Raw genomic sequence first — 57671 nt, forward strand, 5'->3', positions numbered from 1 at the left:
ACTTCTACTAGGAGGTTGATTATTCACGAAAGTATTTATGATAAGGTAAAAGATGCATTAGTTGCGGCTTATAAACAATTACGAATCGGAAATCCGCTTGACGAAAAAAATCATGTTGGACCACTAATTGATACTCATGCTGTAGAAATGTATGCAGCAGCGTTAAATAAAGTAGTAGCCGAAGGTGGAAAAATCCTTGTTGAAGGTGGAGTATTATCTGGTGAAGGTTATGAAAGCGGCTGTTATGTAAAACCTGCAATTGCAGAAGCTGAAAATTCGTTTGAAATCGTACAGCATGAAACTTTTGCTCCAGTTTTATATTTAATTAAATATTCTGGCGAAGTAGAAAATGCGATAGAAATTCAAAATGGTGTTGCACAAGGATTATCTTCTGCAATTATGACGAATAATTTACGAGAAGCAGAAAGATTTTTATCTGCAACAGGTTCTGATTGTGGAATTGCAAACGTAAACATCGGAACTTCTGGTGCTGAAATTGGAGGCGCTTTTGGAGGTGAAAAAGAAACAGGCGGCGGACGCGAATCAGGATCTGATGCTTGGAAAATATATATGAGACGCCAAACCAATACAATTAATTATACAACAAATCTTCCGCTTGCGCAGGGAATTAAATTTGATTTGTAATTAATATTAATTTTTAATTTAGACCGCTTTTTCTATCTAATTTAGGAAAAGCGGTTTTTAATATTTTATTTTGTACGGTTTTATTTAAATTTAAACAAAATTTTTAAAATGAAAAGTAGAATTGTTTTCTTACTTATTTCTGCGATTATTATAAGCTGTAGTAAAAAGAAGGATATTAAAGAGGTATCAGAAAAAAAAGATACTTTACATCAAGCTATTCCTGAGGATACAGAGACGACAGAATATGAAGAGGCATTTATAGCTCCAGAATTTCCTAAAACAGGAAAAAATGTCGATGATTTTGTGGTAAGCCCTTATATAATAAAAATGAAAGCGGAAGGTTTTCTCAATGATGACATGCTTAAGGACATCGTAATTGTATTGCAAAATGAAAATGATAATAAAGATTCTAGAGCAGTTTTAGTTCTTTTGAAACAAAAAACAGGAGAATATAAGCTTCAGGATATTTCGTGGGAAGCTCTAGATCCCGAATATAATGAGAATGATTATCAAATGTATACATCAGAAGAGATTTATATAGAGAATAAGATGTTACATATTATGCTTCAGAGTGGTGGAGGACCACCTGGTACGAGAGAAACATTATATAAATATATAAATGATGATTTAGTTCTTATAGAGATCCATTCATTTAATGCTGGAGCAGGTTCTCATCTTTCTAGTGATTATAATCTAATAACTGGGGTTGTAGAACATGAGTTAACAAATACTCTCCATGATAGTGTGCCAAATAAGCATGAAATCAAAAAATTCCAATTGAAGCGACAGATGTTATTTGCAAAAGATAACCCAAATACTGTTCAAGAAGATTTACCAGGATCAGACAATTTTTAGATTCAAAAGGCTTCCAATTTTGGAAGCCTTTTTAAGTTAATTTAGTTTTTATTTTTTAATTAGTGTTTGGTTAAATGATCCATCGACAGTATAAATTTTGGCGAGGTAAGTGCCAGGAATTAAACTGCTAGTATCAATGCTTTGAGAATTTCCAGAATTAATAACTAGATTTCCAGATATATTATAGATAAGTACTTTTTGTACTTTTTGTTCAGGATCTGATAAGTATAAAGTGCTTGAAAGTGGATTTGGATATAAAATTATGCGTGATGACTCTGTAGTTTCTTTTGCAGTAGTTTCAGTTGCAACAGCCATTCTTAAAGTGCCTCCACCATAAACAGTGCTGATGTAGAATAAGTTAGCAACAGAACCTTTAGTTATAGTGTGAGAACCTGCAGCAATTGAAGCCGTTACAATACCTGCAGACGCTGTGTATGAAACGTTGTCTACTTTAATAGTTCCAGTGAAGCTTGAGTCAAATACTAAAGTTAAAGTAGATGCACTAGTTGTTGTATATGTTATTGATGTGCTTGATTCGATTTTTAGACGCTCAGTAAGTGTCAGTCCGTTGTAAGTTACAGAACCTGGAGTTGAATTCATATTTCCTGTAATTGAGTAGAATGTACTTGTTTTACCTGATGTAGTAAAATTATGTAATTCAGATCCGCCACCTGAACCTGTTGTAACTGTTATTGTTCCTGATGCAGATACTGGCGTTCCAGCTGTGCCTGAAGTTGTTACAGTATAAGAAACATTTGCTGTTGGAGTTCCGGTGATAGTTATGGTCTTTGCAGTTGTATTTTTTACAAAAGACAATCCAGAAGCAGGTAATCCCGTTACAGACGCATCTGTAGCATTTCCGCCCCAAGTAAATACAATCGAAGCAATAGCAGTTCCAGAAGAAACGGTTTGACTGTTATTGCCAGATGAAGTTAATGTTTGCGTTCCAGCTGGAGTTACTGTTACAGTTCCAGAACCAGTAGCTGGGGAACCACTAGTTCCAGAAGTTGCAATTGAGTACGAAACTGTTGCAGTTGGCGTACCTGAAATAGTGATAGTTTTTGCCGTTGCATTTTTTACAAAAGATAAGCCAGAAGCAGGTAATCCTGTTACAGTTGCATCAGTTGCATCTCCGCCCCATGTAAATACTATTGAAGAAATTGCTGTTCCGCTAACAACTGTTTGATTGTTGTTTGAAGCAGAAGTTAAAGTTAAAGTTTGTGTTCCAGCAGGTGGATTCCCTTCTCCTTGTACAGCGACTAATGTTCCAGTATAATTTGTAAGAGCTGTTTTTAATGCTGTAATAACTAGAGAAGAAGTATCATCTGTAGCATTATTAAACGTCCATTTCAAATCTCCTCCAGAAACACGTCCTGCATATTGAGTCGTTTTTGTTTTTGCCGCTGCAGGAGTATCGATTGTTAAATTTTTTACATACAAATTTGCATCTGTATCGAAGTTGTTATAGACATTAGCACCAGATTTAGATTTTACAGAACTACTTACCACTTCTCCTCTTGTTGCTGCAACATAAGCATCAAAATCGGTTGTAGAGCTTATTTTTCCAGAGATATTATACAACGGATTTGGATCATTGTAAGCTACGAAACGCATGTTGTTTGTTCCGTTAGAAGCATCAAAAGTATTATTGTAAGCTTTAATGCTTCCTCCAGCTTCGCCAGAAAAAGTTCCCATTGTCCCAGCATTATTCACTTGATTAGCTTCGTCCCAAATATCGGAACCTTGTAGAGAAGTTAGCATTGGATGTTTACTATTTCTATAATAATTTCCTTCTACAAAAAGTGAAGATCCCATAGTTGAACCAGCTCCATATTTAGAAACACCATCGTAATAATTGTTGTAAATATGAGCTGAGTAATAACGTACACGAGGATGACGAGAATCTGAGTGATCAAACCAATTGTGGTGATAAGTAACATACAATCCAGAAGTTGTCCCTTCGCTTAAACCTAAAAGACTTGCTTTTCCATTATCCCAAAAGTGGTTGTAAGACATCGTAATGTAAGTCGAAGTTTTATTGTCTAACGCCCCGTCACCTTTTATCTGGTCGGCATCGCTTCCTGCATTTCCGTAGAACAAGTCGCAGTTGTGAACCCAAACGTGGTCATTATCCTGTTGCATTCCTACGTTGTCGCCTGCAGTACTATCGCAGTTCATAAATCCAAGATTGCTCACTTCGATGTTTGAAGCAGATTTTAATCTAACTCCCCATCCATTTGCAACGGCATCGTCTCCAATACCTTCAATGGTAACATAACTAGAAGCATTGTTTGCATTCTCAATAACAACGTCACCACCTTCCATAACGGTCATGTCAGTGATATTCCCAATTAAACGGATTATAAACGGACGTGTATCTTTTCCTTTTTTAATCGCATAAAGAATATTTTGTAGGCCAATGCAAGGATTTGCACTAGCTCCAGTAATATTCATTGAAATAGTGTTTTTAGTGTTTTGGGTAATGTAAAGAATCACAGCATTGTCTTTTGGAGTTCCATCTGCTTTGTATCCTCCAGGAACACGGCCGCCATCAAAAGCAAATCCGTTTCTGTCTTGTGCGCTTACGGTTAGATTGCCAGTTGTAGCTCCAGTGCCTTCAACGCCATTTACTACGGGTTTAACTTTTACCGTATACGTTCCGGCTTTAAGACCTGGAATATCAGCACGAAAATAAGATCCATAACTTCTAATAAGCTGGTCATCTATTTTCTGGTCTGTAAATCCGTTTCCTGTGTAATACACATTGTAGGTTTGGGCACCACTGACTGGCTGCCATTTTACAAAAGCAGATTCCAACCAGCCAGAAGCTTCATTAATTTGGATCGTTTGGGCCCATAATTGAACTGTCATAAGAAAGACAGCCACGAAAAGTAGGTTTTTCTTCATAAGGTTTGTTTAAGATAGTTAATAAATAAGTAAGTGGTTTTTTACTTACGATTCCAAGTGGTTTAATTGTAATCGATTACACAAAATTATATATTAATTTTTAATACGATAATTTTTTTACTAAAAAAAAGAGGATACTTGAAATATTTAGCTTTTAAAATAGTAAAAATGTAATTAATTGCATTAATTGTAATTTATTGCATATTTCATATTGAGTACGGAAAGCCGTATTTTTCTCGCTTTTTTAAATTTTAAACGTTAAACAAAAAGAATAAAAAGGAGCTTTAATTTTTTTTTATTACAATAAATTACATTTTAATTTTTGTAGGAAATTAATTGTTTTTGTGTTTTAAATAAGAGATTATTCTTAAAAGATTTAGTTAGAATATTGAATTGATTTTCAAAATTTAATCTAAAGCAATAAAAAAAGCCCTTTTGATTTTACTCAAAAGGGCTTTCAATTTATAATAAGGACAAATTAGTCTTTGCTAGAAAGTTTTAATAAAAGTCTTAAGAATTCGATATACAACCAAACCAATGTAATCATTAATCCCATTGCTCCATACCATTCCATAAATTTTGGCATTTTTTCTCTTTCACCTTTTTCAATTAAATCAAAATCTAAGAAAAGGTTAAGAGCTGCTATAATGATAACAAATACACTGATACCAATACTCATCATAGAATTTCCATAATGAACAGGTGTCCAGCTTGTAAACATTGATACAACCCAAGAAATTAAATAATAAGTAGCAATTGCCAATGTTGCAGCAACAACAACAGATTTAAATTGTTCTGTAACTTTAACGATTCTAAATTTGTATAAACCAAGACAAACCAAGAAAGTAACAAGAGTTGCGCCAACTGCATTAATTACGATTCCAGGAAATTTTAATTCAAATATTGCAGAAATACCTCCTATAAATAATCCTTCAAATAGAGCATAACCCGGTGCTAAGTAAGGGGATAGCTGTGGTTTGAATGAAGAAACTAATATTAAAATGAAACCAACAATTGCTCCTCCAATTGTAGGTAGCATAGGATTCATTCCATTAAAAGCCATCCACCATGTCACCATAGCAGCACCGCATAAAATAAGAAATAAGATAGCCGTTTTGTTGATTGTTCCAGACACCGTCATTTCTTGATTGTAGTCAATAATCTGAGCTTGGTGCACCTCTGTTCTTGGTTCAGCATTTGATGAAAAACGCTTACTGTTTAAAAATGGATTTTTTGAATTAAAGTTCATATTTTAATACATTTAATTGAACTCAAATATATGGAGATTTTTTGAAGTGCAATTGTTGGAAAGAATTTTTTAACATGAATTTCTGTTCTTAATTAAGAGCATAAAAAAAATCCATCAAATATCTTTTTTGATGGATTTTGTATTTTAAGAGAAAGATTCTATTATTTCAATAAATCTAAAACCAATGAAGGAAATAAACCTAATGCAATATTTAAAACAATTGATACTACGGCTGTAGCATAAATAAGAAATGGTCTTCCTGTTCTTTCTTGGTTTGGTTCTTTAGAATACATCGCGATAATCAGTTTGAAATAATATCCAACACTAATAATAGAGTTGATTACTGCTACAATTACTAAACCAATATATCCTGCTTGAATCGTTTGATTGAATAAGAATAACTTAGCGAAGAATCCAGAGAAAATTGGAATTCCGGCCATTGATAATAATGAAGCTGTAAGAACAGCTGCCAATAGTGGGTTTGTTTTTCCTAAACCGTGGAAGTTTGTAATGTCCTCGTTATCCTGGTCTCTGCAAACATATAAAATAACACTGAAAGCTGCGATTCCAGCCAATGCATAAGCAGTAGTGTAATATAATAAAACTCCAGCCGAAGCAGAAACAGTTAGTAATGTCATTAACATGAAACCTGCATGAGAGATTCCAGAGAAAGCAAGCATACGTTTTACGTTTACTTGTCTTAATGCCATAATATTACCAACAGACATTGAAGCAATTGAAATTATAACTACGATTACTTCAAAAGTATGCAATAGGTCTTGATTATCTAATGAAGAGATGAAGTTCATACCAGCAATCAATTTGAATAAAGTTGCAATCGCTACTACTTTTGCCAATGTGCTCATTAAAGCAGTTGTTAAAGCTGGAGAACCTTCGTATACGTCTGGAGCCCAGAAATGAAAAGGTACAGCTGCAACTTTAAATAACATTCCGATAACCATTAAAATCATTCCGATTGGAAACCAAATTGGTAGTTCAGCAGAAAGTGCACTTTCGTGAATATCGCTGATATCAAAGCTTCCCATTGCACCGTAGATTAAACAGATTCCGAAAAGAATAATTCCTGATGCAAAAGATCCCATTAAGAAATATTTCATACCTGCTTCGTTACTTTTGATATTCAAACGATCACTTGCAGCAAGTACATATAAAGCAATAGATAAGATTTCAATTCCTAAAAAGAACATTGCTAAGTTTCCAAAAGAAACCATTGCTACCGCTCCAGCTAGCAAGAATACTTTAATTGCGACGTAATCTGAGATTTTTGTTGGGTGATTTTGGTAAAAATTGTGACTTAATGCTACAAGGAAAATCGTCAAAACGATAAACAATGATGAAAAAGCAGTAGAGAATTTGCTTACTGCTATCATATTGTTGTAATAACTTTGTTCTGTTCCAAATTCGCAATAATTAAGTGCCAACACGCCTAATAAACCTAAAATGGTAATAGGAACAATCGCCTTTCTTAAATTAAGAATTTCAAACAATAGGCAGAAAATACCCAATCCTGTTATAGCTATTAATGTATTCATTTTTATCTTTTTGATTTAGGATTTCAATTTTTAAGCTTAATCCTAATTTATTTTTTGTTTAAAATATTAGTTCTTATTGATAACTTGTAAAATGTTTTCCAAGCTTGGTGTAATCAAATCTGTAATTGGTTTTGGATAGAAACCAAAGAATAGTAAAACAGCAATGATTACCGCAAATGAAATTCCTTCATTAAGCGTTACATCAGCAAAAACTTTAGAATTAGTTTCACCTAACATAACATGTTGGAACATTCTTAACATATAGTAAGCTCCCAAAATAATTGTAGTTCCACCAAGAATAGCAAACCAGATATTGATTTGAGATAAACTGTATAAAACTGTAAATTCTCCAACAAAGTTAAATGTACTTGGTAAAGCAACAGAAGCTAATACTAAGATTAAAAACATTGAAGTAAATTTTGGAGATTGCGTACGGATACCACCCATTTCTGAAATTTCTCTAGTTTCATATCTTCTGAAAATTACTTCAGCAGCGAAGAACAATCCCACTACAACAAAACCGTGAGCGATCATTTGCATTACAGCACCTCTAAAACCATCAAGAGTTAAAGTGTAAGATCCTGCAGCGATTAATCCAACGTGAGCAAGAGAAGAATAAGCTAACAATTTCTTTAAATCTTTTTGTCTCAAAGCAACGATAGATCCGTAGATAACTCCTGCAATTCCTAAACCAATAAAGATATACATGTATTCTTTTGCAGCGATTGGCGCTAGTGGCAATTGCCAACGAAGTACGCTGTACAATCCCATTTTTAGCATGATACCAGATAAAAGCATTGTTCCAACAGTTGGTGCTTTTTGGTACACATTTGCTTGCCAAGTATGGAAAGGAATAATTGGAATTTTGATAGCATAAGCTAAGAAGAAAGCCAAGAAGATCCAGAATTGCTCGCAAGCAGATAAGTTTACTTTGTATAAGTCTTCGATTAAGAAAGAACCTGCTTTTGTGTATAAATAGATAAAAGCAGTTAACATGAATAACGAACCAGCAAGTGTATAAATAAAGAATTTAACCACTGCTTTTCTGCGCTCTTCAGCATCGCCATTACCCCAGATTAAAGCAATAAAGTAGATTGGAATAAGTGCTAACTCCCAGAAGATATAATATAAAAGACCATCAGCAGCTAAGAAAGTTCCTGCCATAGCAAAAGCCATAAATAAGATTAGAGCATAAAAGCCTTTTGCATTTTTATATTCATTTCCAAAAGAAGAAAATATGATTATCGGAGTTAAAGCTGCAGTTAATAAAACCATTGCAAGTCCAAGTCCGTCACCGTTTAAAGCGAAAGAAATTTTTGGCTGATTGATCCAGCTGTTGATTACGCTAATATTTTCGCCAGCGTTATAATTATTCAATAATACAATTGAACATCCTAAAGCAGCTAAACTGAAAAGTAAAGCAACTTTTGAAGCTAGTTTGTCACCAGAAAAATAAGTGGCAAATGCACCAATTAAAAGTATAATTAATATAGTAGAAACGTTCATAGTAATAATATTATTGAGCTAAAAATATATAGGAAACAATTGCACAAAGTCCTAAAACAAATACAAATAGATATAATCCTATACTTCCGGTTTGTAATTTTTTTCCTTGGAAAGCAATCTCGTTTGCTATTTTACCTAATCCGAAAACAAGAGCAGACAATCCTGTCTCGATATAATCTCTAAAGAATTTAGATAAACTATTAACTGGTGCTACAAATACAGCGTCGTAAACTTCGTCTACATAGTATTTGTTGTATAATACTTTGCTTAAACCAGTAATGTTTTCATCAGATTCAGGAACATTATCTTGTTTAAAGTATTTTATGTAAGCAATTAAAATTCCAAGTAATCCGCCTAAAACTGCAACACCCATTAAAGTATATTCAGTTGTGCCTAAATGGTGCTCTTCACCTGCCACTTTTGTGAAAAGAGGAGCAAGGTAACCATTTAACCAGCTGTTTCCAGGTAAACTAATTAATCCACCAAAAGTTGCCAAAATAGCCAAAATGATAAGCGGAATAGTAATTAATGAACCACTTTCATGTAAATGATGTTTTTGTTCTTCTGTTCCTCTAAATTCTTTGAAGAAAGTCAAGAACATTAAACGGAACATATAGAAAGCTGTCATGATTGAAGCAACAGATCCAACAACGTATAATGGAATACTGTGGTGGAATGCTGTCAATAAAATTTCATCTTTAGAAAAGAATCCTGAGAAAAATGGAACTCCTGAGATTGCTAAAGAAGAAATTAACATTGTCCAGAATGTGATTGGCATTGCTTTACGCAAACCTCCCATGTTACGCATATCTTGCTCTCCGTGTAATCCGTGAATTACAGATCCAGATCCTAAGAATAAACAAGCTTTAAAGAAAGCGTGAGTGATTACGTGGAAAACCGCTACTTCATAAGCTCCAAATCCTAATGCTAAAAACATTAAACCTAATTGAGAAACTGTAGAGTAAGCCAATACTTTTTTGATATCGTTTTGAACCAATCCGATTGTAGCTGCAACTAATGAAGTGATAGCTCCAATAATTGCAATTACAGTTTGAACATCTGTTGCAAGGTCAAAAACAAAGTTTAATCTTGTTACCATGAAGATACCAGCAGTTACCATCGTAGCTGCGTGGATTAACGCAGAAACTGGAGTTGGACCGGCCATCGCATCAGGTAACCAAGTATATAACGGAATTTGAGCAGATTTACCACAAGCTCCAATAAACAAGCATAAAGCAGCTAAAGAAAGTAATGGTAAATTTAAGTTTGAAGCTCCAGCAATTGCCGTTTTCAAAGTTGCATAATCTAATGTTGAGAACATCGATCCAATGATGAACATTCCGATTAATAAACCTAAATCTCCAATTCTGTTCATGATGAAAGCTTTTTTTGCAGCATCATTGTAATCTTGGTTTTTATGCCAGAATCCAATTAATAGGTAAGAACAAAGTCCAACACCTTCCCATCCTATGAAAAGAACTAATAAGTTGCCTCCAATTACAAGTGTAATCATGAAGAATACGAATAGATTTAAATAAGCAAAGAATTTATGCATATTCTCATCATCGTGCATGTAACTGATAGAGTATAAGTGAATCAAAGATCCGATTCCAGTTACGAAAAGTAACCAAAGAACAGATAATTGATCTAATAAAAATCCAAGATTGATTTTTAAGTTGCTAATTTGAATCCAATCAAATAAAGTAACTTCAATTCCTTTTCCAGTTGAAGTTATTTGATTAAAAAGTAAAAGAGAAACTACAAAAGAAATTGCTACGGCAATAGTTCCGATTGCACCAGAAACTGTTTTTCCTAAGCTTTTTCCAAAAAAGACATTTACTAGAAAACCTAGTAAAGGAGTTAAAACTAAAATTAAAGCTAAATTGGTATCCATTTCTGATTATCCTTTTAAATTTTTTAAATTATCGATACTGATTGATCCGATATTTCTAAAGATAGAAACTAAAATGGCCAATCCTACCGCAACTTCGGCTGCAGCAACCGCCATCGAGAAGAACACAAAAACTTGTCCTTGTGCATCTTGATGATAAGTTGAAAAAGCAACAAATAAAAGGTTTACCGCATTCAACATAATTTCGATAGACATGAAAACGATAATAGCATTTCGTCTGTACAATACACCAAAAATACCAATACAGAAAAGTACAACACTCAAAAAGATGTAGTTTTCAATACCTATTTGATTTAATATATTACCCATTATTTATTTAATTTTTCTTTTTTAGACAATAGAACCGTTCCAATCATAGCAACCAAAAGTAAGATCGAAGCAAATTCGAACGGAACCATATATTCGTCCAATAAGATTTTACCTAAAACTTTAATTGATTGGAAATCTTCTCCAGTAGAATCATACTCACCTACAATTGGTTTCGAGTTGATAAAGATTGTAATCAAAACAATCAATATTAAACAGAAAGAAACAATAGCACCTAAACGTGTAATTCTAGGACGGTGAACTTCTCGCTGTTCGTTCAGGTTCATCAACATGATGGTAAACAGGAACAGAATCATAATAGCTCCGGAGTAGACTATTATATGAACAACAGCTAAGAACTGAGAATTTAATAGCAAATAATGACCAGCAATAGAAAAGAAACAAATTACCAAGTAGATGGCACTATGAATCGGGTTTCTGCTGAAAATAGTCAAGAAAGCAGTAATAACGGTAATGAACGCTAAAAAGCAAAAGATAACTTGAATAGTTGTTGCGTGTGCAAAATCAGGAATATGTATCATTTAGTTAGCGTTTTTAAGTTGAGCGTTTTTCATAGCCATTTCTAAAGGCATCACTAATTTATCTTTCCCGAAAATGAAATCTTCTCTATTGTAATTAGCAGGAACCAATACTTTAGATTCTGTTAAGTAAATAGCGTCTTTTGGACAAGCCTCTTCACATAAACCACAGAAAATACAACGAAGCATGTTGATTTCGTAGATTTCAGCGTATTTCTCTTCTCTATATAAATGTTTTTCATCAGGCTTACGTTCTGCAGCTTTCATAGTGATTGCTTCTGCAGGGCATGATAAAGCACATAATCCGCAAGCAGTACAGTTTTCACGGCCTTGTTCGTCGCGTTTCAGCATGTGCTGACCACGGTAAACTGGACTCATTTCACGAACCTGTTCTGGGTAATGAATGGTAACTTTTTTTCTGAAAAGGTGTTTTACAGTAATAACCAGACCTTTTACAATCGCCACAAGATACAATCGCTCAACAAAAGACATGTCCTTATTTGACACCACCTTTTTTCTACCCGATAATGATATAGTTTCTATTGACATTTTTACTATTATAGTTTATGATTTACAATTTGAAAAGAATCAAATTTAAAATCTATTTTGTTTTTTATTTGAAGCTTATTACGGTTCTTAGAAGCCTAAAGCTGCTGCAATATCGTGTCTTAAAATAACAACACCTGTAATCATGATATTAATAATCGAAAGCGGAATTAAAATTCTCCATCCTAAGTTCATTAATTGGTCATATCTAAATCTTGGAATTGTCCAACGTACCCACATGTAGAAGAAAATGAAGAAACATATTTTTATAAATAATGCTCCAATTCCTAATAGGTTAGCTGTATTTACACCAACATTTTCTACCATCCATTGCATTCCTGGATAGTTGTATCCACCAAAGAATAAAACAGAAATAATAGTAGAGGAGATAAACATACTTGCATATTCAGCAAATAAATAGAATCCCATTTTCATTGACGAGTATTCTGTATGGTAACCTCCAATTAATTCGTTTTCACATTCTGCTAAATCGAAAGGAGTTCTGTTTGTTTCTGCAAATGAACAGATTAAGAAAATCAAGAATGATAATGGCTGATAAAATACATTCCAGTTCATTCCTTGTTGCTGTAATGAGATTTCTTTTAAACTCATTGTTCCAGTCATCATCAATAATGCAATTATTGATAATCCCATTGCAACTTCGTAAGAAACCATTTGAGAAGCTGCACGGATAGCTCCCATCAAAGAGAATTTATTGTTAGAAGCCCAACCACCAATCATGATGCCGTAAACTCCAACAGAAAGAACTCCAAAAATGTATAAAATAGCAATATTAACATCTGTAGCCTGAAGAATAATGTCTCGTCCAAAAAGGTGTAAACGATCTCCCCACGGAATTACAGCACTAGTCATTAAAGCTGTACTCATTGCAATTGCCGGTCCTACAACGAATAAAAATTTATTTGGCGTGTTTGGGAAAAATTCTTCTTTAGAGAATAATTTCATACCATCTGCAAGCGGCTGTAATAAACCTCCCCATCCAGCACGGTTTGGTCCAACACGGTCTTGCAGGAAAGCAGCAACTTTACGTTCTGCCCAAGTAGAATACATCGCCATGATCATTGTTACCGCAAAAACGACAACAATTACAACACTCTTTTCTATAATAAATGCACTTTCCATTTCTTAAACTTTTTTATCATTATCAGTTAATGGAATCGCTGCCATACTAATTTTTTTACGGTCAATATCTCTACCTAAAAGGATATTTTTCTCAGTATCGATTTCAACTTTCTCTAATTTCTGAGTGTAGTTGTTTTGGTTGATTACAGAATCTTTTTCAAATTCTCTTGGCCCTTCAATAACCCAGTCATCAACATTTTTATGATCAAAACGACAGCTGTTGCAGATAAACTCTTCCACTTCATGGTACTCGTCTTTACGACCAGTTACACGCTGAATTTCTCCACCAAACATCCAAACTGTAGTTTTACCGCAACATCCAGGAGTTGTACATTCTCTGTGTGCGTTATAAGGTTTATTAAACCAAACTCTTGATTTAAAACGGAAAGTTTTATCTGTTAAAGCTCCAACTGGGCAAACGTCAATCATGTTTCCAGAGAATTCATTGTCGATCGCTTTAGAAATTCCAGTTGAAATATTAGCGTGGTCACCACGATCTAATACTCCGTGAACTCTGTTGTCTGTTAATTGATCTGCAACTTGCACACATCTTTGGCATAAAATACAACGGTTCATGTGAAGTTGAATATTTGGACCAATATCTTCTGGTTCAAATGTTCTTTTTTCTTCGATGTAACGTGATTTCGGATTTCCGTGCTCAAAACTTAAATTTTGTAAATCACATTCACCAGCTTGATCACAAATAGGGCAATCTAATGGGTGATTGATTAATAAAAATTCTGTTACAGATTTACGGGCTTCAGTTACTCTTGCAGACGATTTACTGTTTACTTCCATACCATCCATACATCCTGTTACACAAGATGCCATTAATTTTGGCATTGGTCGTGGGTCAGCTTCACTTCCTTTAGAAACTTCAACTAAACAACAACGACATTTACCGCCGCTGCCTTTTAATTTTGAGTAATAGCACATGGCAGGCGGAACTAAATCTCCACCAATCATACGTGCAGCCTGCAGGATCGTTGTTCCTGGTTCTACGTCTATACTTTGACCGTCTATGGTTACTTTCATCTCTTAATTTTGTTTTTTTAGTTTCAGGTTTCATGTTTCAGGTTTTAACCTAAAACTAAAAAAACTTGAAACTTGAAACTATTTTAAACTTTTTTGTTGAAAGTCGGAATATTCAAAAGAGTTGCTGTCCTTTTTAATATTTTTAACTTTATAACTTTCTGCTATATATTCTTATACGATTGCTTTACCGCCAACTAAATGCTTAACTTGTGAGAAAGGCTCGGCAACAAAGTGATCTCTATTTTTAATTTTTTCTGGAAAACGAACGTGATATTCGAATTCATCTCTAAAGTGACGAATTGCAGCTGCTACTGGCCAAGAAGCTGCGTCTCCTAGAGGACAGATTGTGTTTCCTTCAATTTTACTTTGAATGCTCCACAATAATTCGATATCTTCTTCACGGCCTTGACCGTTTTCAATTCTCCATAAGATTTTTTCCAACCATCCTGTTCCTTCACGGCATGGTGTACATTGTCCGCAAGATTCATGGTGGTAAAAACGAGCAAAGTTCCAAGTGTTTCTTACGACACAAGCAGTATCGTTGTAAACAATAAATCCTCCAGAACCTAACATAGATCCGGTAGCAAAACCACCATCACTTAAAGATTCGTAAGTCATTAATCTGTCTTCGCCATTTGCTGTTTTGAAAATCAAGTCAGCAGGTAAGATTGGCACAGAAGAACCTCCTGGTACAAATGCTTTTAATGGACGATCAGAAGACATTCCTCCTAAATATTCATCAGAATTCATGAATTCGTCAACACTTAAGCCTAATTCAATTTCGTAAACACCAGGATTTTTGATATGTCCTGAAGCAGAAATTAATTTAGTTCCAGTAGAACGTCCAATTCCAATTTTAGCATAATCATCACCAGAATTGTTTACAATCCAAGGAACAGTAGCAATTGTTTCAACATTGTTTACCACAGTTGGATTTGCCCAAAGACCAGAAACCGCTGGGAAAGGTGGTTTAATACGAGGGTTTCCTCTTTTACCTTCCAATGATTCGATTAATGCTGTTTCTTCTCCACAGATATAAGCTCCAGCTCCACAGTGAACGTGAAGTTCTAGATCATAACCTGATCCTAATATGTTTTTTCCTAACCATCCGGCAGCTTTTGCTTCGGCGATTGCTCTTTCTAAGATTTTGAAAACCCACATATATTCTCCACGAATGTAGATATAAGATAGGTTAGCGCCTAAAGCGTAGCTAGAAGTAATCATTCCTTCGATCAATAAGTGAGGAATATATTCCATCAAGAATCGATCTTTGAATGTTCCAGGCTCAGATTCGTCGGCATTACAAACTAAGTGTCTTGGTCTTCCTGATTTTTTATCAATAAAGCTCCATTTCATTCCAGCAGGGAAACCTGCACCACCACGACCACGTAATCCTGATTTTTTTACTTCCTCAGTTACTTCGTCTGGAGTTAATGTTTTTAAAGCTTTTTCTACTGAGGCATAACCACCATTTTGGCGATACACTTCGTAGGTTTTAATTCCAGGAATATTGATTTTATCTAATAATATTTTTTGTGACATCTTATTTATCGTGTAATATTATTTTATCATCTCTACAATCAGCAATAATCTGATCGATTTTTTCTTCTGTTAGTTTTTCTTTGTAGAAATCTCCCAATTGCATCATTGGAGCGTATCCGCAAGCACCTAAACATTCTACACCAGCAATGGTAAACATTCCGTCTGGAGTTGTTTCTCCCATTTTAATGCCTAATTTTTCAGAAGTATAATCCATCAAATCTTCGGCACCTCTTAAACAACAGCAAGAAGTTTGGCAGAATTCAAACATATACTTACCAATTGGCTTCTGGTTGAACATTGTATAGAAAGTTACCACTTCATAAACCTCAATTGGTTTTATCTGAAGAATTTCGGCAACTTTATCTTGCAATTCAATACTAAGCCAGTTGTTATGTGCATCCTGAACTTCGTGCAAAACAGGCAATAAAGCCGATTTTTGTTTGCCCTCAGGATAATGACTAATCAATTCATTGATGCGGTTCATCAATGCCTCGGTCATATTTATTTCTTGTTTGTAATGTTTTCTTTCCATTTTATTCTTGTTTTGCCACAAAGGCGCAAAGGCACAAATTTTTTAATCTAAATTCTTCCCGATTGCCATCGGAACTAAAATCTAAATTTTTTAGGCGTCTAATTCTCCTGCAATTACGTTCAAACTTGAAAGGATGATAATTGCATCAGAAAGCATGGCACCTTTAATCATTTCTGGGAATGCTTGATAATAAATAAAGCAAGGTCTTCTGAAATGTAATCTATATGGAGTTCTACTTCCGTCTGTTACTAAATAAAAACCAAGTTCTCCATTTCCTCCTTCTACAGGGTGATAGATTTCTGCAACTGGTACAGGAACTTCTCCCATTACGATCTTAAAGTGATAAATTAAAGATTCCATAGAAGTGTAAACATCTTCTTTTGGAGGAAGGTAGTAATCTGGAACTTCAGCATGATATTCGTTTCCTGGAGGCATTTTTTCTAATGCCTGACGAATAATGCTTAAACTTTCCCAAACTTCAGCATTACGAACACAGAAACGATCGTAAGTATCTCCTGATTTTCCAACAGGAACAATAAAATCGAAATCTTCGTAAGATGAGTAAGGTTGTGCTACACGTACGTCGTAGTCAACCCCTGCAGCACGTAAGTTTGGACCTGTAAATCCGTAAGCCATTGCTTTTTCAGCAGTGATTCCACCTACATTTACAGTTCTATCAAGGAAAATTCTATTTCTTTCGAATAAGTTTTGGAATTCTTGCCAAACTGGTGGGAATTCTTCTAGGAATTTATCTAGTTTTTTGAAAACTTCTGGAGACCAGTCTCTTTCAAAACCACCGATTCTTCCCATATTTGTAGTCAAACGAGCTCCACAAATTTCTTCGTAGATTTCGTAGATTTTTTCTCTAAATTGAAATACGTATAAGAAACCAGTATACGCACCAGTATCTACACCTAAAATCCCGTTACAGATAATGTGATCTGTAATACGAGCCAGCTCCATAACGATAACTCTTAAATATTGTGCTCTTTTTGGAACTTCAATACCTAATAGTTTTTCTACAGTCATCCACCATCCCATATTATTAATAGGAGATGAACAATAGTTCATACGGTCTGTAAGAGGTGTAATTTGGTAAAAAGGACGATTTTCTGCAATTTTTTCAAATGCTCTGTGGATGTAACCAATAGTTGGCTCAGCCTCAAGAATTTTTTCACCATCCATCAATAAGATATTTTGAAAAATACCGTGTGTTGCAGGGTGAGTTGGACCTAAATTCAGTACAGAAAGTTCGCTTCCGTCGTCGTTTAGTCTCTCCTTAATTATTTTAGCATAACGATGCTCTGGTGGTAATAATAGTTCTGACATTTTATAATGTTGAATTATTTTTTAGCAATTTGATGTTGTTCTTCCGAAGAATCTATCATCCTTATCTGTTCTTCCGCTGTCTTCCATTGGGAATTCTTTTCTCATTGGGTGAGACTGCATTTCGTCCATATTTAAAATACGTTTCAATTGAGGATGTCCTATAAAGTCAATCCCGTAGAAATCGAAAGTTTCTCTTTCCATCCAGTTAGAAGACAAGAAAATATTTGAAACTGTTTTGATTTCTGGTTTTTCGCCGTTTAAGAAAACTTTGATTTTTAATCTTTTGTTTTCGTACCAGTTATGTAAATGGTAAACAACTGCAAACTGACGTTCTGTTTCGTTATCTGGATAATGAATTCCGCATAAATCAGTTAAGAAATGAAAACGTAATTCTGGATCGTTTTTTAGGAATAGAATCAGGGGCGTGATTTTATCAGCCGAAGCTTCTAAAGAAAAAATATCTCTTTCTTGCTGAAAGTTAAAAACATCATTATTAAATGTTTCTACAAGTTTGTCTTGAATTTGGGTATTTTCTAAGGCCATCTTATGAGATATTATATGAAGCTAATAATTCTTGGTATTCTGGAGAGCTTCTTCTTCTTACAGATTCACTTTTAACTAAGTCTTGTAGTCTCATAACTCCATCAACAATTTGTTCTGGTCTTGGTGGGCATCCTGGCACATAAACGTCAACAGGAATTACTTTATCAATTCCTTGAAGAACAGAGTAAGTATCAAAAACCCCTCCTGAAGAAGCGCATGCCCCAACAGCTATTACCCAGCGAGGTTCAGACATTTGTTCGTAAACTTGTCTCAAAATAGGAGCCATTTTTTTAGAAATAGTTCCCATTACTAATAACATATCGGCTTGTCTAGGCGAGAAACTCACACGCTCAGAACCAAATCGAGCTAAGTCATAGTGAGATGCCATTGTTGCCATGAATTCGATACCACAGCATGAAGTCGCGAAAGGAAGCGGCCATAATGAGTTGGCTCTTGCTAAACCAACAACATCACTAAGTTTTGTAGCGAAGAAACCTTCACCAGTAACTCCTTCTGGGGGCGCAACCATATTTACTTTTGAATCGCTCATTTTATTTTAGATTGTAGATTTCAGATTTTAGATTTTTGATCTTGGAACCGAAATCAATATTTTAAAATTCAATATTGTGTTTTGAGAAATTATTTTTCAAATCTAAAATTCTAAATCAAGTAATCTAAAATCCGAAATCTGAAATCTAAAATCATATTATTCCCACTCTAATGCTTTCTTTTTGATGATATAAAAGAAACCAACCAAAAGCAAAGACATGAAAACTAACATTTTTAACATTCCTTCAATTCCTAAGTCTTTGAAGTTTACTGCCCATGGATAAAGGAAAATAACCTCTACATCGAACAATACAAACAAAATGGCAACTAAGAAGTATTTTACAGAAAAAGGAATACGGGCGTTACCAACAGATTCGATACCGCATTCGAAGTTTTGATCTTTAACTTCAGAGGATCTTTTTGGTCCTAATTTCCCAGAAATGATGATTGTTCCTACCACAAAACCAACAGCTAGAATAAACTGCATTAAAATAGGAATGTAACTGTATTGATCTGATTGCATAAACTTAGATTTTATACTTAAAAAATGAGCCACAAAGATAACTTGGAAGTCTGTAAAACACAAGTTAAAAAAGGATTTAAGTAGGGTGCAAAACCGTGTTTATGTCTAATTTTTATTCATTATAAATAACATTGCGTTATTTTAATATTTTTTTAAGAAATGGGTAAAAAAAAACGTCCCGAATACTTCGGGACGTCTTCTGAGACCATTCAGAGGCAAAAAAAATAAATTGCTATATTTTTCTTAGATTACTGCTACTTTAGCAGCAACTTTCCCTTTTCTTCCTTCTTCTTCTTCATAGCTTACACGGTCACCTTCGCGTAATTCTTCCGCGTTAATTCCTGAAGCGTGAACGAAGATGTCCTTTCCTGTTTCTTCGTCTGTAATGAATCCATAACCTTTAGATTCATTGAAAAATTTTACTGTACCTGTACGCATTTGTAATGTAATAATAATTTATAATAAACAAATGTAATATATAAAATCATACAAAAGACATATACGTGTTAATTTTTTGTAAAAATTATTGATTTACAGTGTTTTTACGCGGTTTATTGCATCAATTTGTTTATAAAATACCATAATTTGCGAATCATTAATTGTAGGAATATGAAAATATAGCAATTGTAAGAATATGATAATTCAAAAAAATATCTCCTAAGATTTTTCTTAACATTTGTGTAAAACAAAAAAGCAGCTGAAATTTCAGCTGCTTTTTTGTTTTTTATGATTAATTTACTGCAATTAAGCAATATCAACTTTAATTTTAAGTTCTTTTAATTGTGCATCATCAATTGCGGCAGGAGCATCAATCATAACATCGCGTCCTGAATTATTTTTCGGGAAAGCAATAAAATCTCTAATAGTTTCCTGACCTCCTAAAATTGCAACTAATCTATCCAAACCAAAAGCTAATCCTCCGTGAGGTGGTGCTCCAAATTGGAAAGCATCCATTAAGAAACCGAATTGGGCTTTTGCTTCTTCTTCAGTAAATCCTAAATATTTGAACATTAATTGTTGTGTCGCTTTATCGTGAATACGAATAGATCCACCTCCAATTTCGTTTCCGTTCAAAACCATATCGTATGCGTTTGCGCGAACTTTTCCTGGTTCAGTTTCCAATAACGCCATGTCTTCTGGTTTTGGAGAAGTAAAAGGGTGGTGCATTGCATGATAACGTCCACTTTCTTCGTCAAGTTCCAGTAATGGAAAATCAACAACCCAAAGTGGTGCAAATTCTTCTGGATTTCGCAACCCTAAACGAGTAGCCAATTCCATACGTAAAGCAGAAAGTTGTGCGCGTGTTTTGTTTGCTGGGCCAGAAAGAACGAAAATCATATCTCCAGGATTTGCTTCTGTCGCTTTTGCCCAATTTGCCAAATCATCATTATCGTAGAATTTATCTACAGATGATTTGAAAGTTCCATCTTCGTTACATTTTACGTAAACCATTCCAGATGCGCCAACTTGTGGACGTTTCACCCAGTCAATTAATCCGTCGATTTCTTTACGGGTATAATTTCCTGCTCCAGGAACTGCAATTCCCACAACTAATTCAGCTGCATTGAATACAGGGAATTCTTTATGTTGTGCAAATTCGTTTAATTCTCCAAACTTCATTCCGAAACGAATGTCCGGTTTGTCGTTTCCGTATGTTTTCATAGCATAGTCGTAGGTAATTCTTGGGAATTTATCTACTTCAATGCCTTTAATTTCTTTTAATAAATGTCTTGTCAAACCTTCAAAGATATTCAAGATATCTTCTTGTTCAACAAATGCCATTTCACAGTCAATTTGTGTAAACTCTGGCTGACGGTCTGCACGTAAATCTTCGTCACGGAAACATTTCACGATTTGGAAATATTTATCCATTCCACCTACCATCAATAATTGTTTAAAAGTCTGTGGAGATTGTGGCAATGCATAAAACTGTCCTTCATTCATACGGCTTGGTACCACGAAATCTCTTGCTCCTTCTGGAGTTGACTTGATTAAGTAAGGTGTTTCAACTTCGCAGAAATCTAAATCAGAAAGATATTTACGAACTTCCATCGCTACTTTATGGCGGAATAATAAACTGTTTTTTACAGGATTTCTTCTGATATCTAAATAACGATATTTCATTCTGATGTCTTCTCCACCGTCAGTTTCGTCTTCAATTGTAAATGGAGGAGTAATTGCTGAGTTTAAAATCGTTAATTCAGAAACTAAAATTTCGATCTCACCCGTTGGAATATTTTTGTTTTTAGCTTCACGCTCAATAACAGTTCCTTTTACTTGAATTACAAATTCTCTTCCAAGAGTTTTAGCCAATTCAAAAACAGTTTTATCGGTACGACTTTCGTCGAAAATAAGTTGTGTAATTCCGTAACGGTCGCGTAGATCGACCCAATTCATAAATCCTTTATCACGTGATTTTTGAACCCAGCCCGCAAGTGTAACTTCGGTATTAATATTTGAAGCGTTTAATTCGCCACAATTATGACTTCTATACATAATCAAAATTTTAGACTGCAAAAGTAAATACAAAATTCAAGATAATATAGTAAAGTGATAAGTTGATTCATAATAATTTCAAATAAATTGTTAATTGTGAAAATCCGAAGCTTTAATTTCTTTAGTTTTGATTATCTAAAAACTAATCATAATACCTATGAAAAAACTTTTTGTTGCAGGTTTAGTGCTTTTTAATGCTTTAAATGTCATTGGTCAAAGCAAAAATTCAGTAAAGTTTACAGCTAAAATCGCCAATAGAAATAGCGATACTTTGGTTATTAAAGGAAGAGATAATTTCAGACAAGTAATTCCAATTGATAAAAAAGAGATTTTTTCTGCAACTTTTGATGCTCCTCAGGGATTTTATGTTTTTTCTGACGGGACAGAGTCTTCTAATCTATATCTAAAACCAAATTCTGAAGTTAATCTAACATTAGATGCAAAAGAATTTGATGAAACTATTGTATACAAAGGAAAAGGTGTTGATGAAAGTAATTTTATGGCGCAACAATCTTTAAGAAATGAAAAACTTGAAGAAGCTTTTTCTAAAGAACCAGCGGAGTTTGCTAAAATATTGGAAGCTAAAGAAAAAGCAGACAATGAAAGTTTGAATAAAGGAACTTTTGATCCGCAATTTGTAGCTGCAATGCAAAGTAGTTTTAAAAATTTTCATGAATTTTCACTTAGAGATTATGAAAGCGCCTATAAGGCAAGTAAAATGGTGGGGAAAGCTTCTCCAGGTTTTGACTATGAAAATTTTAAAGGGGGAAAAACGAAACTTTCTGATTTAAAAGGAAAATATGTTTACATTGATCTTTGGGCAACATGGTGTGCACCTTGTAGAGCCGAGATTCCATATCTACAAAAGATTGAAGAAAAATATCACGGAAAAAATATTGAATTCGTGAGTATTTCTATTGATAGAGCAAAAGACAATGAAAAATGGAAAAAGTTTGTAACTGATAAAAAGTTAGGAGGCGTTCAATTATTTGCCGATAAAGATTGGGAATCTGAGTTTGTTGTGAATTATGGTGTCACCGGAATTCCTCGATTTATTTTAATAGATCCACAAGGCAATATTTTAAAATCTGATGCATCAAGACCATCTGATCCTGAACTTGATAAACAGCTTAGTGCATTATTGAACTAATTTTTTTACGAAATTTACAACGTTATCGTAAAATTTAAATATTTCTAAAATACCAGTAAAACCAGTGCCTGAGCGCTGGTTTTTTCTTTTTCGGGAAATTTCCAATGTTAAGTTTTTATTCAATGTTACCAAATTGTTAAGTAAAAGTTTTTTTAATGTAAACTATTGACTATATTTGATAAAGATTTCTTAACATTAAATACCTAAAGATATGAAAAAGAGTGTAATTTTAGCTGCAATATTGTTCTCTGGAATTGTAGTTGCACAAGAAGGAAAGCCTGAATTAGAAGCTGCTGGAAACAAGGTAAAAGCAACGTATTACTATGAAAATGGTAAAGTGCAGCAAGAAGGCTTTTTTAAAGACGGTAAATTAGACGGTGTTTGGGTATCTTATGACGAAAAAGGAAATAAAAAAACCGTTGGAGAATACGCAGACGGAGTTAAAACAGGAAAATGGATTTACTTTAATGAAAACAGTTTAAGCGAAGTTGCTTATGTAGACAATAAAGTAAGCTCAGTTAAAAGTTTACAGAAAAATGCATTAGCAAACAGAAATTAATCATAATTTCAAAAATCACTTATAAAAAGACCGCCTCGTTAAAAACGGGACGGTTTTTTTTATGCTTTTACTTTTTTAGATTTTCTGTTTCTTCCAAACCAAATTATAAATCCGGTTACAGGTAGAGCAGCGGCAATTAAACTCACAGTAAAAGCTATTATTTTTCCGGGAAGATCTAAAACTTGTCCTGTGTGTATTCCGTAATTCATTTCGACAACTTGTAGTCCTAAACTTTTTTTATCAAAAGTTTGGCTTTGGAGTAATTTTCCGCTTGACGGATGAAAATAATAGTTGCTCTGCTGATCATAACGTAATGTATGCGGGTAAGCTCCTGTACTGACAATATCACCTTTTTTCTGCGGAATCATTATAAAAAACATTTCTGCTTTTTGTTGCAATTTTTGAGTTTGAACAAATGCTTTGTCAATTGCTGCAACGGAATTTATTTTGAATGCGGTGGTATCAATTACAGGTGTTTTTGTTTCGGCAGTTTTGTCTCCGCCCAAATTGAAAGATTTATAAATTCCGTCACCAACCCATTCGTAGGTAAAAGTAAGTCCGGTTATGGCAAGAATTAAAGCTATTATAGAAATATAAAACCCGGTTGTATTATGCCAGTCGTAATTGACGCGTCGCCATTTTGCTGACCATTTTATAGTGAAACTTCTCTTGATGTCACTTTTTCGTTTGGGCCACCATTGTATGATTCCCGAAATAAGCAATAAAATAAAAATGATGGTCGCTCCGCCAATAATATGCTTTCCGATATAATCGGGTAGAAGCAGATATAGGTGAATGTATTCTACAATAATGAAAAAGTCAGTTTCTGGATTTTCAGATTTCAGATATTCTCCTGTATACGGATTAAAATACAAATAGAGATTTCCTTTATCTGAATAGGTGTAAACAATTGCCGATCTATCTTTTCCATAATAAGCGATCATGGTGGCTTTGTTTGCAGGAACGGCTTCTTTTGCTTTTTCCTGCAGTTGAGATGGTGAAAGAAAAGGTTTGTTTTGAGGTTCAACCAAACGCCATTCTTTTCTTGTGATGTCTTTTATTTCATCATGAAAACAGAAAATGCAACCCGTAATACAGACTATAAAAACAATGAGCCCAGAAATTAATCCGAGCCATTTATGAATAAAACGTATTTTGGTTTTGAATCCCATTTTTTGATTAAAAGCGTAAAAGTATGCTCAAAATCTATATAGGGCAAATATTTCGAAAGTATTTTGTTTGTAAGGGTAGTGTTAGTCAAAAAAAATCTCGCAAAGTTGCGAAGTCGCAAAGATTTTGTTTCCCGCAGATTCTGCAGATTGAGCAGATTCTTTTTAATATTTTTATCTGCTTAATCTGCAGAATCTGCGAGAGAAAATCATTCCAATTTTCTAATCTGTAGCTTTAAGTAAAAACTTTGTGTCTTAGTGCCTTTGTGCAAAAAAAGTTGATCAAGCAAGAGCTTTCTTAGGTTTTAAATGATACGCTGTGTATAAAGAAATTCCAGCAAGGAAAATCCAGAAGACATCTATAAAGAAAATTTGAAATTTGTTTTGCATAAAAGAATTCCAAAACCAATTTCCAGAAACGATTCCGTTTGTAACTGGAATCAGGAATCCTAAAATACTTCCTGAAATCAGACAGAATTTGTTGGTAAAAGCATGATTCTTTTTAATGATAAAGAAGATCGTAAGTATTAGCCAGCCTCCAAAATAAAGTGCATATAAATTAGACTGACTTAAAGGGTAGAAAATTTTACTTCCAATAAAAGCCAAAGCTGTAATTGGATACATGCTTAAACAAATCGCTAAGTAAATACGAACAACAGCAGCGTTGAAACGTCTTTTCTTTTCTGGCATATTGTTTTTTTGTCGGGCAACAAGCCAAATCATAACTCCAGAAATAATAACGAAACAGGTTATAATTCCTAAAATGAAGCTTACAATTTTTAAAGCATATCCGCCATAATCGCCAAAATGTATTCTGTATAAAACATTTTTTACAACATCTAAATAGCTCGTTTGTGAAATAGGGTCTTTTTTGGCAATTTCTTTTCCGTCTGCAACTCTGTAAACTACTTTTCCAATTCCTGTAAATTTTTTATGGCTTAAAAGTTCGCCCTCGACCAAAACATGCATATTGGCATCGCCGTAATTTTGGATAAAAACACGGGTAATTTCAAAATCATTCCAGTTCTTTTTAGTTTTTGAAACTAATTCATTGATGTTAAATGGATTTGCCAGTTTTTTATTTTCAAACTTATAATCAGGATCAGTATATTCCAGTTCCTTATATAATTTATCTTGATCTCCTTTGTATAAAGCCATTACAGCTGGAGCTACAATTAAAAGTTTAATCATAAAAAATGCACCTGTAACCGCGTATACAAATTGAAATGGCAAACCAATCATTCCTAATGCTGTGTGCGCATCTGTCCAAAGTGTTTTTAATTTTTCTTTTGGACGGAACATGTAAAAGTTGGAAACAATTTTATTCCAATGCAGCAGAACTCCTGTTATGATTGCGAACAAAAAGAACAAAGCCGTAAATCCAGCTAAATAATATCCTGCAGGATATGGAATTTGTGCGAGAAAGTGAAGACGATATAAGAGTTCGCCTAACGAATAGGATTCTTCATAAGTGTAGCTCTTGTAATTTTTATTGTCCAAATAAAAAAACTCTCCAGCTTGCTGTTTTTTTGGAGCCAAGGTATCTTTGGTTCCTTCCATGTAAACGGCAACTCTATTTTCTACAGACGGTTTAGAAATGGTAAGATTTCTTCCGTGCAAGACATATTTTTTATCGAGATGCTGTAGCGCATTATTGTAGTCTAATTGAATTTCTCTTGTGATTGCTGTAGATTCACTTCTTTCCCAATTGATGATTTCATCTCTAAAAAAAGAAAAAGATCCAGCAAAGAAAATTACAAAAAGAACTACACTGATAACGATTCCGCTGACAGTATGCGTGTGAAAATAGATATTGTAATGACGGTTATTCATAAATATTATTGTGCCGTATTATAGGTTTGACCTAGGTAAATGAAAAGACAAAAAAGTAAAGTTAGCAGAATGTAAACTCCCCAGATTTTCCAGCCGCTTTTAGCTAAGAAAGCAATAATCATTAATGCGACCCAAAGAATAAAACCACTGAAAGCCATTGTTATTAGCACATCTTTTCGGCTAAACCAAGCTGCTAAAGCCAAATGAAAAGTAACAGAAACAAAGTATCCGCCTAAAATTGCTGCAGTAATTTTGGAAAAACGAGGCCAAAAAGAAGGGTTTAGATATTTTGGATTTGCTGGCATATTATATTTTAAAGAGGATTTTTAGTTGTAATAAAGTTCAGTTGCGGCAACAAAAATTAGTAGCGCTAGAAGCAATTTGCTATTTATCTTTTTTAAAGGAGTAAGGATAATGATCAAACTTCCCACAGTCATAAGTTGAATGAAAAACATTAAAGTGCCACAACCTAAAGATTGTGTAAAAAGCCACATTGCGTAAGCGGAAAGCAAAAGCATTAAACCTACTATTTTTGTTTGTTTTGGATTTCTCTGCATCCATTTTTCAAAACCTAAATCATACGACAACACTGCTCTTTTCGAAGTATAATACAGTGTGTAAAAAGCTAGAAAAACGATAAGGCTGGCTATTGTAATCATAATCAATTAGAATTTAAAAAACACCTTCCAATTAAGGAAGGTGTTTTGATGTTTATTAGAATCTATAAGAGAAACTAGCGGCAACACTTCTCATGTTTCTTGGATGAATAGTTGACCATCCATCGTAAGTGTCAACATTTGCGATGTTGTCTAGTTTAAGTGTCAATGTATATTTTTCTGTTCCGTAGAAAATTGATGAATTTAAAACAGTGTAAGATGGTATTGTAAATTGACCTGTAATTGTTCTGTTCATGATTAGGTTTTTGTCAGCATAGTTTCCTCCAAAACCTAAACCAAATCCTTGTAAATCTCCTTCTAAGAATTTATAGCTTGCCCAGAAGTTTGCTGAGTTTCTTGGCCCAGAGCTTTCTGGTCTGTGTCCTACGAAATCAGGATCTCCTGCGTTTAATATTGCATCTACATAGCTATAACCTGCAACAATGTTTAAACCAGCAACTGGACTTGCCACGATTTCTGCTTCAAAACCTTTGTTTCTTTGAGCACCGTTTTGATAAGAAGTTTGAGTTGGCACTCCGCCGGTAGAACCATAAACAGTATAAACCTGATCTTTTACCTGAATGTCATAGTAGCTAAATGTTGCGTAAACTTTATCTTTAAGGACATTTAATTTAGTTCCAATTTCAAATTGGTTAGCATGCTCTGGTTTGAAAGTTCTTGGACTAGAACTTCCGTCAGGTAAAATATCGCTTGTTGGAGCAGAGTTGGCAAAACCATCCATGTAGTTTGCAAAAATCGAAACCTTATCAATAATTGGCTGGTAAACTAAACCAAATTTTGGAGAAAAGGCAGTTTGGTTATAATCATCATCACTGGTAGTTACGTCTCCAGCTGTCATAAAACGATCGACACGTAAACTTCCCATTGCAGATAATGAAGGAGTAATATTAATAACATCAGAAACATAAGCGCTAAAAACTTCTTGTTTAGTTTTGTTGTTATTTGCGGCAGCTTCAGCTAAAAGTTTGTCTGAACCTGCTTTTGTTAAATTACCATTATCTCCATCTGTAACATATTTTTTTGGATCTGTAATACCAAATACATATTGGTTTACAGTTGCTAAATCCATGTTTCCGATATATACATTTCCATTTCTTACATATCCAGATCCATTATCGATTTGTCCTCTATTGAAATAATCCAAACCAGCAACAATACGATTTCTTAAGCTTCCGATTCTGAAATCTCCAATAAAGTTTTGCTGAATATCTGTTGTTAAAGTTGTAGAGTTTTGATAGTTCATAGAACGTCCTAGAACAATTCCTTCCGTGATTTGAGGAATTGATTTTGTTCCTTCATATAAATAAGTATAATATCCTTCTGATTTTGATGAACCTCTAGAAACTACTGTCTGAGAAGTCCATTGATCCGAAATTTTATAGTTCATTTGTCCTTGAAGGCTGTAAGAAGGTGTTTGAATTGCAAGTTCGTTACTTGTATAAGAACGTTTGTTATCATAACCTAATTCGTCAATATTGTGAACTCTTAACGGAGCAGCTCTGTCTAAGAAAAGCATAGTTGGGTTAGTTGCTTCGTTTTTCATGAATTCAGTATTGATGAAAAATGAAAGTCTGTCATTTACCTCATAAGATAATGAAGGAGCAAAGAAGAAAGATTTTCTATATCCAGCATCTTGAAAGCTGTTTTCGCTGTGGTAAGCGGTGTTAAGACGGAAGTTAATTTTGTGTTCTTCGTCTAAAGGAGTATTGACATCAGCAGTAACGCGGTTTAATCCGTAGCTTCCGGCTGTATAAGTTACTTCTCCGCCAAAACGATCATAAGGTTTTTTAGTCGTCATATTGATTAAACCACCATAAGAAATAAGGCTGCTTCCGAATAAAGTTCCTGAAGGTCCTTTTATTACTTCGATTTTATCGATGTTTGCAGGGTCTAGGCTTCCGTTTGTTAAACCTGGCAAACCATTAATCATAGTTGGCTGTACAGCAAATCCTCGTAAAGAGAAATATCCTGCTCCATCACCTCCACGACCTGTAGAAGCCCATAACGGATTTAGTCCTGGAGCGTTTTTAAGTGCATCATCAAGGTTTGTAACTACTTGCTCCTTTAAAAGCTCGCTTGTGATTGTAGTATAAACTTGTGGGTTTTCAAGATTTTTAAGTGGTAATCTTGATACTTGTTGTGTTTCTTTGCGAGCAAGAGGATTTTTTCTGCTATTTCCGCTAATTACAATTTCGTTTAACTGCTCAGAGTTTGAGTTAATACTGAAATTTTCAATTAATTCGTCTCCGCTGTTAAGAGTGATGCTTTTTTCTTTAGATGTAAATCCAACTGCCGAAACTCTAATAATATAAGTTCCCGGTTTAAGGTTCTTTATTTCATAATTCCCTTTAGTATCTGTGTTTGTTCCGATTTTTGTTCCTTTTAAAGCAACAGAAATGTTATCTGCTGTTCCACTATCCGAACTAATCTGACCTTTTATTGTCGCTTTTTCCTGTGCCAAAACAGATGTTCCCGTAAGTAGAACAAAGCATAAAGTTAATAGCGAAATCGTAAATTTTAATTTCATTTTTATTTAGAATTAATTTTGATAGTGCAAATTTAACTGCTGGAGAGCAATCAGGCAAGTTGTTTTTATTTATTCTAAATAAATTATTTTTTAAAGGTTAAAATTTTCATTAATGCAAAAAATTAACATCTTAAGCTAATCTTAAGCTAATTTTAAGCAAAAAAAAGCCTGTTCTAATGAAAGAACAGGCTTTTGTATTGTCGAAAATTACTTAAAAATTACAACTCTAAAGCACGTTTAGCGTCGCCATTCATTAATAATTCTAATGGGTTTTCTAAAGCTTCTTTTACAGCAACTAAGAAACCAACAGACTCACGTCCGTCGATAATTCTGTGATCGTAAGAAAGAGCCACATACATCATTGGGTGAATTTCAACTTTTCCGTTTACAGCAATCGGACGCTCAATGATGTTGTGCATTCCTAAGATTCCTGATTGAGGAGGGTTGATGATTGGAGTAGATAACATACTTCCGAAAACACCACCATTAGTGATTGTGAAAGTTCCTCCAGTCATATCGTCAACTGTAATTTGACCATCACGAGCTCTTAAAGCCAATCTTTTGATTTCAGCTTCAATTCCACGGAAAGTTAAAAGTTCAGCGTTACGAACAACAGGAACCATTAATCCTTTTGGTCCAGAAACTGCGATTGAGATATCAGCAAAATCGTAAGCGATTTTGTAGTCACCATCCATCATTGAGTTAACATCTGGGTATAATTGTAAAGCTCTTGTAACTGCTTTTGTAAAGAATGACATGAAACCTAAACCTAAACCACCATGTTTAGCTTTGAAAGCATCTTTGTATTCATTACGAATTTGGTTGATTGGCGTCATGTTTACTTCGTTGAAAGTAGTAAGCATAGCAGTTTCATTTTTAGCTGAAACTAATCTTTCTGCTACTTTACGACGTAACATTGATAATTTTGTACGCTCAGTTCCGCGGCTTCCACCAGTTGGAGTTCCCATTGAAGGTACTGCGTTTACTGCATCATCTTTAGTAATTCTTCCGCCTTTACCAGTTCCTGTTACAGAAGCTGGAGCAATATTTTTTTCGTCTAATATTTTTCTTGCTGCTGGAGATGGAGTTCCTGCTGCATAGCTTGTAGCAGCTGGAGCTTGAACTGGCTCAGCTTTTGGAGCTTCTGCTTTTACTTCTGCCTTAGGAGCCTCAGATTTTGGAGCTTCTGCCGCTGGTGCAGCTGGAGCACTTCCTGCTGGTTTAGCAGCATCTGTATCAATTAAACAAACTACAGCACCTACTGCAACTGTATCACCTTCTTCAGCTTTTAGTGTAATTACACCGCTCATTTCAGCAGGCAATTCAAGAGTAGCTTTATCTGAATCAACTTCAGCAATAGCCTGATCTTTCTCTACATAATCTCCGTCTTTTACTAACCAAGTTGCAATTTCAACTTCTTTTATTGATTCCCCTGGTGATGGGACTTTCATTTCTAAAATCATCTTGTTTTTGTTTAAGGTTTTTATGGTTTCAAGTTTCAAGTTTCAGGTTGTTACGCTTGAAACTTGGAACATGAAACTTGAAACAATTATTTTTTAATTATCTAAATAAATTTTTATCGAATACCATTCTAATTGCATCTGCGTGACGGCGTTTAGCACGTGTGTAACTTCCAGATGCAGGAGCAGAGTATGCTTTTAATGAAGCTAATCTCCATTTTACAAGATCAAAGTTCATTAACATAAAGCTATAAGCTCCCATGTTTTTAGGCTCTTCTTGTGCCCAAACGTAATCATCAGCATTTGGATATTTTGCAATGATTTCTTTAATCTGCTCAACAGGGAAAGGGAATAATTGCTCAATACGAACAACCGCAACGTCTTTTCTTCCGTTGTTTTCTCTTTCTGCTGTAATATCGTAGTAGAATTTACCAGTAACGAAAACTAATGTTTTAACATCTTTTTTGTTTACTGTAGTATCATCAATTGTTTCTTGGAAACTTCCGTTTACTAAATCTTCTACTGGAGATACACATCTTGGGTCACGAAGTAAACTTTTTGGAGTAAATACAACCAATGGTTTACGGAAATTCGTTTTCAATTGTCTTCTTAATAAGTGGAAGAAGTTAGCAGGAGTTGTACAATCTGCAACATACATATTATGTCTTGCGCAAAGCTGTAAGTAACGCTCCATTCTTGCAGAAGAGTGCTCAGCACCTTGTCCTTCGTATCCGTGAGGTAATAAAAGAACGATACCGTTTTGGTTGTTCCATTTATCTTCACCACAAGAAATATATTGGTCAATCATAATTTGAGCTCCGTTAGAGAAATCTCCAAATTGTGCTTCCCAGATTGTTAAAGCTTTTGGACTTGCTAATGCGTATCCGTAATCAAAACCTAAAACTCCATACTCAGATAAGTGAGAGTTGTAAACATTAAAGTTTCCTTTTTTGTCTTCAAGGCTATTGATTAAGATTACTTCTTCTTCAGAATCTTCAACTTTAACTACAGCGTGACGGTGAGAGAAAGTTCCTCTTTCTACGTCTTGTCCAGAAATACGAACATCAAAACCTTCTTGTAATAAAGATCCGTATGCTAAATGCTCTGCCATTCCCCAATCTAAAAGATTAGTTTCGAAGAACATTGTTTTTCTGTCGTTGATTAATTTTTGAATTTTACTGATGAATTTTTTGTCTTCAGGTAAATTAGAAATAGCATTTGCAATCTGAGTTAATTTTTCTTTTGGATAAGAAGTATCAACTTTTTGAAGCATTTGCGTGTCTGTAACTTGTACAAAACCTTCCCATTCGTTTTTCATGAATGGAGTAATGATAGTCAAATCTTTTTTACGAGAAGCTTCTAAGTTCTCCTCCAATTGAGATTTGTATTGTTTTTCTAAAGCATTTACATAAGAAGCATCGATTACACCGTCAGAAAGTAATTTCTCTGCGTAGATATCTCTTGGGTTTTTATGTTTAGCAATGATTTTATATAAAACAGGCTGAGTGAAACGTGGCTCATCACCTTCGTTGTGTCCGTATTTTCTATATCCTAATAAGTCGATAAATACGTCACGTCCAAACTGCATTCTGTAATCTAATGCAAAAGATACAGCGTGAACAACAGCTTCAGCATCGTCAGCATTTACGTGTAATACTGGAGAAAGCGTTACTTTGGCAACGTCTGTACAGTAAGTAGAAGAACGAGCATCTAAGTAGTTTGTTGTAAATCCAACTTGGTTGTTAATTACGATATGAATTGTACCACCAGTTTTGTATCCATCCAATAAAGACATTTGAATGATTTCATACAAAATACCTTGACCAGCGATAGCGGCATCACCGTGAACAGCGATTGGCAATACTTTTGAAATATTTTCTGGGAAATGTCTTTCTTGTTTTGCTCTTGTTATACCTTCAATAACAGCTCCAACAGTCTCTAAGTGAGAAGGGTTTGGTGCTAAATTGATGTTGATGCTTTTTCCAGATCTTGTTTTTCTGTCAGCGGTAAGACCTAAGTGGTATTTTACGTCACCATCAAAATATTCTTGATCGTAATCTTTACCGTCAAACTCACCAAAGATATCTTGAGTAGACTTTCCGAAAATGTTTGCCAAAACGTTCAAACGACCACGGTGAGCCATTCCCATTACGAATTGTTCAACACCTTTTTCTGCAGCTTGCTCGATCAAAGCATCTAAAGCTGGGATGATGGATTCTCCACCTTCTAATGAGAAACGTTTTTGTCCAACATATTTAGTATGAAGGAAATTCTCGAAAGAAACAGCTTCGTTTAGTTTATTTAAGATTGTTTTCTTTTCGTCAGAAGAGAAGTTTGGCTGATTTGTATTTACAGATAATTTATCCTGAATCCATTTTACTACATTAGGGTTTCTAATGTACATGTACTCAATACCGATATGCTGGCAGTAAATAGCTTTTAGACGATTTACGATATCTTGCAATGAAGACGGCGCCATTCCGATTGTTTGAGCTGCATCAAAAACAGTTGAAAGATCTGCTGTAGATAATCCGAAGTTCTCGATATCCAAAGTTGGAGATGAAGTTCTACGGTCACGAACAGGATTTGTTTTCGTGAATAAATGCCCGCGCGTACGGTATCCGTCAATTAATTTAAGAACATTAAATTCTTTCTTTAGTTTTTCAGAAATCTGACTGTAATCTGTGTTATCGCTAGTCACGTACTCAACGATCGTTTGCACAGGATTTTCGTCATTATAAGTCGTTTGTCCAAAGTCAAAACCTTGAAAGAAACTTCTCCAGCTAGGCTCTACGCTGTCTGGGTTAACTAAATATTGATCGTATAATTGTGCAAAAAACTCAGTATGCGCTGCGTTTAAAAATGAAAACCTATCCATAATATGAGTGAATATACTTTTTTGTTATATAGAAAGGCAAAAGTACAACAATCGCATTTATTTAAATCTTTTTTTTACGTACTTTTACGTAAAAATTTGTTAAAATAAACGTTAACTATGAATAAAATTCAATCTTCAATCGATTTCAGATATTTTTTTGTGATTTTGGCGGTCTTGTTTTCAAGTTATAGTATTGCACAACAAAAATATGTCATTGACAACAGTAATCATTTTTGGGACAAAGTTCAATTTGGTGGAGGACTCGGATTGGGTTTCGGATCTGGTTACACCAATATCTCGGTTATGCCGAGCGCCATTTATAATGTCAACGAAATTGTCGCAGTCGGTGTTGGATTGCAATTTGGTTATTTATATCAAAGAGATTATTATGAATCGTTTGTTTGGGGAGGAAGCGGGATTGTACTCGTAAACCCGATTCCACAACTACAATTATCTGCAGAATTGGAACAAGTTAAGGTCGATACCGACTACGAAGACAATTATTATCACCCAGGTTTTTCCGATTCTTATTGGAATACGGCCTTATATTTAGGAGCAGGTTACAGAACAGGAAATGTGACTATTGGAGCACGTTATGATGTTCTATATGATCCAAATAAAAGTCTTTATGGCTCTGGATTTATGCCTTTTGTGAGGGTTTATTTTTAAAGGTGCTAAGGTTCTAAGTTTTTTAAATACAGAAATTTGAAGAAAGTTATTTTTATAATTACAGCAATTGTACTTTTAAGTTGTAATAATTCTAAGAAAGCGGATATTAATAAAGAGAAGGTTGTAAAGAAAGAATTACGACCTTTTTTTGATGCAGATAAAATTGATCATTATTTTGTGAACTATACTCTTGATAGTATAATTATTTCTGGAGGAGAAAGTAAAAAATCAAAAAAAGAGAAGGAGTTCGAAGGTTTATTTATGGGATATTTTCCTGATAGTGTTCCTAAAAAGAATTTTGAAGAAACTTTGTTAAGTCATAATTATAAGAAATCTAATCTTACAATTAAACAGCAAAAAGAAATTGAAAATGTATTCAGTGAGAAGGATTCTTTGCAAATGAGTGCTTATGCATGTGTTCCTGAGTATCGTGATATCTTTATTTTTAAAAAGAAACAAAAAACGATTGGAATAGCAAAAATTTGCTTCAAATGTGGCCGTTTCCAAATTATTGGAAGTAAAATTGATACCCAGTATTTTGGGCTTTTTGAGGAATTAGATAAATTGCATAATATCGTTCGTCCCAATGAGAAAAAATCTTAGAATCTTAGCATCTCAGTACCTTAGAACCTTATTTGTAGTAATTTCGAAACCAAACTTTCTGCCATTCTCTTTTTAAAATCAAGAAAGCAACTTGTTCAGCTAGAATGACTAAATCTGAACCATCCAATTGTTTGATTTCGTTTTCGGGAACGTCAATGATATAAAGTAGGTTGAGATATTCAGCAAATTTGTACTGAATCATTCTGTAAACTTTTTCGTGAAGCTGAATTTTTAATTCATTTGGAGAAATGCTTAACGGAAAATCGATTCCTTCATTCGCTAAATTAAAATCTTTATTAAGCTGTTCAATAAGACTAAGGTATAAAGTCTCTGCTTGCGCTTGCGCTAATAATGATTCGGTATTTACTGGTGCTACAAACATGTGATTTTAGATTTTAGATTGCTGATTTATGATTGTAGATTTTTTCCTGAATACTAAACTTTACGCCCCATTAAATTCTCGCCAAATGTTCTTAGAATACCTTTTTTTTCAGAATTAATATCCATTTTTTCTAACGTTTCAAAAGCTTTAAAAGTGTACATTTCGATAGCTTCTTGCGTGGCGCGTGATGCTCCAGATTCGTTGAAAATAGTTTTTGCCGTTTCTATTTTTTCTGAATTATCTTCTAATTGTAACGTGAATAATTTTTCTAATTCAGAAGCTTTTTCCTCAGTAGAAAACTCTAAAGCTTTTAGATATAAATACGTTTTTTTGTTTTCTATAATATCGCCACCAACTTGTTTCCCGAAAGTTTCAGGATCTCCAAAAGCATCGAGATAATCGTCTTGAAGTTGGAAAGCTAATCCTAAATTTAGTCCGAAATCATAAATTAAATCTGCTTCTTTTTCAGAAGTTTTAGCAACAATTGCGCCCATTTTCATGGCAGCCGCAACCAAAACAGCTGTTTTATATTCGATCATTTTAAGATATTGAGGAATCGTAACATCTTTACGAGTTTCAAAATCTACATCCCACTGTTGTCCTTCGCAAACTTCAAGCGCTGTTTTGCTGAATAATTTAGCAAGGTTTCTAAAAACAACAGGCTCATATTGTTCAAAATATTGATACGCCAAAATAAGCATCGCATCTCCAGAAAGAATCCCAGTGTTCAGATCCCATTTTTCATGCACAGTAATCTGTCCTCTTCTTAATGGAGCATCGTCCATAATATCATCATGAACTAGCGAAAAGTTATGAAAAACTTCAACCGCCATTGCTGCCGGAAGTGCAATCGAATAATCAGTATCAAAAACCTCTGCCGCCATTAAAGTTAAAACTGGACGAATGCGTTTTCCTCCAAGTCCTAAAATGTATTCTATTGGTTCGTAAAGATTTTTAGGCTCTTTATGTATGTTTTGGCTTTTTAGATAATTGATGAAAAAATCTTGGTACTGACTTATATCGTGCATAATAAATTCTGATTTCGCGGCTCAAAGATACAATTCAAATATGAATTTCTAAGGATGAAATGTTAAAAGCGTATGAATCGCTTTAAACAGGCTTTTAATCCGTCTCATTTCTAAGATGTTAAAAATTTTTATAAAAAACTTGGAAACTTTTTTGGTATTCAGAGTTTCCTGTCTATATTTGCAGCGATAAAATGGAAACTAAGAACACTGTAAAAGTTTCCATGAAGAGTTTTAATGATTCTTAAAATCAATTAAATCAGCTATTTATGAAAACAAAATGGACCTTAGATTCTAGCCAATCAGATGTTTTATTGAAAATGAGACGATCAAGAACTGCTTATTTGGGAGGAGACTCAAATAAATTTGATGGGTATGTAAATATTGAAGATAATGAGATTGAAGATGCTTCTGTCGAATTCTCATTAGACATCAATAACAAAAATGAAAGTTTCCAATCTATAGATGCTTATTTACAGCTTCAGGATTTTTTTGAAGAAGATGAGCATCCAATTATCAGTTTCAAATCGACATCGTTTCAAAAAGTAAATCAGAACATCAATTTTTTCAAAGGAGATTTAACTATAAAAGATATTACAAGAGTAGTTGAGTTGGATGCTGAGTTTCTAGGAGAAAATATTTATAACGGAGAAAAGAAAGTGGCTTTTGAAATCAAAGGAAATATCAAACGTGAAGACTTTGGTTTAGATTACAGTTCTTTCAACCACGCTTCGGGTGCTGCTTTAGGTAAAGACATTAAACTTATAGCAAATTTAGAATTTAGCATATAAATCTTACCAAATCAATAATTTGATGTAAAATTATTACAAATAAACAGGAAACTATTTTTTTAATTTTAGTTTCCAAAGTATATTTGTGATGCAATCGAGAATTTAAAATGAAAGAGAAGATTATAGCAAAAGCAAGCGAGTTGTTTTTAAAGCTTGGTTTTAAGAGTGTTACAATGGACGATATTGCGGGCGAAATGTGTATTTCAAAAAAAACGATTTACAAGTATTTCTGCAATAAAGAAGTTTTAATTGAGGAGAGCACTTCGCTGGTTCATGGCCAGGTACACGAAATCATGGATACCATTATAGCAAAGAACTTTAATGCTATTCATGAAAATTTTGAGATTAGAGAAATGTTCCGCGACATGTTTAAAAATAACATTGATACTTCGCCAATTTATCAGCTCAAAAAGCATTACCCTGAGATTTATCAAAATATTCTTTCATTTGAAATTGATCAATGTACACAGATGTTTAGAGAAAATATTGAAAAGGGAATTCGTGAAGGTCTATATAGAAGCGATTTGAATATAGAGGTTTATGTAAAGTTTTATTATACACTGGTCTTTCATATAAACGAAAATACCGTTTCTGAAAGCGAAGCACAAAGAATTGAGCTTGAAGCCTTAGAATATCATACTCGCGCAATGGCAACTTTAAAAGGAGTAGAGGAACTAGAAAAGCAGCTAAAAAGAATAAATAATTAATTCATCCAAATATATTCAATCGTCATTATTCTGAGTGAGGATGGAAAATGGCGATACTATCTCAAAATTTAAAAAATAAATATTTAACTACTTATGAAAAGAATCCTTCTTATATTTTTGTGCACCATTGGCTTGACTGCCAACGCGCAAACCACTTTAACCCTGAAAGACGCGGTCAATTATGCGCTTCAGAATAAAGCTGATGCTAAAAAAGCAAAGCTTCAGGTAGAGAATAGTGAGTATCAGATTCAGGAAATACGTTCGAGAGCTTTGCCACAAATTAGTGCAAACGGAAGTTTAACGTACAATCCGGTAATTCAGACAACAGTTATTGATGGAGCTGCATTTGGCGCGCCAGGAACTACAATTCAGGCTGCATTTGGACAGAAATGGACTTCAACAGGAGGGATTTCTTTAACTCAAGCATTATTTGATCAATCTGTTTTTACAGGTTTAAGAGCTGCAAAAACGACTCGTGAGTTTTATCAAATAAATGATCAATTAACAGAAGAGCAAGTTATTGAAAGAGTTGCAAATAACTACTATTCAGTTTATGTGCAAAGAGAAAGACTTATTCTATTAGATAGTAATTATGTAAATACACAAAAAGTTCGCGACATCGTTCAAGGTCAATTTAATAATGGTTTGGCTAAAAAAATTGACTTGGATCGTATTATCGTAAAAATGTCTAACATTGATACAGATCGTCAGCAGGTTAAAAATCAAATCGAATTACAGGAAAATGCATTAAAGTTTTATATGGGTATGCCTATCGAAACTCAAATCGTTATGCCAAAAGAAGAATTTGAAGTTGTGCCAGCTGCTTTAACGCAAGAGCCAAATATTGAAAACAGAACAGAATATTTGCTTTTGAAGAAACAAGAAGAACTTTTAGTATTCAATAAAAAAGCGGTTGAAGCAGGTTATTATCCTACGCTTTCATTGTCTGCAGGTTACAATTATATCGGACAAGGACCTGAAATGCCTTGGTTTGCAAAACCAGAAAAAGGAGTGTATTGGTCAGATTTCTCAGCTATTGCTTTAAACTTACATGTGCCAATTTTTACAGGTTTCGGAACTCGTGCAAAAGTAAGACAGGCTGATGTTCAAATCAGAGAGTTGCAAGAAGACATCAAAGACACAAAACTTTCTCTTGATTTAGATTATAGAAACGCAATGACACAGATTAATAATAATCTTGTTACTATTGAAAATCAGAGAGAAAATATGCGTTTGGCGTTAGAAATCTTAGGAAATACCAAAAACAATTACCTTCAAGGTTTAGCATCTTTAACCGATTTGCTTGATGCAGAAAACGCATCGCTTGAAGCTCAAAATAATTTTACAAGAGCAGTTTTAAATTATAAAATTGCCGAAATATCTCTAATCAAATCGAAAGGCGAACTTAAATCTCTTACTAAATAATAAATTATTACAATGAAGAAAATAATAATAACACTCGTAATCATAATTGTAGCTTTTTTTGGAGTTAGCTACATTTTAAATAAGAACAAAGCAGAAAACGAAGCGAAAACTGCAATTGTAGCAGAAAAAAACGCAGCAGTTTCTGTAAAAGTGGCTACAGTAAAAACAGAAGATGTTAACTTAGGTTTTACTGCAAACGGAAACTTCGCACCAATTCAGGAGTTGACTTTCTCTGCTGAAAAATCTGGAAAAGTAATTAGTGTTTTAGTTAAAGAAGGTGACTATGTAAGAGTAGGTCAAACTCTTTTAACAGTAAGAGGTGATGTTATCAATGTAAACGCTCAAGCAGCTGAAGCAGCATATCAAAATGCAAAATCTGATTATGCTAGATATGAAAACGCTTTTAAAACTGGCGGTGTTACAAAACAGCAATTAGATCAAGCAAAATTGGCTTTAACTAATGCTCAATCTAACTATACTCAAGCTAAAATTAATGTTGGAGATACAAGAGTAAAAGCTCCAATTAATGGATACATCAATAAAAAATACATCGAACCAGGATCTATTTTAGCTGGAATGCCTGCAACTGCTTTATTTGATATTGTAAATGTTTCTAAATTAAAATTGACTGTTACAGTAAACGAAACTCAAGTTGCTAGTTTAAAATTAGGACAAACTGTAGACATTACAGCGAGTGTTTATCCTGATAAATCATTTAGCGGAAAAATTACTTTCATCGCTGCAAAAGCAGATGCTTCTTTAAATTTCCCTGTAGAAATTGAAATTACAAACAATGCTAACAACGACTTAAAAGCAGGTATGTACGGAACGGCAAACTTTGGTGCTAAGAGCCAAAAACAAAACTTGAAAGTGGTTCCTAGAAATGCATTTGTTGGTAGTGTGAGCAGTAATGAAATTTTTGTTGTAGAAAACGGTGTTGCTAAATTAAGAAAAGTAGTAGCAGGAAGAATTTTAGGAGATAAAGTTGAAATCATTAATGGTTTAAATGACGGAGAAACTGTAATTGTTACGGGTCAAATCAACTTACAAGACGGAAATACAGTAGAAATTATTAAATAATTGTACCGCTTTAAGCCGTAAGCCATAAGCTTTAAGCCTTTCAAAAAAGCCTAAAGCCTACAGCGTATAGCCTATAGCCTAAAACAAAATATATGAAATTAGCCGAAATATCCATAAAACGTCCGTCGTTAGTAATTGTATTGTTTACAATTCTGACACTAGGTGGATTGTTCAGTTACAGCCAGTTAGGCTACGAGCTGATCCCAAAATTCGAAACCAACGTAATTACGGTTTCAACTGTATATCCTGGAGCTTCTCCGAGTGAGGTTGAAAATACAGTAACAAAGAAAATTGAAGATGCGATTGCATCTCTTGAAAATATTAAGAAAATCGATTCGAAATCTTACGAGAGTCTTTCGATTGTATCGATCACATTGACTTCAAACGCGAATGTTGATATTTCGATGAATGATGCTCAGCGTAAAATCAATGCGATTTTGAGTGACTTACCAGATGATGCAGATCCGCCGTCATTGACTAAATTCTCTTTGAGTGATTTACCAATTATGACGCTTGGTGCGAATGGTAAAATGGACGAAGCAGCGTTTTATGATTTGATCGATAAAAAGATTGCCCCAGTTTTATCTCGTGTACAAGGGGTTGCTCAGGTAAACATTATTGGTGGTCAAGAGCGTGAGATTCAGGTGAATCTTGATGCAGTAAAAATGCAAGGTTACGGACTTTCTGTTCCGCAAGTTCAGCAGACAATTTTAAGTTCTAACTTAGATTTCCCAACGGGTAACATTCAAACTCGTAACCAAAAAATCTTAATCCGTTTAGCGGGTAAATATAAAAATGTTGATGAATTAAGAAACTTAGTAGTTTCTTCTCAAAACGGAATTCAAATTCGTTTGGGAGAAATTGCAGATGTTCAGGATACACAAAAAATCGCAGAGAAAATTGCGCGTGTAGATCAAAAAAGTGCAATTGTACTTCAAATTGTAAAACAATCAGATGCCAATGCCGTAGCGGTAAGTGAGCAATTGATTAAAACAATTAAAACTTTAGAGAACGATTACAAATCGGCTCAATTAAAATTAGAAGTAGCAAAAGATAGTACTGTCTTTACTCTTGAAGCAGCAGATTCAGTTGTACACGATTTATTAATTGCAGTTATTCTGGTAGCATTTGTAATGTTGTTCTTCTTGCACAGTATTAGAAACTCATTGATCGTAATGGTATCTATTCCTGCATCTTTGATTGCAACATTTATTGGAATTTATTTATTAGGTTACACGCTTAACTTAATGTCTTTACTTGGTTTATCTCTTGTTGTAGGTATTCTTGTGGATGACGCGATTGTGGTATTGGAGAATATTTATCGACATATGGAGATGGGTAAAAGCCGAATTCGTGCCGCTTATGATGGTACTGCCGAAATTGGTGCAACCGTAACTTCGATTACATTAGTAATTGTGGTGGTGTTCTTGCCAATCGCAATGAGTACAGGATTAGTATCGAACATTATTACACAGTTCTGTGTTACGGTAATTATTTCTACAATGTTCTCGTTATTGGCTTCATTTACAATTATTCCATGGTTATCTTCTCGTTTTGGAAAACTAGAGCATATTGAAGGTAAAAATCTTTTTGGAAAAATTATTCTTGGATTTGAGAGCTACTTAACTCGTTTTACTGACTGGGTATCTCACTTATTAAACTGGTGTTTAGATCACTACATTAAAACAATGGTTGTTATTGTTGTAATGTTCTTTGGTACAATCTTCTGGTTAATGGGAGGCGGATATATTGGAGGGGAGTTCTTCGCATCATCTGATAGTGGTGAGTTCTTAGTACAAATTGAGATGCCAAAAGACGCTTCGCTAGAGCAGACAAACTTTATGACGCAAAAAGCAGAAGCTTTCTTAAAAGGAGAGAAATATGTTTTCAGCCAGATTACAACAGTTGGTCAAACCAGTGAAGGTTTAGGAGCAGCTCAGGCAACAGCATACAAAGCAGAGATTGACGTTAAAATGATCGATCAAAAAGATCGTACAGATGACGCGAATGTATATGCAGCAAAAGTAAAACGTAAACTAGAAAAAGTTTTAGTTGGAGCAAAAGTAAAAACAGTTCCTGTAGGTATCTTGGGTACTGCTGAGGATGCAACTTTAGGTTTGATCGTAACAGGTCCAAACGTAGAAAGTGCCATGAAATTTGCTAAACTTGCTGAAGCTGAATTACGTACTATTCCTGGAACAACTGAGATTAAATTAACAGTTGAGGATGGAAACCCTGAGATCAACGTTCAGGTTGATAGAGATAAAATGGCCGCTTTAGGATTAACACTTCAAACAGTTGGTTTAACCATGCAGACTGCTTATAGTGGTAATACAGACGGTAAATTTAGAGCAGGTGAATATGAATATGACATCAACATTAAATACAACGAATTTGATAGAAAAAACATCACAGACGTTAGTAATTTGATTTTCATCAACAATGCAGGTCAGCAGATTAAATTAAACCAATTCGCAACAATTACAGAAGGTTCTGGACCAAGTAAATTAGAGCGTAGAGATAAAACAGCTTCTGTAACCGTACAAGGTCAGAACGTTGGGGTTCCAGCGGGAACAATCGTTCAGCAATGGCAGGCGAAATTAGATAAATTGCAAAAACCAACAGGAGTAAATTACATCTGGGGTGGTGACCAAGAGAATCAATCAGAAGGATTTGGTACTTTAGGAATCGCATTATTAGCCGCTATTATTTTGGTTTACCTTGTAATGGTTGGATTATATGACAGTTTCGTTCACCCGTTTGTCGTATTATTTGCTATCCCACTTTCGTTCATTGGAGTTTTATTTGCACTGGCACTAACAAACAATACCTTAAATATTTTTACCATCTTAGGGGTAATTATGTTGATTGGTCTTGTGTGTAAGAATGCGATCATGCTTGTCGATTATACCAATCAGCGTAGAGCAGCTGGAGAATCTATCAGAAATGCCTTGATCCAAGCAAACCACGCTCGTTTACGTCCGATCTTGATGACGACGATTGCGATGGTATTTGGTATGTTCCCAATTGCATTAGCATCTGGAGCAGGAGCAGAATGGAAAAATGGATTGGCATGGGTAATTATTGGAGGTTTGATTTCTTCATTATTCCTTACGTTAATCGTGGTTCCTGTAATCTATGATATTATGGAGAAAATCATTAGAAAATTCTCTAAAGGTGAAAAAATCGACTATGAAGCAGAAATGCATGCTGATTATACACCAACAGAATTAAGTGAAGATGGTTTTAATCCTAAACACACCCATTAATAGTTTTAATTTTTGATAGTGAAATTCCGAGCCCGAATTCGGAATTTCACCATAAAAATCCCAGATTCCTTCAAATTGGAATTTGGGATTTTTTTATTAGTATTAGAATATAGCCCGTGGTTTCAACCACGGGAGACGTATTTATATGCATTGTATACCCGTGGTTGAAACTACGTGCTATATTGATAAAATGATGAATATTTCAGCAGATTTATTTAAAAAAATCTGCGTTTATCTGCTTAAATCTTTTTTAAATCTGCGTGAAAAAATATACCAGTTTTTAATAATTCAGCACCAAATTTTTCAAATTGGAATTTGGGATTTTTTTTATCCCGAATTAAAAAGATCGTATTAAAAAATGTCAGCTTTTTCGTTTATTTGCATCACCTTACAAAAAATATTATGCTACAAAAAGATAAGTCAGCAGCAATTGGTTTTATTTTTATAACCATGTTAATAGACATTACAGGATGGGGAATTATTATTCCTGTAATACCAAAATTAATCGAAGAATTGATTCATGGAGACATCAGCGAAGCGGCAAAAATTGGCGGCTGGTTAACTTTCGCGTATGCGATAACTCAGTTTGTATTTGCTCCCGTTATTGGAAATTTGAGCGATAAATTCGGAAGAAGACCAATTATCTTGATTTCCCTTTTGGGATTTTCATTAGATTATCTTTTATTAGCATTTTCACCAACTATTATCTGGCTTTTCATCGGAAGAATTATCGCTGGAGTTACCGGTGCCAGTATTACAACTGCATCAGCTTATATAGCCGATGTTAGTACGCCCGAAAACAGAGCTAAAAACTTTGGTTTAGTAGGTGCAGCTTTCGGATTAGGTTTTATCATCGGACCAGTTATTGGTGGACTTTTAGGTCAATACGGATCTAGAGTTCCTTTTTATGCAGCAGCAGTTTTGTGTATGCTGAATTTCCTTTACGGATTTTTCATTCTGCCAGAATCACTTAAAAAAGAAAACCGCAGACCTTTTGACTGGAAACGTGCCAATCCAATTGGAGCTATTTTAGGATTAAGAAAACATCCAACACTAATCGGATTAATTGTTGCTATCTTTTTACTTTATGTTGGTTCTCATGCTGTACAAAGCAACTGGAGTTTCTTCACCATTTATCAATTCAATTGGGATGAAAGAATGATCGGAATCTCGTTAGGAATAATCGGTTTATTGGTTGGAGTGGTACAAGGAGGATTAGTTCGTTACATCAACCCGAAAATTGGAAATGAGAAAAGCATTTACATTGGTTTAGCTTTATATACAATCGGAATGCTCTTGTTTGCTTTTGCAACAGAAAGCTGGATGATGTTTGTCTTCCTAATTCCGTATTGCCTTGGCGGAATTGCTGGCCCAGCATTGCAATCTGTTGTAGCGAGTAAAGTAGCACCAAGCGAACAAGGAGAAATTCAAGGAACTTTAACTAGTTTAATGAGCGCTTCTTCAATTATTGGTCCGCCAATGATGGCCAATACATTTTACTTTTTCACTCATGACGATGCGCCTTTTAAATTTGCAGGAGCGCCTTTTATTTTAGGAGGAGTTTTAATGTTGCTGAGTACAGTTGTAGCTTATTTTTCGTTGAAAAAACATGCAGTTCCGAAAACAGAAATGGAATAGTAAAAGATATATTTTAAAATAAAAAAAGCCTTCATAAATTAAATATGAAGGCTTTTTTGTGATGAAGTTTTATTCTTTAATAAATTTCAGTGCTTTTTCTTTTCCGTCTGATTTTATATTTAGAATGTACATTCCTTTTATGAGATTGCTTAAATCAATTTCACTATGCGTATTATTTACTTTTTGAAATAAAATAGATTGTCCTGAAACAGAGAAAATCTGAATGTTTTCAATAACTGTTTTGTTTTTGATTGATAAAATATTTTTCACAGGATTAGGATAAAACTGAAATTCAGTCAAATCAAAATCTGGAGTAGAAAGCGAACTGTTTAATTTAGCCGTTACAGCAAGACGTTCTTTACTCTCGATTCCGTTTATTGTTTGTGAGGCATAATACGTTACGCCATCAACCAAAACCGTAGACAATGGTAAAGAGGGTTCTATGGCAACTTTACTTGTTTTTCCGGTTGGAGAAGTTCCGGGTCTACTGTACCATTTAATGTTTTGACCATTAATAACAAGATCGCCTAAAGTTTGCCCAGATTTAAATTCTAAAACCATTTCTTTTTTACCATCTATTAAAGGCGCTGGCGGATTGACCGTTATAAACAGCAATGTTATGCATCCTTTTTCATCGATGGCCATCACTTCATGATCTCCATAACTTACGTTTGTGAACACATTATTAGATTTTCGATCAAAAGAATCCATCTGATATAAATAATTGCCATTTCCTCCAGTAGCATTTATAGTTATTGTTTGATTTTCAATACTTGCTGTTACAACTAATGGAGAAGGCTGACTTATATGAATAAGCGATGATTTTATACTGCAATTAGCACCATCGGTAACATCAACAGTATAATCTCCAGCGCTTAAATACTCAAAAATATTAGACGATTGTTGGTTTTTTAGTGCGGTGCCAGCAGCATTTCTAAGTAAATATTTGTACGGAAAAATACCGCCTGTTACATTTACTTGAATTGATCCTTCTGATGAGTAAGGACAAATTGCATCTTTCTTGACAATATCTAAAGCTAATGGTTTATATTGATTAATAACACAAATTAAATTACTAATACAGCCATTATCATCTTTTATACTTAAAGGGTACTCGCCGGGTTCTAAATTGGTAAAAACATAATTGCTTGTTTGGTTAGACACATAGGATGTTCCTTCTATGGAGAACATATAAGGCGATTTTCCTCCTTGTGCTTTAATTGTAATGGAACCTTTAGCACTGCAAGTTGCAGGAGTTATATCAGCAGTTAAAGATAAAGTAGATTTATATTGATTGACCGTAACTGTTGTTGAAGCAGTACATCCCATTTGATCTTTTACATACACAGTTTGAGTTCCCGCTTTTAATTCGCTTGAAGTATTTGAATTGGAATAATTTGTACCGTCAAAAGAGTAAGTATAAACAGATGTTCCTCCAATTCCTGTAATTGTAACAATGTCTTTATCTCCACAGTTAACCCCTTCAGTTACAATTGCATTTGCTTTTAAAGGTATATAAGGTTTAACCTGAACAAAAACAGGAATGTCAGTTTTACAATTGTAAGAATCTTTTATTAGAATAGTGTAATCGCCAGGCTCTAGATAAAATTGCCTGTTAGCAAGATATGTCTGTCCATAATCTAACGAATAGCTAAAATTTTGACTCGCGCCTGGCAGAACTGAAACTAATTGAATTCTTGTTCGAGGTTCATTACAGTCAGGATTTATTGTTAAAGCCACAATCTGCTCAGTAGGATAGAAGATTAATTGAAAGAAATTTGTTGTAATAGTGCCTTTATTGTTTATTCTCGCATAAACTGTTTGTGATTGAGGCGATACAAAGGCAGTTGGATCTTGAATTGGACTTGTATTAGTATCAGCGTCATTAAGACTTAAATGGTAACTTACTGTAGTTTCGTTAGGATTTAAGTTACCGATTAATTCAGCATTTCGAGTCGTTAAATTAAATATAGGATATGTTTGACATCCCGAAAGAGGGCTAATCTGTGCAAAAAATATAGTAGGCAATAAAAAAAGAAAACAAAGTAGAGTTTTTTTCATAAGTATAGATTTGTTAAAATAGCGCAACAAATATAATAAAAAACCTAGCCTTTGAATATTATAGTACAAATATTGTTAAAATTACGGTTTCCCGTAAAAAAATGCGTTTTTTTAAAGTCCTACTTTAAATACAAATAATGGTTAAAATAGTCAATAATCGCTTTTCCTTCCAGTAGAACATCAGCACCAATAATGCCGTGAACAGCTTTTGCTTTAAAAGATTCTAAAGCTTCATTTACGTGTGAAAGATCAAAAATTACGATATTGAAATCTTTATTTTTCCAGCTTCCCAATTGCAGTTTGTTTTTAGATGAAATCTGAGTTGTCATTCCAGTACCTCCCGCTCCTGAAGCTTTTGTTTTAGAGTTTTTTGCAGAAAGTTCAAAACGTTCAATGCTCTCAAAACCCACACAAGTGTTTGATGCGCCCGTATCTAAAATGAAATTGCCAGAAATGCCATTAATTTTGGCTTTTATCTGTAAATGCTGTGTTTTGGTTATTTTAAATTTTATTTTTTTGTACTTCTCTATTTTGAGAATTTCGTGAAGATTTTCCATTTCTGTAATGATTGAAACCCAAAAATAAGCCAATTACCGCCAAAAAACTAATGATATATAAGATATAATTGGTTTCTTTTTCAGGTTTTTCGAGAGTTCCATAATATACAAAAGCACTCCAGTAATAAGGTGATTTTTTTGCGTTTGGAATATTTTCATCTTTTAAAAACTCTCTTTTTGCATTTGCGGTTGCCTTTACAAAAGAGGAATTATGCTTAAGATCTTTATAAAAATAATCCATAAAGACTGAAGTCGTATAGTCGTTGACATTCCATAACGAGAACAAAAGATTCTGCGCTCCTGCAAACTGAAAACCTCTAGCAACACTCATAGCGCCTTCGCCTTTATACAATTTTCCAATTCCGGTTTCGCAGGCGCTCAGAACCACTAAATCGGGATTCAGTTTTAAATTGTACAATTCAGAAAATAAGACTTCCTGATCATAAAATTTAATGCTGGCTGGAATTTCAAAATCGCCTGAAGAGGCATGTGTGCTGAGGTGAATAATTGATTTTCCAATTGAATTATTCTTAAAGTTTGAAAAACTGGCATTTTCATTTTCAAAAAACTGTCCTTTAAAATTATGTTGTATCGATTGCAATTCATTTTTTGAAAAAGGAAGTTCATAATTGGTTTTTGCAAAAATTGGAAAGATTCCCAAAATGCTCTTTTTACTGTTTGAAAGCGCATTAGTATTAAGATATAATTCAGCAGAGTTATTGTAAGCAACATCAAATTTATCAATCAGATAATGCATTTTTGTGAAATTTGAAGTATTGGATGTTTCATTTATTAATGCTTCAAAAGGCAGAAAAGATAGAATACCGTCTGGAATTATAATTAAGTTTTTATGCTTTTGCTTAGTAGGAATTTGAAGTTTTTTATAAACCTTATTCCCCAACTGATTGTATTTTTTTGGATTATTTGCAATAGCCGAAGGATCTCTGAAAAGCCCAATAAAAGAAAGTAATTCTGGAAAAGCATTCTTTTCAGTTTCAATTTTATGTAATGCGATTTTTTTATTTTCCAGAGTAAAATTATAAATGCAGTGAGCTCCAAAAAAGTATTCTATTACTATAGCATTGTCTTTTTCTAATTTGGTGTAAAGTCCAGAAAGATTAAAGCTAGAACTCTTTTTTGAATCCGTTTTACTTTGTTTTGTTTTCAAAAGCAGCATCAATTCATTCTGCTTTTTAACCGCTTCATTAATTTTCGAAATATTAGCCAATTCCAGTTTTTGCTGTTCTTTTAAAATTGTAGTATTCCAATTTTGCAATTGCTGTAAAATCAATTTTTCCTCTCTTGAAACTGTTTCTAAGTTTTTCAAATGATTCTTTAAAACAATAGATTTTGTTTGCTCCGAAAGCAGAAAAGCATTTTCCAAATAGCTCATTTTTCTCTCTTTTTGATAAAGAGAAAGATAGATTTCGATGCATTTTTCAGTACGGTTTCGGTTTCTGACCTGCGTTATAATTTTAGAATTTTCATACACCAAAAGAGATTGGATCATTTCTTCAATTTTAAAGGAAAGTCCGAAACTTTTCAAGGCATTTTTAGGCTGATTTTCAGCTAAAAAAATCAAAGCCTGTAAATCTAAAGCATCTAATAAAACGGTTTCCGCATAAAGCGAATTCTGATTTGGCAGTCGGTTTTTGGAATTCGAAAAAGATGGGAGAAGAGTTTTGAATATTAATGTGATATTTTCTTGCGCTTCCGCTAATTTTCCTTCGCTGAAAGCAATAAAAGCAGCTTCAAAATAAAACTGTCCTATTTTTCTAGGTTCTCTGTTCGGCGTTTTATTGAATTCCGTTTTAGCTTTTTCGAAGTATTCTGATGCTTTTGTAAAATCATTTTCATTTACTTTCAGCTGTGCCAGATTTCGATATGCATTTGCTAAAGTTTCAGTTTGCGATTTATCATTTTTTAAAAGAGAAACAGCTTTCAAAAAGGAAGTTTCTGCTTCCAATTTTTTAGAAGATAAAACGTAGTTTGTTCCTAAATTATTCAGCAAAAGAGCTTTTTCTTTATTCGAAAGTTTTTCGGTCTGAATTGTCTTTTCAATTAAATCTATCGCTTTATAAACGTTACCCGTATTTTGATAAACATTGGAAAGATTGAGAATTGCGGCCGTTTTTTGACTCTTATTTTTCTGCTGATTGGCAATAAAATAATATTGTTTGATTGTATTTTCGGCATTTTCATAATCGCCCAAAACAGTGTATAAATTGCCTAAAGGCTTGAGACAGAATTCTACAATATCATAGTTTTTTAATTTGTTTTTCTGATAAATCATCCAAGCTTTTTCATAGCTTTTTACGGCATCCAAATTCTGTCCAAACTGATTTTCATAATAAGCTTTATTGCAGTTTAGAATGACAATTGCTAATAGTTCATCTCTGGTTTTAGGCTTTGCACTTTTCCAGAAATCACTTTCTATGTTTCTTAAATTCTGTAACGCTTCCGCGGAAGGATTTGCAGTAAAACTATCCACAGCATTATATATTTTATCTTCCTGACTTTGTCCGAAAACATTCAGACTCAGGAAAAGGAAAATAAAACCATATAAGTGATGTAAGTTCATATTAAATTGTTTTTGCCACGAATTTTAAGAATTTTCACAAATCGAAACTCAAAATCGCATTACTTAAAATTAGTGGAAATTAGTGAAATTCGCGGCAAAAGATGCTTTGTGTATCTCTGTGCAGCCTCTGTGCATCTTTGCGGGATAACCTCTAAAATTTCCAGATTCCATAAACTTGAAAATAATTAAAATTCTGTTCAAAATTAATCACATAACGCGCGCCCAAACTTGGTCCGATTCTGGCAAAACCAGCTGTCAAATCAAATAAAAGCCCAGTTTTAAAGCCCGAGAAATTGTTTTTTATCGTATTTGAACTCGTATTAGAACTGATTAAAAAGTTTCCTTTATCGCCTTCAAAAGTATCGACTGTGATTGTCTGATTTTGTTCCGAATAAACATTTACATTCGCTTGAATTCCCGCTCCAACTCCAATATAATTATTAATATTGTAGCGAATTAAAACAGGAATTTCCCAATTGATATTTTTATTTTCGGTTGCAGTTGTGGTGCGTACCAATTGTCTGGTTCCGTTGGCATTTGTATTAAATTCTTCGGAGATATTTACTTCACTATCGTACTTGTTTAAAGCATTTTCCCATTCTACCTGCCAATAAAAACGATATGATTTAAAGGGCGAAAGCGTAGCACCGACAAAATAGCTCGTCGATTTATCTAAATCAGAATAAAAATTATAACCCGCTTTTGCACCAATCGAAATTCCGGGCAAGAATCGGGTAGTGGCATAATTGGTAATGATGGGTTCGTTTTTGTCAAAAATAATGGCAGTTCGGCTTTTGGTTTTTACCTTATGAAAATCTTCGCCAAACTTCATCGAGTATTTTACAAAACCTTTTGTAGAATCTTTTTCATGAACATTTTTCTGTTCGCTTCCTGGCAGATAAATGTTTTTAAAAGTAAAAATAATCTGTTTCTGTTTGATGATCGTATCGAGACAGCTAACAGTTGGTTCTTCGCCTTTTGGACAAATAGGACATTCTGGATACATACTTTCAATCTGAAAAGTCTTTTTGTCGAACATTTCAGGAATATCGGTTTCTAAACGAATTTTTCTTGCTGGACCTTCACCATTATTCTGAAAACGTGTTTTAAAATTTACTCTTTTAAAACGCACTAATCTATAGTTCATAAAACTTCCGTTAGAACCCATTTTGTTTGGATCGTGAGAAGTAACGATTTCCATTTCTAGATTTTTCACTTTATGGTTTTTATAACTTCTGTTTGGGACAAAAATTCCTCGCATCGTAACTGTTGCACTGGTGTCTTTTATCATTTCGGGAGTTGTTTTGAAAGTATAAAACACATTTCGTGTTTCTCCCGGATTTGCATCATCAAATTCTAAAATAGAAACATTGTGATAGATTTTATGGGCATCTGAAAGCGAAGCATCCAAATCTTCTTCTGTTGTGGTATTTCTATATTTTTTGGTTTTAAGATTTCCTTCGGCGGAAGCCAGAAAAGTATTTGAATCATTTAAATCATCAACCGCAGCGACCAAGTTTTCTTTTACTTCACGTTCGCCCGCATACGTTCTAAAATCGCTCAATTCGAAATTATTGTGTTTGAATTGCTTTTCATTGTAAAACAAATAAAGCTTTCCGCTAGAAACATAATTCTCCAGATTTTGGTAACTCATTACAACTACCATTTCCTGTTCTGGAATAGGATCACAGTTTTTAATAATCGCAAAACCGTTTTGGTCAGCAATAGAAGCAATGTCTTTATAATTGGTATCTGTAATATCGTTTACAGCCACTTTTTTCGGGCGAGTTGCAGGAGGTTTTCCGTTATCGTAATTATTCGTTACAGCAAGCCTTGTGGTGTAAGTTGCTTTGTTTTTGTAAACGTGTTTAGGTTCGGCTTCTTTGCTGTAATGCCCGTCTCCCAATTCCCACAAATAAGAATAACTTGGTTTTGGTGCACCTGCAATCGGAATCAAAGGCGGAGTTTCAGGTTTAAAAGAGACCTGATTTCCGTTTTGAATAAAACCTATATTCGCTCTTCGTGTTATGGTGTCTTTCACTTTGGTTTGTCCTATTGAGAAAATAGAAAATAGAATAAAGAAAATAGACAGTTGTGGTTTCATAACTAGTTAGTTTTGAGGTTTAAAAATTTCTGAATGAAATCTCAAACAAGATTAAATGTAAAAAAAAGTGATGAGCAAATCACCACTTTTTGTTAAAAAAAGCATTTAGAAGTTACTGTATGGCATTAATTGCAGCAACCAGTTGAGCTTCTGTACCGACTGTTGTTTCGGCTAAAGTAAAGTTGTAAACTGAATTTGCAGAAATAGTCACTCCCTTTATAGCATAGCGCCAGTTGCCATTATCTTCAGTTGCAAAAATGATGTGGCAAGCTAATCCAATTGGAATTTGACCGTAATGCTCGCTAAACAAACCTTCAGCAGTAAACGTATCCAGTTTAGCAAGAGCATTTGTGCCTTCTCCATCATAAGAAAGATAAACTGCACTATTTGTATTATTGTATCCATCTGGCACATCAACCAAAATAGTTGTTTTTGGTCTTGGATCGCTGTAAAAACGGTCTACATTTGTCCATCCGAAGTTGCCAAAAGTGACATAATAATTATTTCCTTCGCCTTGTACGCCACCTTTTCCTCCGGTTCCGTCAGCATTTGCTTTTGCTTCTCTCCAAGCCAATTCACCATCTTCATCAATAACTCCAGTCCATAAAGTCATTAAGTTATCAAAACCATTTGTCAATGCGGTAGGAACAATCATGTTCATACTGCACGAAGTTTTTAACTCGACTCCTCCCTGAGTTGCTTTGATGAAGAATTCTCCTCCAGAAATCAAAAGATTTTTCTTTCCGTCTGCTGTAATTCCCATAGTTGGTTTATTGGTAACCAACATATTTCCTTTATCAAAAAGTTCGATGTATTCTATATCAACTTGTCCTGTTACTGGATTTCCGTTTTTGGTCAAGCAATCTCCGTTAATGGAAAGTTTTACACCCTTTGCTGAAGTCAAGGTCACAACACCATTTCCTGCGGTCATGGTAAAATTTTGCGTGTTTCTTTTTACTCCTTTTTCGTTAATGCTTTTAAACGCACCCGAAGTAGGAGGTGAAAGTTTGATATCTTCTCCGTCACTATTGTCGCAACTTGCGAAAGTTGCCATAGCTACTATTAAAAGTCCGATTTTTTTAAAATTTGTTTTCATAATTTTCTAGTTTTTATAAATCTGTTCTGAAATTTTTTCAGGTGATTTTCAGATTTGGTTAATTAATTTTTAGTTAAATCAATTCGGGTTTGATTTTGTTACCCTTCTTTTCTAAAAATATTTTTAAGAGGCTTGTATATTGCTATATCAACTAAGCAGAAAATTTGTTACCCATTTTTTTGTTTTAAGCAGAAATGCATTTGTCTTCAAATAGATTTCCATCTTCATCTACAGCGACTAAAATGTCTTTTTTACGAGAGAATTTCAGAATAAGATAAAGCCAGACAATCGTCCAGAAACCAAAAGTGATGATGCTGAGAAATAAATGAAAAACATGATTTATGGTTTTCTTTTCTTTAGACAAAACCACATAGGGCAGCTTCTCATTTTGTTCTGTAATTACAAAACCATTGCGCGTTTTGGCAGCGATTATTTCGTAAAACCGATCTACGTTTTTTTCATCTATAAATTGATAACTTTCCATTTCTTTTAATTTTTTAAAGGTTTTTAAAAGACTTTTATTTCGTTATATACAATTGATTGTAATATTGTTACCTCTTATTTTTGAAAATTTTTAGGATTCTTTTTTTTAAATTAGCTGTAAAATGTTTTTTTATGGATCAAAATAAAATTCATCCTGATCAAAAATATATCGACGGACTTGCTGCAAACGATTCAGTGATTATCGAAATGATATATAAAAAATTTGCGCCCAAAGTAGTTCAGTTTATCACCAATAACTCTGGAGATAAAGATCAAGCTCAGGACGTGGTTCAGGAAATCATGATTCTGCTTTTTAATCAGGCGAAAGCCGGTAAACTTTTTTTAACCTGTCCGTTTGATGCCTATTTTTTCTTATTGTGCAAAAGACGATGGCTTAACGAGTTGAAAAATTCTGCCAATAAAGGGGTAACAATTTATGAGAATGTAGTATCTATTAATGAATCTGCTCACGAATTGGTTGCGCAAGCCGAAGAATTTGATGAAAAACAGAAACTTTTTGAAACGATGTTCCAGAAACTAGGAGAGAAATGTCAAGAAGTTCTGAAACTCAGTTTTTCTCTAAAATCGATGGAAGAAGTAGCCGAAAAGCTTAACGTAACTTATGGCTATGTCCGAAAAAAGAAATCTTTGTGCGTGGGCCAGTTAACAAAGTGGATTCAAGAAGCGAAAAATTTTAACTCTTTAAAAAACAATTAATCATGAACGAAGAACGCTATATATTATTTGACCAATATCTTCAAGGCGAACTGACCGTTGATGAAAAACACAATTTTGAGAAACAATTGTCTGAAGATGCTGAACTGGCTTCGGAATTTGAAAGTTTCAAAGAAATGCATTTTCAACTGGAAAATAAATTTGGACAAGAACAGGAGAGAGAAATCTTTAAAGAAAACCTGACTAGAATTTCAGATAAATATTTCCATAAGAAACAAAATAAAGTAGTTTCGCTTAAACCGTGGTATTTTGCAGCGGCAGCATCAGTAATTATTATGTTCGGATTGTTTTTCTTCGATTATAAACACTATCCTAATTTTGAAGATTACAACCATCCAGAAAGTGCTTATTTTACAGAAAGAGGCGTGTCTGAAGCTATTTTAAAACAAGCAGAGAATAATTTCAATGGAAGAAGATATGAAACTGCTATTCCGATTTTTGAAATGATTCTGAAAGAAAACAATTCAGAAGAGATTAAATATTTCTACGCCGTTTCATTATTGCAAGTTGGCAAATACGTAAAAGCAGAAAATATTTTCAAAGAATTGGAAGCAGGAAATTCTGTTTATAAAGAAAAAGCAAAATGGAATCTGGCTTTGTCTAAACTAAAACAAGGAAAATATGACGAGTGTAAAGCCATTTTACAGACTATTTCGCAAGACTATGAAGATTATGATGAAGTCGAACAGCTTTTAGAAGAATTGGATTAAATTCTAATTATTAAGAAAAATTTTATCCGTTTACGGGAAACCTCAATCGAATTTGGAATTTTAGTTCTAAATTCGATTTTCTTTTTACAAGAACTTGTTCCAAAAACAATTTAAGCTAACCAAAAAAGCTATGAAAAAAGTTGTACTGATTTTTATTCTTGTTTTCACTCAGACCATTTTTGGTTTGAATAAGATTACGCAGACAGAAAAACTGGCAGCAACTTGCAAAGTTTGGGGATTCTTAAAATATTATCATCCCAAAATTGCCAGTGGAGAATTGAATTGGGATAATCAGCTTTTAGAAAAATTGCCAAAAATTGAAAAAGCCCAAACGAAAGAAGAGTTTTCATTAATCTTAGAAAACTGGATTGATGATTTAGGACCAGTAAAAGAAACAGCGCCGATTGTTGCGCCAAAAGACGTTAAGTTTTTTGATAAGAATTTTGATCTGAGTTGGTTTAATAATAAGTTGTTCTCTAAAAAGCTTTCGAAGAAATTAAAATTTATTGAAGAAAATAGGTTTCAGAGTGATGAGGAATTTGGGCCAAGTTTTGACGGTTTTAAAAACTTAAAGAATTATTTTAATCTAGATTACACAGACAAAAACGCAAAGCTTTTAATGTTATATGCATATTGGAATTTAGTAGAATATTATTTTCCTTATAAGTACATAATGGATCAGAAATGGGATTTGACCTTAAATGAAGTCCTCCCCTCTGTTATTCAGTCGAATACTCCAGAAGAATTTTATAAGGTATTAAGAAAAACAGCGGCAAAACTAGATGATAGCCATGTTGAATTTCATATATATCCGTCTGTAGCAACAGAAAAAAAGAGTTTTTATTTTTTTCCGGCAACGGGCAAAATAATAGAAGAAAAACTTGTAATCACAGAGATTTTAGGAGACAGTCTTGCTGAGGCAGATGGTATTAAAATTGGGACAGTAATTACTAAAATAAATGATAAAAGCATCAAGGAAATTATTGAAGAGAAAAGGGATATTGTTTCTGCTTCAAATGAGGTTGCTTTTCTGGATAAAGTTCTGCGCACAATTTTAATGAGCGAATCTGAAAAGGTAAACGTAGAATTTTTTAAAGATGGAAAATACGAAACAAAGTCAATGATTTGGTTTAATTATCATGATTCGCACCGAAATGAATATAAAAAAGGAGCTCAAAAAAAGAAAGATAAATTTAAACTGCTCAACAATAATATAGGCTATGTTAATATGGGAGTGATAAAACCCAAAAACATTCCAGATATGGTTGAAGCTTTAAAAAATACAAAAGCAATTGTTTTTGATATAAGAAATTATCCGCTAGGCACTTATAAAGTAATTTCAGACTTTCTAAATGCTAACGAAGAGAAATTTGTGATTTATACTTATCCCTATTTAAACTATCCAGGAAAATACTATTGGACGGAGGGAAGAAATGCAGGGTTTGAGAATAAAGACCATTATAAAGGAAAAGTGATTGTATTATTGGATGAGAATTCTATAAGCCAATCAGAATGGACAGCGATGTGTTTTCAAACAGCTGGAAATACCACAATAATAGGAAGTCAGACAGCTGGAGCAGATGGTAATGTGTTTGAATTTGATTTTAATGGATTTCATACGGGCTTTTCAGGAATTGGCGTTTATTACCCAGATGGTAGAGAAACACAACGTATAGGAATTGTACCCGATATTGAAATAAAACCAACAATTTTAGGTATTCAACAAGGCAAAGATGAGGTTTTGGAACGCGCTTTGCTATATATAGAAACAGGAAAATAACCCTGTCTGTTG

At 34.0% G+C, this 57671-nt stretch carries 48 protein-coding genes (1 of these 48 only partly in view); 15 read left to right on the plus strand and 33 right to left on the minus strand.

What is annotated here, in order from left to right; all coding sequences use genetic code 11:
* Positions 1–645 carry the 3' portion of an L-piperidine-6-carboxylate dehydrogenase gene (gene amaB / locus DMA14_RS17530; RefSeq protein WP_111425887.1) on the plus strand. The gene continues 909 nt to the left of window position 1, outside the view, so 645 of the gene's 1554 nt are visible here — the last part of the coding sequence; its start codon lies beyond the left edge, outside the window; its stop codon occupies positions 643–645.
* Between the two features lie 108 nt (positions 646–753).
* Positions 754–1500 (plus strand): hypothetical protein, encoded by a 747-nt coding sequence (locus DMA14_RS17535; RefSeq protein ID WP_111425888.1) that lies wholly within the window; start codon positions 754–756, stop codon positions 1498–1500.
* A gap of 48 nt (positions 1501–1548) precedes the next feature.
* Here DMA14_RS17535 and DMA14_RS17540 read toward each other — a convergent pair whose 3' ends face one another.
* From DMA14_RS17540 to aspS, 18 genes are all read right to left on the minus strand, one after another.
* A complete protein-coding gene (locus DMA14_RS17540; RefSeq protein WP_111425889.1) occupies positions 1549–4407 on the minus strand; it encodes a pectate lyase family protein in 2859 nt (952 codons plus the stop codon).
* A gap of 478 nt (positions 4408–4885) precedes the next feature.
* Complete coding sequence (locus DMA14_RS17545; protein WP_111425890.1) at positions 4886–5656, minus strand: Bax inhibitor-1/YccA family protein; 771 nt, start codon at positions 5654–5656, stop codon at positions 4886–4888.
* Positions 5657–5817: 161 nt separating this feature from the next.
* Positions 5818–7209 carry an NADH-quinone oxidoreductase subunit N gene (locus tag DMA14_RS17550; protein WP_111425891.1) on the minus strand — a complete coding sequence of 464 codons (1392 nt, stop codon included), beginning with the start codon at positions 7207–7209 and terminating at the stop codon, positions 5818–5820.
* A 66-nt stretch (positions 7210–7275) separates the two neighbouring features.
* Positions 7276–8715: a complex I subunit 4 family protein gene (locus tag DMA14_RS17555; protein WP_111425892.1), complete on the minus strand. Its 1440-nt coding sequence runs from the start codon at positions 8713–8715 to the stop codon at positions 7276–7278.
* Positions 8716–8725: 10 nt separating this feature from the next.
* The gene (nuoL, locus tag DMA14_RS17560; RefSeq protein WP_111425893.1) at positions 8726–10609 is read right to left on the minus strand and encodes an NADH-quinone oxidoreductase subunit L; all 1884 of its coding nucleotides are present in this window, start codon (positions 10607–10609) and stop codon (positions 8726–8728) included.
* A 6-nt stretch (positions 10610–10615) separates the two neighbouring features.
* The gene (nuoK, locus tag DMA14_RS17565; RefSeq protein WP_008466103.1) at positions 10616–10936 is read right to left on the minus strand and encodes an NADH-quinone oxidoreductase subunit NuoK; all 321 of its coding nucleotides are present in this window, start codon (positions 10934–10936) and stop codon (positions 10616–10618) included.
* Positions 10936–11475 carry an NADH-quinone oxidoreductase subunit J family protein gene (locus DMA14_RS17570; RefSeq protein ID WP_111368846.1) on the minus strand — a complete coding sequence of 180 codons (540 nt, stop codon included), beginning with the start codon at positions 11473–11475 and terminating at the stop codon, positions 10936–10938. The genes nuoK and DMA14_RS17570 overlap by 1 nt, the downstream gene beginning before the upstream one ends.
* The gene (locus DMA14_RS17575) at positions 11476–12021 is read right to left on the minus strand and encodes a NuoI/complex I 23 kDa subunit family protein (RefSeq protein ID WP_111368848.1); all 546 of its coding nucleotides are present in this window, start codon (positions 12019–12021) and stop codon (positions 11476–11478) included.
* A gap of 87 nt (positions 12022–12108) precedes the next feature.
* Complete coding sequence (gene nuoH, locus DMA14_RS17580; RefSeq protein ID WP_111368849.1) at positions 12109–13161, minus strand: NADH-quinone oxidoreductase subunit NuoH; 1053 nt, start codon at positions 13159–13161, stop codon at positions 12109–12111.
* A 3-nt stretch (positions 13162–13164) separates the two neighbouring features.
* Positions 13165–14196, minus strand: a complete 1032-nt coding sequence (locus DMA14_RS17585) for a 2Fe-2S iron-sulfur cluster-binding protein (RefSeq protein ID WP_111368851.1) — start codon at positions 14194–14196, stop codon at positions 13165–13167.
* Between the two features lie 171 nt (positions 14197–14367).
* Positions 14368–15738, minus strand: coding sequence for an NADH-quinone oxidoreductase subunit NuoF (nuoF, locus tag DMA14_RS17590; protein ID WP_111425894.1), 1371 nt, complete (start codon positions 15736–15738; stop codon positions 14368–14370).
* Between the two features lies 1 nt (position 15739).
* The gene (locus tag DMA14_RS17595) at positions 15740–16270 is read right to left on the minus strand and encodes a complex I 24 kDa subunit family protein (RefSeq protein WP_057115709.1); all 531 of its coding nucleotides are present in this window, start codon (positions 16268–16270) and stop codon (positions 15740–15742) included.
* A gap of 90 nt (positions 16271–16360) precedes the next feature.
* Positions 16361–17599 carry an NADH-quinone oxidoreductase subunit D gene (locus DMA14_RS17600; protein WP_111368854.1) on the minus strand — a complete coding sequence of 413 codons (1239 nt, stop codon included), beginning with the start codon at positions 17597–17599 and terminating at the stop codon, positions 16361–16363.
* 21 nt (positions 17600–17620) lie between these two features.
* A complete protein-coding gene (locus DMA14_RS17605) occupies positions 17621–18142 on the minus strand; it encodes an NADH-quinone oxidoreductase subunit C (protein ID WP_111425895.1) in 522 nt (173 codons plus the stop codon).
* A 1-nt stretch (position 18143) separates the two neighbouring features.
* Positions 18144–18692 (minus strand): NADH-quinone oxidoreductase subunit B, encoded by a 549-nt coding sequence (locus DMA14_RS17610; RefSeq protein ID WP_111378918.1) that lies wholly within the window; start codon positions 18690–18692, stop codon positions 18144–18146.
* A 156-nt stretch (positions 18693–18848) separates the two neighbouring features.
* Complete coding sequence (locus tag DMA14_RS17615) at positions 18849–19214, minus strand: NADH-quinone oxidoreductase subunit A (RefSeq protein WP_008466117.1); 366 nt, start codon at positions 19212–19214, stop codon at positions 18849–18851.
* 243 nt (positions 19215–19457) lie between these two features.
* Positions 19458–19652 carry a cold-shock protein gene (locus DMA14_RS17620; protein WP_007137066.1) on the minus strand — a complete coding sequence of 65 codons (195 nt, stop codon included), beginning with the start codon at positions 19650–19652 and terminating at the stop codon, positions 19458–19460.
* 306 nt (positions 19653–19958) lie between these two features.
* Positions 19959–21710, minus strand: coding sequence for an aspartate--tRNA ligase (gene aspS / locus DMA14_RS17625; RefSeq protein WP_111425896.1), 1752 nt, complete (start codon positions 21708–21710; stop codon positions 19959–19961).
* Positions 21711–21867: 157 nt separating this feature from the next.
* Here aspS and DMA14_RS17630 point away from each other — a divergent pair, with 157 nt between their 5' ends.
* Positions 21868–22860 carry a TlpA family protein disulfide reductase gene (locus tag DMA14_RS17630; protein ID WP_111425897.1) on the plus strand — a complete coding sequence of 331 codons (993 nt, stop codon included), beginning with the start codon at positions 21868–21870 and terminating at the stop codon, positions 22858–22860.
* Between the two features lie 211 nt (positions 22861–23071).
* Complete coding sequence (locus DMA14_RS17635; protein ID WP_111425898.1) at positions 23072–23419, plus strand: toxin-antitoxin system YwqK family antitoxin; 348 nt, start codon at positions 23072–23074, stop codon at positions 23417–23419.
* Between the two features lie 59 nt (positions 23420–23478).
* Here DMA14_RS17635 and DMA14_RS17640 read toward each other — a convergent pair whose 3' ends face one another.
* The 7 genes from DMA14_RS17640 to DMA14_RS17670 all read right to left on the minus strand — a co-directional run bounded on the left by DMA14_RS17640 (position 23479) and on the right by DMA14_RS17670 (position 33963).
* On the minus strand, positions 23479–24591 hold the full coding sequence (locus tag DMA14_RS17640; protein ID WP_111425899.1) for a PepSY-associated TM helix domain-containing protein: 1113 nt from the start codon (positions 24589–24591) through the stop codon (positions 23479–23481).
* A gap of 279 nt (positions 24592–24870) precedes the next feature.
* Positions 24871–26421, minus strand: coding sequence for a PepSY-associated TM helix domain-containing protein (locus DMA14_RS17645; protein WP_111425900.1), 1551 nt, complete (start codon positions 26419–26421; stop codon positions 24871–24873).
* Between the two features lie 5 nt (positions 26422–26426).
* A complete protein-coding gene (locus tag DMA14_RS17650; RefSeq protein WP_111425901.1) occupies positions 26427–26726 on the minus strand; it encodes a hypothetical protein in 300 nt (99 codons plus the stop codon).
* Positions 26727–26747: 21 nt separating this feature from the next.
* On the minus strand, positions 26748–27080 hold the full coding sequence (locus DMA14_RS17655; RefSeq protein WP_111425902.1) for a hypothetical protein: 333 nt from the start codon (positions 27078–27080) through the stop codon (positions 26748–26750).
* A 55-nt stretch (positions 27081–27135) separates the two neighbouring features.
* A complete protein-coding gene (locus DMA14_RS17660; RefSeq protein WP_111425903.1) occupies positions 27136–29625 on the minus strand; it encodes a TonB-dependent receptor in 2490 nt (829 codons plus the stop codon).
* Positions 29626–29843: 218 nt separating this feature from the next.
* Complete coding sequence (gene odhB / locus DMA14_RS17665) at positions 29844–31088, minus strand: 2-oxoglutarate dehydrogenase complex dihydrolipoyllysine-residue succinyltransferase (RefSeq protein WP_111425904.1); 1245 nt, start codon at positions 31086–31088, stop codon at positions 29844–29846.
* Positions 31089–31185: 97 nt separating this feature from the next.
* Entirely contained in the window at positions 31186–33963 is a 2778-nt protein-coding gene (locus DMA14_RS17670) for a 2-oxoglutarate dehydrogenase E1 component (protein WP_111378927.1), read from the minus strand.
* A gap of 117 nt (positions 33964–34080) precedes the next feature.
* On the opposite strand from DMA14_RS17670, the gene DMA14_RS17675 reads away from it, so the two are divergent.
* Complete coding sequence (locus tag DMA14_RS17675) at positions 34081–34632, plus strand: hypothetical protein (RefSeq protein WP_111425905.1); 552 nt, start codon at positions 34081–34083, stop codon at positions 34630–34632.
* A 36-nt stretch (positions 34633–34668) separates the two neighbouring features.
* Positions 34669–35235, plus strand: coding sequence for a hypothetical protein (locus tag DMA14_RS17680; protein ID WP_111425906.1), 567 nt, complete (start codon positions 34669–34671; stop codon positions 35233–35235).
* 28 nt (positions 35236–35263) lie between these two features.
* Here the strand turns inward: DMA14_RS17680 and DMA14_RS17685 are convergent, their stop codons facing one another.
* Both DMA14_RS17685 and DMA14_RS17690 read right to left on the minus strand, forming a co-directional pair.
* Positions 35264–35617, minus strand: a complete 354-nt coding sequence (locus DMA14_RS17685) for a hypothetical protein (protein ID WP_111425907.1) — start codon at positions 35615–35617, stop codon at positions 35264–35266.
* 53 nt (positions 35618–35670) lie between these two features.
* Positions 35671–36645, minus strand: a complete 975-nt coding sequence (locus DMA14_RS17690; protein WP_111425908.1) for a polyprenyl synthetase family protein — start codon at positions 36643–36645, stop codon at positions 35671–35673.
* A 266-nt stretch (positions 36646–36911) separates the two neighbouring features.
* Here DMA14_RS17690 and DMA14_RS17695 point away from each other — a divergent pair, with 266 nt between their 5' ends.
* From DMA14_RS17695 to DMA14_RS17720, 6 genes are all read left to right on the plus strand, one after another.
* The gene (locus DMA14_RS17695; protein WP_111378932.1) at positions 36912–37433 is read left to right on the plus strand and encodes a YceI family protein; all 522 of its coding nucleotides are present in this window, start codon (positions 36912–36914) and stop codon (positions 37431–37433) included.
* Between the two features lie 107 nt (positions 37434–37540).
* The gene (locus DMA14_RS17700; protein ID WP_111378933.1) at positions 37541–38140 is read left to right on the plus strand and encodes a TetR/AcrR family transcriptional regulator; all 600 of its coding nucleotides are present in this window, start codon (positions 37541–37543) and stop codon (positions 38138–38140) included.
* A 93-nt stretch (positions 38141–38233) separates the two neighbouring features.
* A complete protein-coding gene (locus DMA14_RS17705) occupies positions 38234–39565 on the plus strand; it encodes a TolC family protein (protein WP_111425909.1) in 1332 nt (443 codons plus the stop codon).
* Positions 39566–39577: 12 nt separating this feature from the next.
* Complete coding sequence (locus tag DMA14_RS17710) at positions 39578–40645, plus strand: efflux RND transporter periplasmic adaptor subunit (RefSeq protein ID WP_111425910.1); 1068 nt, start codon at positions 39578–39580, stop codon at positions 40643–40645.
* 92 nt (positions 40646–40737) lie between these two features.
* Positions 40738–43914 carry an efflux RND transporter permease subunit gene (locus tag DMA14_RS17715; RefSeq protein ID WP_111425911.1) on the plus strand — a complete coding sequence of 1059 codons (3177 nt, stop codon included), beginning with the start codon at positions 40738–40740 and terminating at the stop codon, positions 43912–43914.
* 315 nt (positions 43915–44229) lie between these two features.
* Positions 44230–45552, plus strand: a complete 1323-nt coding sequence (locus tag DMA14_RS17720) for a TCR/Tet family MFS transporter (protein ID WP_111425912.1) — start codon at positions 44230–44232, stop codon at positions 45550–45552.
* Between the two features lie 69 nt (positions 45553–45621).
* Here the strand turns inward: DMA14_RS17720 and DMA14_RS17725 are convergent, their stop codons facing one another.
* The 6 genes from DMA14_RS17725 to DMA14_RS17750 all read right to left on the minus strand — a co-directional run bounded on the left by DMA14_RS17725 (position 45622) and on the right by DMA14_RS17750 (position 54435).
* Positions 45622–47613, minus strand: coding sequence for a T9SS type A sorting domain-containing protein (locus DMA14_RS17725; RefSeq protein ID WP_111425913.1), 1992 nt, complete (start codon positions 47611–47613; stop codon positions 45622–45624).
* Positions 47614–47732: 119 nt separating this feature from the next.
* Complete coding sequence (locus DMA14_RS17730) at positions 47733–48170, minus strand: retropepsin-like aspartic protease (protein ID WP_111286215.1); 438 nt, start codon at positions 48168–48170, stop codon at positions 47733–47735.
* Positions 48115–50751, minus strand: coding sequence for a CHAT domain-containing protein (locus tag DMA14_RS17735; protein WP_111425914.1), 2637 nt, complete (start codon positions 50749–50751; stop codon positions 48115–48117). Before DMA14_RS17735 ends, DMA14_RS17730 begins: the two co-directional genes overlap by 56 nt.
* 151 nt (positions 50752–50902) lie before the next feature.
* Positions 50903–52855, minus strand: coding sequence for a PKD domain-containing protein (locus tag DMA14_RS17740; protein ID WP_111425915.1), 1953 nt, complete (start codon positions 52853–52855; stop codon positions 50903–50905).
* 112 nt (positions 52856–52967) lie between these two features.
* A complete protein-coding gene (locus DMA14_RS17745) occupies positions 52968–53951 on the minus strand; it encodes a hypothetical protein (protein ID WP_111425916.1) in 984 nt (327 codons plus the stop codon).
* Between the two features lie 184 nt (positions 53952–54135).
* A complete protein-coding gene (locus tag DMA14_RS17750; protein ID WP_111425917.1) occupies positions 54136–54435 on the minus strand; it encodes a hypothetical protein in 300 nt (99 codons plus the stop codon).
* A 131-nt stretch (positions 54436–54566) separates the two neighbouring features.
* Between DMA14_RS17750 and DMA14_RS17755 the strand changes: the two genes are divergently transcribed.
* The 3 genes from DMA14_RS17755 (at position 54567) to DMA14_RS17765 (ending at position 57659) form a co-directional block, all read left to right on the plus strand.
* Entirely contained in the window at positions 54567–55151 is a 585-nt protein-coding gene (locus DMA14_RS17755; protein ID WP_111425918.1) for an RNA polymerase sigma factor, read from the plus strand.
* Positions 55152–55153: 2 nt separating this feature from the next.
* Positions 55154–55879: a tetratricopeptide repeat protein gene (locus tag DMA14_RS17760; protein ID WP_111425919.1), complete on the plus strand. Its 726-nt coding sequence runs from the start codon at positions 55154–55156 to the stop codon at positions 55877–55879.
* 130 nt (positions 55880–56009) lie between these two features.
* Positions 56010–57659 (plus strand): S41 family peptidase, encoded by a 1650-nt coding sequence (locus DMA14_RS17765; protein WP_111426233.1) that lies wholly within the window; start codon positions 56010–56012, stop codon positions 57657–57659.
* Positions 57660–57671: the final 12 nt, after the last annotated feature.

Source organism: Flavobacterium sharifuzzamanii (assembly GCF_003254585.1).
Taxonomy (GTDB): Bacteria; Bacteroidota; Bacteroidia; order Flavobacteriales; family Flavobacteriaceae; genus Flavobacterium; species Flavobacterium sharifuzzamanii.

What these genes read in the sequence shown, in the direction of transcription:
- DMA14_RS17760 (WP_111425919.1), top strand. Translation starts at nt 55,154, where the DNA reads ATGAACGAAGAACGCTATATATTATTTGACCAATATCTTCAAGGCGAA.
- DMA14_RS17730 (WP_111286215.1), bottom strand. Translation starts at nt 48,170, where the DNA reads ATGGAAAATCTTCACGAAATTCTCAAAATAGAGAAGTACAAAAAAATA.
- DMA14_RS17675 (WP_111425905.1), top strand. Translation starts at nt 34,081, where the DNA reads ATGAATAAAATTCAATCTTCAATCGATTTCAGATATTTTTTTGTGATT.
- DMA14_RS17615 (WP_008466117.1), bottom strand. Translation starts at nt 19,214, where the DNA reads ATGCAATCAGATCAATACAGTTACATTCCTATTTTAATGCAGTTTATT.
- DMA14_RS17685 (WP_111425907.1), bottom strand. Translation starts at nt 35,617, where the DNA reads ATGTTTGTAGCACCAGTAAATACCGAATCATTATTAGCGCAAGCGCAA.
- DMA14_RS17765 (WP_111426233.1), top strand. Translation starts at nt 56,010, where the DNA reads ATGAAAAAAGTTGTACTGATTTTTATTCTTGTTTTCACTCAGACCATT.
- DMA14_RS17630 (WP_111425897.1), top strand. Translation starts at nt 21,868, where the DNA reads ATGAAAAAACTTTTTGTTGCAGGTTTAGTGCTTTTTAATGCTTTAAAT.
- nuoL (WP_111425893.1), bottom strand. Translation starts at nt 10,609, where the DNA reads ATGGATACCAATTTAGCTTTAATTTTAGTTTTAACTCCTTTACTAGGT.
- DMA14_RS17575 (WP_111368848.1), bottom strand. Translation starts at nt 12,021, where the DNA reads ATGTCAATAGAAACTATATCATTATCGGGTAGAAAAAAGGTGGTGTCA.
- DMA14_RS17585 (WP_111368851.1), bottom strand. Translation starts at nt 14,196, where the DNA reads ATGAAAGTAACCATAGACGGTCAAAGTATAGACGTAGAACCAGGAACA.
- DMA14_RS17540 (WP_111425889.1), bottom strand. Translation starts at nt 4,407, where the DNA reads ATGAAGAAAAACCTACTTTTCGTGGCTGTCTTTCTTATGACAGTTCAA.
- DMA14_RS17595 (WP_057115709.1), bottom strand. Translation starts at nt 16,270, where the DNA reads ATGGAAAGAAAACATTACAAACAAGAAATAAATATGACCGAGGCATTG.
- DMA14_RS17535 (WP_111425888.1), top strand. Translation starts at nt 754, where the DNA reads ATGAAAAGTAGAATTGTTTTCTTACTTATTTCTGCGATTATTATAAGC.
- DMA14_RS17660 (WP_111425903.1), bottom strand. Translation starts at nt 29,625, where the DNA reads ATGAAATTAAAATTTACGATTTCGCTATTAACTTTATGCTTTGTTCTA.
- DMA14_RS17545 (WP_111425890.1), bottom strand. Translation starts at nt 5,656, where the DNA reads ATGAACTTTAATTCAAAAAATCCATTTTTAAACAGTAAGCGTTTTTCA.
- DMA14_RS17670 (WP_111378927.1), bottom strand. Translation starts at nt 33,963, where the DNA reads ATGGATAGGTTTTCATTTTTAAACGCAGCGCATACTGAGTTTTTTGCA.
- DMA14_RS17555 (WP_111425892.1), bottom strand. Translation starts at nt 8,715, where the DNA reads ATGAACGTTTCTACTATATTAATTATACTTTTAATTGGTGCATTTGCC.
- DMA14_RS17715 (WP_111425911.1), top strand. Translation starts at nt 40,738, where the DNA reads ATGAAATTAGCCGAAATATCCATAAAACGTCCGTCGTTAGTAATTGTA.
- DMA14_RS17745 (WP_111425916.1), bottom strand. Translation starts at nt 53,951, where the DNA reads ATGAAAACAAATTTTAAAAAAATCGGACTTTTAATAGTAGCTATGGCA.
- aspS (WP_111425896.1), bottom strand. Translation starts at nt 21,710, where the DNA reads ATGTATAGAAGTCATAATTGTGGCGAATTAAACGCTTCAAATATTAAT.
- DMA14_RS17735 (WP_111425914.1), bottom strand. Translation starts at nt 50,751, where the DNA reads ATGAACTTACATCACTTATATGGTTTTATTTTCCTTTTCCTGAGTCTG.
- DMA14_RS17570 (WP_111368846.1), bottom strand. Translation starts at nt 11,475, where the DNA reads ATGATACATATTCCTGATTTTGCACACGCAACAACTATTCAAGTTATC.
- DMA14_RS17700 (WP_111378933.1), top strand. Translation starts at nt 37,541, where the DNA reads ATGAAAGAGAAGATTATAGCAAAAGCAAGCGAGTTGTTTTTAAAGCTT.
- DMA14_RS17750 (WP_111425917.1), bottom strand. Translation starts at nt 54,435, where the DNA reads ATGGAAAGTTATCAATTTATAGATGAAAAAAACGTAGATCGGTTTTAC.
- DMA14_RS17755 (WP_111425918.1), top strand. Translation starts at nt 54,567, where the DNA reads ATGGATCAAAATAAAATTCATCCTGATCAAAAATATATCGACGGACTT.
- odhB (WP_111425904.1), bottom strand. Translation starts at nt 31,088, where the DNA reads ATGATTTTAGAAATGAAAGTCCCATCACCAGGGGAATCAATAAAAGAA.
- nuoH (WP_111368849.1), bottom strand. Translation starts at nt 13,161, where the DNA reads ATGGAAAGTGCATTTATTATAGAAAAGAGTGTTGTAATTGTTGTCGTT.
- DMA14_RS17635 (WP_111425898.1), top strand. Translation starts at nt 23,072, where the DNA reads ATGAAAAAGAGTGTAATTTTAGCTGCAATATTGTTCTCTGGAATTGTA.
- DMA14_RS17610 (WP_111378918.1), bottom strand. Translation starts at nt 18,692, where the DNA reads ATGAGCGATTCAAAAGTAAATATGGTTGCGCCCCCAGAAGGAGTTACT.
- DMA14_RS17695 (WP_111378932.1), top strand. Translation starts at nt 36,912, where the DNA reads ATGAAAACAAAATGGACCTTAGATTCTAGCCAATCAGATGTTTTATTG.
- DMA14_RS17645 (WP_111425900.1), bottom strand. Translation starts at nt 26,421, where the DNA reads ATGAATAACCGTCATTACAATATCTATTTTCACACGCATACTGTCAGC.
- nuoK (WP_008466103.1), bottom strand. Translation starts at nt 10,936, where the DNA reads ATGGGTAATATATTAAATCAAATAGGTATTGAAAACTACATCTTTTTG.
- DMA14_RS17620 (WP_007137066.1), bottom strand. Translation starts at nt 19,652, where the DNA reads ATGCGTACAGGTACAGTAAAATTTTTCAATGAATCTAAAGGTTATGGA.
- DMA14_RS17690 (WP_111425908.1), bottom strand. Translation starts at nt 36,645, where the DNA reads ATGCACGATATAAGTCAGTACCAAGATTTTTTCATCAATTATCTAAAA.
- DMA14_RS17650 (WP_111425901.1), bottom strand. Translation starts at nt 26,726, where the DNA reads ATGCCAGCAAATCCAAAATATCTAAACCCTTCTTTTTGGCCTCGTTTT.
- DMA14_RS17725 (WP_111425913.1), bottom strand. Translation starts at nt 47,613, where the DNA reads ATGAAAAAAACTCTACTTTGTTTTCTTTTTTTATTGCCTACTATATTT.
- DMA14_RS17705 (WP_111425909.1), top strand. Translation starts at nt 38,234, where the DNA reads ATGAAAAGAATCCTTCTTATATTTTTGTGCACCATTGGCTTGACTGCC.
- DMA14_RS17605 (WP_111425895.1), bottom strand. Translation starts at nt 18,142, where the DNA reads ATGGCCTTAGAAAATACCCAAATTCAAGACAAACTTGTAGAAACATTT.
- DMA14_RS17600 (WP_111368854.1), bottom strand. Translation starts at nt 17,599, where the DNA reads ATGTCAGAACTATTATTACCACCAGAGCATCGTTATGCTAAAATAATT.
- DMA14_RS17655 (WP_111425902.1), bottom strand. Translation starts at nt 27,080, where the DNA reads ATGATTACAATAGCCAGCCTTATCGTTTTTCTAGCTTTTTACACACTG.
- DMA14_RS17640 (WP_111425899.1), bottom strand. Translation starts at nt 24,591, where the DNA reads ATGGGATTCAAAACCAAAATACGTTTTATTCATAAATGGCTCGGATTA.
- nuoF (WP_111425894.1), bottom strand. Translation starts at nt 15,738, where the DNA reads ATGTCACAAAAAATATTATTAGATAAAATCAATATTCCTGGAATTAAA.
- DMA14_RS17550 (WP_111425891.1), bottom strand. Translation starts at nt 7,209, where the DNA reads ATGAATACATTAATAGCTATAACAGGATTGGGTATTTTCTGCCTATTG.
- DMA14_RS17740 (WP_111425915.1), bottom strand. Translation starts at nt 52,855, where the DNA reads ATGAAACCACAACTGTCTATTTTCTTTATTCTATTTTCTATTTTCTCA.
- DMA14_RS17710 (WP_111425910.1), top strand. Translation starts at nt 39,578, where the DNA reads ATGAAGAAAATAATAATAACACTCGTAATCATAATTGTAGCTTTTTTT.